This window comes from Corynebacterium sp. CCUG 69979 (genome assembly GCF_024454095.1).
GTDB classification, from domain to species: Bacteria; Actinomycetota; Actinomycetes; order Mycobacteriales; family Mycobacteriaceae; genus Corynebacterium; species Corynebacterium genitalium.
Window position 1 is genome coordinate 1 of the sequence record NZ_JAGPZA010000013.1, and the last position, 56,529, is coordinate 56,529.

Below are 56,529 nucleotides of genomic sequence, written 5' to 3' on the forward strand. Positions count from 1 at the left end.
GCATCATCAGCAGAGGTCGACAGCTCGCTAATCAGGCTGGCCAGCTCAGGATTTTCCATCAGCTTCTCGCTGATCTCATTGACCCTCGCCGGGTCATGGCCTTTCTTCGGTGACACAGTAGTCATTATCGGTGAAACTCCCTCTCAATCAGAGCCTCACACACAAACATCCTGACACTCTCGGGCGTACCGGTCGATCACAGCACCATCTACCGCTGGGTCCAGAAATACGCCCCTGAGCTGGACAAGCACACTCGGTGGTACCGACAAGTCCCGGATTGGCAGGCCCGGTCCTGGCGGGTGGACGAGACCTATATCCGGGTCGGCGGCAGGTGGTGCTACCTCTATCGGGCGATCACCGCCGGTGGCCAGACCCTGGACTTTTACCTGTCCCCAAAGCGTAACGTCGCCGCAGCGAAGCGTTTCCTGGCCAAGGCCCTCAGATCCAATGCGTCAGCCGGGTCCCCGCGGGTCATCAACACCGATAAAGCACCCTCCCTAGCCAGGGCAATCGCCGAGTTGAAGTCAGAGGGAATCTGCCCGCCAACAGTAGAACACCGGCAGGTGAAATACCTCAACAACATCCTGGAAGACGACCATGGGCGGCTGAAACGGATCCTCGGACCGAAGGGGGCGTTCAAAAACCGGACCTCGGCGTACCGGACGTTGAAAGGGATGGAAGCGATGCACTCATTACGGAAAGGGCAAGGCACGATGTTTGCCTACGAGCAACCGAACCCGGACGCGGTGATCGTCAACCGGGTCTTCGAGACGGCCTGAGAACGCCCACACGCAGCGGCCATCAGGGAATGAGAAACTGAGTCTTCGCTGCTCTCCCCCCCAACTTTGCAACAGCACCCGACAATATCCCATGTCGGGAACGCCCACCGGCACGGTCTAACAGGGATCAAGCGCAAGACGAGCTTCGTCGACCGATTGGTTGTTGCCCGAGGCGAAGTCGCCGTCGATAAGCGGGCGGACGTTACCGCCGTACCGTGACTTCGCTGAGCACGCCGCGGACTTGTCTTTCCCGAAATCCAGGTAGACGGGATAAATGTCATGGCCGTCAACCTGCTTGCGCAAGGAATCGCACTGGCCGGGCACGGTGAACTCCTTGCCCTCCTCACCGTCGGGCCCGACGAAAGCGACAGCTTCGGTCAGCCGCTGGCGAGTGTCGCCGAGCGACGGATCGTCGACGATCGAATCCAGGATCAGGATGTAGCGACCATCGCACTTCGGATAGGAGACCGGGAAGATAGCTTCCCCGAGGCCAACCGACGTGATGTACTCGGCATGGTCGGCGGGGACAGCGTCGCTATCGAACGTGGTGCCGGTGGCGCAGTTGTCCATGTGGGACCGAACCTTCGGACCGATGCCCAGCCTGTCCACAGTTGACTGGTCGTAGCAACCCGACAACAACGCATTCTGAAGCTGACCGTCTTCCGGGATCACCTTCCATCCACCGTTCTCCCAGGTGATCGGGATCAGGTAGTCGCTGGACTTGTGGGCAACAAACGCAAAGTCGCCCTCGCACTCGAGGATTGTCCACCCCAGCGCGTTTCCTTCACCGAGATCTCGCTCGAGCGCGGCCTCAGTACACTCCGGTGCAGACTCTTTGGAATTCTCTTGGGTAGCGGAAATGTCTTCCTCTTCCGCGGCTTCCTCAGTGGTGGAGGGTGACACGGTTGAGAATCCCGGCTCTTCCTCCCCCTCTTTGGAGCAGCCGACAACAGTGACGGCGAGCAGAAGGGCACCGCACACGGCGGCCACGGAGCGGGTCAATGAGCGCATGGGCTCAGACTAACCCGGTTCTCCCTGCAAAGAGGTGCTTTTCGGCGCGAGCCGCGAGGTGGTTTAAGCCTCGGGGCGCACCATCGGGAACAGGACGGTCTCACGGATGCCCAAACCGGTCAGGGCCATGAGGAGACGGTCGATACCCATGCCGGTGCCGGCGGTCGGCGGCATGCCCTGCTCCATGGCAGCGAGGAAGTCCTCGTCAAGAACCATGGCCTCGTCGTCGCCGTCGGCGGCCAGGCGGGCCTGGTCCTCGAATCGCTCGCGCTGGATCACCGGGTCGACCAGCTCGGAATAGCCGGTAGCCAGTTCGAAGCCGCGGACGTAGAGGTCCCACTTCTCGGTCACGCGCGGTTTCTCGCGGTGATCACGGGTCAGCGGGGAGGTCTCGACCGGGAAGTTGATCACAAAGGTCGGCTCATACAGCTGGTCGGAGCACAACTCCTCCCAGATCTCCTCGACGAGCTTGCCGTGGCCCCAGCCCGCGTTCTCCGGAACCTTCAGGCCAATCGCGGCGGCGATGCCCTTGAGCTCATCGACGGTGGAGTCGATCGTCACCTCCGGCTGACCCGGGAACTTCCGCGCCAGCGCCTCATTCAGGGACGGGTACATCTCCAGGACTTTCCAGTCGCCGCCGAGGTCGTAGGAGGTGCCGTCGGCAAGCGTCACCGTCGTTGAGCCGAAGATTTCCTGCGCGCAGAACTGCACGGCGCCCTTGATGGTCTCTGCTCCATCTTTGTAGGTGCCCCACGCTTGGTAGGTCTCCATCATGGTGAACTCCGGCGAGTGCGAGCTATCCACGCCCTCGTTGCGGAAGTTGCGATTGATCTCGAAGACGCGATCAATGCCGCCGACCACACAGCGCTTCAGGTACAGCTCCGGCGCGATGCGCAGGTACAGGTCGATGTCCAGGGCGTTGGAGTGCGTCTCGAACGGACGCGCAGCGGCACCACCGTGCAGAGTCTGCAGCATCGGGGTCTCCACCTCGACGAAATCCAGGCCGGTGAGGTACTTGCGCAGCGCAGCGATGACCTTGATGCGGGTCAGCGCGTTCTTGCGCGCATCGTCACGCATGATCAGATCGGTGTAGCGGTAACGCACGCGCTGCTCTTCGTTCATATCGGCGAAAGCGACCGGCAGCGGGCGCAGTGCCTTCGACGCCATGTGCCAGCTGCTCGCCATCACAGACAGCTCACCGCGTTTCGACGCAATGACCCGGCCCCGCACGGAGACAATATCACCCAGGTCGGTATCGGCCTTCCAGTTCGCCAGCGACTCCTCGCCGACCTCCGCCAGAGAGAGCATGACCTGGAGTTGGGTGCCGTCACCTTCCTGCAACGTCGCAAAGCACAGCTTGCCGGTGTTGCGCTGGAACATGATGCGGCCTGCGACCGCAACCTCATCCTGCGTCTCCTCACCCGGCTCCAGCTCGAGCTCCCCCTCAGTGGTGGAGTACTTCGCACGCAGGTCCTTCAGCGACGTCGTGCGGTCGACAACGACCGGGTACGGCTCATGCCCCTCCGCAAGGAGCTTCTCACGCTTCGCGCGGCGGATCTGTTGCTGCTCTGAAAGGTCCTGGGTAGTCACGCTCTCCTACCGTAGTCGGTTCTGCGAATTGAGTAGTAGTCAGGCAACGTCCAGAATCAGCGCTCGGTCACTCGCGGGTCTTATCGCACATATTGAGGTGGAGGCGCTTGTTCTCTGCGTCCTCACCGTTGACCACGAGGAGGAACCGGCCATCCTGCCCCTGCGGAGCAAGGACATAAGCCGGCGGGCTTTGACCCGCGCGTTCGTACGAGTGCACTTCGCACTCACCCTGGGTGAGAACGATCGGATCCACATCCGGAAGCATCCCGTCACGAGCCTCCACCGTGCCGTAGTCCATGACGCTCACGCCGAGCTGCTTGTCGGCGCAGCGGATCCGGGCGTCCTGGCCCTCCTCCGGTTCCTTGGACGTGCACCTCATCCCCAACCAGCCGCGCTGACCGTTCTCCTCCCCGATGATGCGCGGGAACGCATCCGCGATGACATGGTCCTCCGGCTCCCAGGGCTCACTCTGGTTGTTCCAGAACCACCAACCGCCGGCACCCAGCGCGCCGAGCAACAGGAGAACGCCCAGGATCACCGGCACCGTTTTTCCGCGGCGGGGCTTGTCAGCGCCCTGCACCTGCGGCGGGTAATACCCCGGCGGCGGGCCCGGATACTGTGCCGGATATGACTGGACCGGGTACTGCTGCACGGGGCTGACTGCCTCCGCGTTCGGGTCTGTGTCCGGGTAGTACTGCTTCGGCTTGGGCTTGACCTCCGCCTTAGGCTCCTCATCGGCTGAGGCCTGCGGCGCGTCAGGCTCCGCCGCCGGGGCCGGTGCGACGGGGATGCTGGTGGTTGCAGTCTCGTCCGCCGCCTCGCCAGCCTCGGCCGGGCCGAAATCGATATTGGCCAGTTCGCGCAGGGAGGCAACGTCGATGGTCGGCGCGGTCGGGTCGTCCAAACGGGCGTCGTACAGCGCTCGGCGGCGTTCGTCACCCAGGATTTTCTGGGCTACCTGCAGCTCATCACGCTGGGCGGGGCTGATGTTACTGTCCGCGAGCCGCCAGTCGATCGTCGCGGCGAGACTCGCAGCATCGCGGTCGCGGTCCAACCCGAGCGATGAATAGAAATCATGGTGGGGCATGCATTAAACATACCCCGGCGTTTTACGCGTCAAGGTTTCTAAAACCCACTCCGACCGGCACACCGACGTTGTCGATCAAGCGCACTCCGCCCACGGTCGCAGCAACGAGCAGGCGGGCGTCCCCGACACTAGGCGCTGGGCCGAACGCGAGCGACCGCAGCTCCACATATTCCGGGGTCACACCGCCAGCCTCGAGCACTCCCGACACCGTCTGCAGGATCCGCTCCGGCCCGTCTTCGGCGACATGCGCGCCGGCGGTCAACGCAGCGCCAATGGCAAGGGCCGCGTCCTGGGATTCCGGTGCGACATGCTCGTTGCGCAGTGACATGGCGATGCCGCCGCTGGCACGAACCGTCGGCAAGCTATGCAGCTGGACCTCCATGCGCAGCGCGGTGACTGCGTGCTGGAGCGCGACGAGCTCCTCGAAATCCTTCTCCCCGACCACCACATCCGTCGCGTGCGTGGCGTTGATCGCAGCGACGGTGCGCGTGACGGCGTCAGCGATCGCGTCCGGGTCCTCGAGGTGGTCCAGTTGCGGCGTGATGCGCACCGCCGGATCGAAGCTGCCGTGAAAGACCACGTCCACCCCCTCGCGGGCGAAGTCTGCGGGAACCTCCGCGCCGGAGTAGGTGACTATGACCATGCTGCCCAGCAACGACTTCGCGGCGCGAATCAGGGAAATGTGGCCGGCGTGAATGCCCTCCCCTAGCGGGACGAGCGTGACGCGCTTGCCTGTCTTGCGGAACGCGCGGCCGTAGGTGGCCAGCTGCGCTGGATCGGTGACAACAGTGGCTGTGCCCGGCGTGAACGTCATGGGTCCCAAGCGTACGGGCCAGCGAATGCCGGGCCTACATCGGGCGTTTGCCCAGCGCCCACAACTCTTGGTCCGCGAGCTTGTTGCGCGAGGCGTAGCGGCGCTCCAACGCGGCGTACAAGGTCGCAATATCCGTGCTTTCAATCGCGCCGTAAATCGACTCGAGCTCATCGACGTCGATCGTGTCCGCCATGGGCTCATCCTCTGGGCCCCAAAACTCGACCGCGTCCGGCTCGATCGCGCGAATGTTGCGGCGCAGGATGTTGTAAGCGTCCATGTTCACCTCGTAGGACAGCGCTCGCATCCGCTCTGCGGCCTTGATCGCCGGGCGCTGGCGGTCCTCAATCAGCGTCACGTTGCCGCCGATTTCACTGATGAGCAGGTTGACCACGGACTCACCGACGTCATCCGCCGCCGAAGTCACCCAGTAGTTTTTCCACACCCGGTGCGCCGCCATGACAATCGCGCCGTTGACTTCGAACGGATCGAGCGCCTGCACCCCGGTCTCCACCGCGGTGTGCAGCACCATCTGACCTTTGCGGATCCGCTGCGACATCCCCTCCGCAAGCACCGGAATGGCCCACCAGACTTGCTCGATGACGATGAGGTCGAACGGCTCCAGCGACTCCCCACCGGTAATCGGGGTGGTCCGGTGCCCGACACGAGCCAACTCATCGGCCAGGTCAGTCTTGCCCATGTACCCGACGTGCAGGCGTGGTGCTGGCATTACTGGCCCCTACTGCGCGCGAGCAGCTCAGCAACGGTCAGCGATCCATCGCCGCGCTCGTCTGCGCGACGGCGTCCGCGGGGTTCATCCTGTTCTCTGCGGGTCTCTGCGGCGGCACGCTCTTCGGCTTCTCGACGTTCACGAGCCTCCAACTCAGCCCGCTGCGCCTCCTGCGCCCGAGCCGCTTCCTCACGCTGGCGGCGCTCTAGCTCCTCGCGGTGGCGACGCTGCTCTTCTTCCCGCTGGCGGCGCTTGGCCTCCTCGAGCTGGCGGCGCTGCTCCGCCTCGTGCTGGCGTTGTGCTTCTTCGCGCTGACGGCGCTGCTCTTCTTCCCGTTGGCGCTGCTCGCGGGCGGCGCGCTCGCGGCGCTCAGCCTCAGCCTTTTCTTGCGCCTCGCGCGCAGCCTGCTCGCGCTCGATCTCTTCCTGGCGCTCGCGGATCAGGTCGGTCAGCGGGTTGCGGCCCTCCGGAGCGCGGTGCGATCCGACGCGGCCGGCGACAGCATCCGAGGACGGCGCGCCGAACAGAGAGGAGGAGCCGGGGCCAGTCTGGCGCGCGGTCGCGCGCGGCGGTTCAGGCTGCTCCTGGACGCGGACCGGCTCGATGCGGGAGGTGTCATCCTCTGCACCCGGGCCCTGCCAGCGGCGGGACGGCATCTGCTGTGCTGACTGCGGGTGCTGCTGCGTTGGGCGCTGCTGCTGTGCGTGAGCCCGCGGCGGTTGCTGCTGCGCCTCGGAGCGGACAACGTGACTGGTGCGTGACTCGATCTCCCGGACGCGCCGCGCTTCGGCTTGGAGGGCAGCCGGCTCGTAGCCGAATTCCCGGCCGGAGAGGTCCTCAAGCTGTGCCCGCAGGTTCGCCAACTCTTCGCGGATCTCGCGCAAGATCTCCGCATCGGCGGTGGTAGGCGGGAGGCCTTCGGCGGCACGGTCGGCTTCATTGCGGGCGTTGAGGGCGTCGATTTCGGCGGCGTGCTCGCGACGCTCGGCGTCGAGAAGCGCTTGGGCGGCGTCGCGGTCGTGTCGCGTGCGGGTGACCAGCAAGAAACCGAGGATTGCGGCCCATAGGGCGGCGAGCAGGGCGACCTGGAGCCAGACGGAGGAATCGCTGATCAGCATGATCACAGTTGCAATCAATGCCAGAGCGATCAGGAGCATCATCCACAGATTGCCCCCGTCGCGCGATCGGGTCCGTCCTGCCTGTTCAGTCATGCCCTTTACCTTAACCCGCACCTTCACCCTCATTAGGTGGCGACACTTCGCAGGAACGCTCAAGAATAACACCAGCAACGCTTAAGAAAACTGCGCCTGCGAGTCCCGCGAGCACCCCTGGCGCATCTGCCTCTGCCGCAGCAAGCATATTTATCCGCGGCACCACCCATAATGTGATACCCAAAAACCAGCCGCCCAGTACCGCCCCCGCCCAAGCGCCGGACTTCCCAATCACCAGGAAGTTAGCCACCATCATCGGGTTGAGTTGGGAGCGGTCCAAGCCCACGCGGCCCTCGTCACGCCGGCGGCGCACCATCACCGCCAGGAAGACGCAGAGCGCGCCGACCGCCCACAACGGCAACGCCCACACGATGGACACTGTCTGCCATGAGCCGTAGAAGCGACGCACCAGGATCAGCGCGGCCGCGGCGAAGAACCCCGCGGTTCCGATGAGAGCTGCGATGTCGGTGCGTTTCACGGCTCCACCTTCCGCACCTCGGCGACCTCCGCGGGGGCGAGCGCAGCCAGATGCTTATCGACGTCCCCGCCGACCTCCCCCCACGGCACCAGCACAAAGGCTCTTTCGAAAGCGCGGCGATGCGGCACGGTCAGTTTCTCGGTGGCGCGGGTGATCGGGGCGCCGGTGTCGTCGAAAAGCGCGATGATGTCCACGTCGAGCGTGCGCGGGCCCCAGCGGACCTCGCGCACGCGGCCCGCTTTGCGTTCGAGGCGCTGGCAGCGGGCGAGCAGCTCTTCGGGCGACTCCTCGACCTCGACGATAAGCACTTGGTTGAGGAAGTCCTGCTGCTCCACCCCACCCCACGGCGGAGTGCGGTAGAAGCTCGAGGCCTCCACGAGTTCAGCGGCGAAGTCCTCGGCCACCTTGGCCAGGTGCGCGCGCGAATTCCCCATATTGGACCCGGTGGAAATGACAGCGCGCATCACGGTCAGGCCTCCTCGGCGCCTGCGTGTCCAGGCGCGCCGGGGGTGCTGGGGCGCACCATCGTCGGCATGGACGCGGCGGTCTTGCGGGAGCGGCGGGATGTGACGGCGACGTCGTCAAGCGCAACGCCCACGGGCGCATGCGGCTTGTGCACAGTGACCTCGATGGCGTGGAGCTGGGTGAACTCGGCAAGCGCAGCGTCGGCGATCTCGGTGGCGACGGTCTCGATGAGCTGGCGCGCAGTACCACCCGCGATGTCCACAGCCAGTTGCGTCAACGCGGCATAGTTCACGGTCTGCGTCAGATCATCCCCGGCTGCAGCGGCTGCGAAGTCGAGCCAGCAGGTGATGTCGACGGTGAACGGCTGTCCGAACTCCGTCTCATGCGGCAGGACACCGTGGTTCGCGTGGACCTGAATGCCGGTCAGTTGAATGCGGTCAGCCATTGCTACCTCCTGGGGTGTTCTGCGTGCTGGCGTAGTCTGCGCCGAGACGCCATGCGGCGGCGACATCGACCGCGTCACGCGACACATCGACTTCGTGCACCCGGACGCCCCATGCGCCGAGGTGCGCGCTGATCGCCGTCACCGCGCTCGTCGCGGGATCCGCCAGGCCCGGGTTCGCTTCCAAGCCGCGGTTTGCCCGGACCTCCATGAGGAAACGCTTGCGGGAGGCGCCGACGAGGATGGGCAGGTCCCCGTCGATGAGTTCAGACAGCGCCTGGAGCAGCGCCCAGTTGTCGGCGGCGGTTTTCGCGAAACCAAGGCCCGGGTCCAGCACGATCTGCGAGCGGTCCACACCCGCGTCGACCGCGTTGTCAGTCAGGCGCTTCAGGGTATCGCGCACGTCGGCCACCACGTCTCCGCCGTGATCAGCCGCACCGGCCGCGTTGCCGAATTCGCCGCCATTCAGAGTCCGCCAGTGCATGAGGCACACCGGCAAGCCGGTCTCCGCCATGACGCGGTACATATCACGGTCGGCTAGGCCGCCGGAGACATCGTTGATCATGTCTACGCCAGCTTCGGCTGCGGCAAGCGCCGTCGACGCGCGCATCGTGTCCACCGACGTGCGGATTCCCTCCGCGTGCAGCGCCGCGATGACCGGCTTCACGCGCTCAGCTTCGAGGTCAGCCTCCACGCGGGTGGCACCGGGACGGGTCGATTCGGCGCCGACATCGATCATGTCCGCACCCTGTGCCACCAGGTCCTTCGCATGCGCGATGGCGGCGTCGCGGTCGAGCCACTTGCCGCCGTCTGAAAAGCTGTCCTCGGTGACGTTGAGGATTCCCATGACCATCGTGCGGCCCGGGGTGGTCAGCTCCTTCACCGTGGTCATGCTTTTTACCCCCTGATCAGGCTCAACACTTCAGCACGGGATGCGGCATTGCGCTTGAAACCGCCGCGCACAGCCGAGGTCGTCGTCGTTGCGCCCGGCTTGCGGATACCACGCATGGCCATGCACAGGTGCTCGCATTCAATCACGACAATCACGGATTGCGCCTGCAGCTTATCGACGAGTGCATCCGCAATCTGACTAGTCAACCTCTCCTGCACCTGCGGACGCTTCGCGTACATATCCGCCAGCCGCGCTAGCTTGGACAAACCGGTGACATGACCGTCACTGCCGGGGATGTAGCCGATGTGCGCCACGCCGTAGAACGGCACCAGGTGGTGCTCGCAGGTGGAGTAGATCGGCACATCACGCACCAGGACGAGCTCCTCGTGGTTCTCCGCGAACGTCTTGTCCAGGACCTCCGTCGGGTCGACGTGCAGCCCAGCAAAGACCTCTTCGTAGGCGCGGGCGACTCGGGCCGGGGTGTCCACGAGACCTTCCCGGTCCGGGTCCTCCCCCACCGCGAGCAGCAGTTCGCGCACAGCGGCTTCGGCGCGCTCGCGGTCGAACGCGGGGCGCCCGCTGCCATCCCCGGTGCCGGGCTCGACGATCGGTTCCACTTCTGCATCGCCGGCCAACAGACCAGGATTGACGATCTCGTCGACGTTGTCTTCAGGCTTGGTCACTGTCACTCCTCCGGCTTCAGGGGTCGGGAGTTGCCCGGGTCAGCGTCCGGGCGCGGCAACTGCTGGGTCGGATCAGAATCCTCCGACGTCGGCTCAGCCACGCCAGAGGCGTCCTGGCTCGGCACCGATTCTTCACCCGGCGCATCCTTCTTGTCGTCCCACTGGTGGTCCGGCTGCTCATTTTCCGGGAGACGGAAACCGATCAGCTCCTGCTGCGGCGGCTGGCCCTGCGGGTGCGCGGGGTAAGCGTTCGTTCCCGGGTGCTGCGGCTGCGGCTGACCCTGCGGTGCAGGCTGCGCGGCGCCGAACTGTTCAGTCGGCTGGTTCGGCATGGGCTGGGGCTGTGGCTGAGGTGCCGGCTGCACAGGTGGGACCGGCTGGCCGGGCTGACTCTGCCCGCCAGGCTGGCCAGTGCGTCCGTCGCCGGCGTAGGACCAGTCGGCCGGGGGCTGGGGACCGTCGTAACGCGGGCGGGGTCCCTCGCCGCCGGGGTACGGTGCGGAACCGTTCGGGCCTGCACCATTCTGGCCGTCCTGGTTCTGGCCGCGACGCCAGCGGGAGGATCCACCCTGGTTGTAACGCTTGTTGTAGTCCTGGTCCAACTCAGCCTTGCGCTGCGCCTGTCGGCGTTCGCGTGCCTGCTGGGAAGCCTCGAGCAAGGAGAACTTCTTCGGCGGTTCCTCGCCGCGTTCCTTGGCCAGCTCCACCGGGGTCTTCACCGGTTCATAACCGGCCTGGCGGGTAAAGCGCGAGTCCACGATGGGCAGGTCCGCATCCTGCGGATCGATCCCGTCGAAAATGGCTTCCAAGTCGCCGCGGCGCAGAGTTTCCTTCTCCAGCAGCTTCGAGGCCAGCGTATCCAAGTAGTCGCGGTGCTCCGCGAGGATGGAGTAGGCGCGGGCGTGTGCGACGTCGATAAGCTCACGCACCTCGCGGTCAATGGACTCCGCAACCGCCGGCGAATAGTCCAGCGAGCCGCCGCCCATCGCGCGCGCGAACGGATCGCCGTCCTCGTCGCCGTACTTCACGGTGCCGAGAGTGGAGCTCATGCCGTACTCCATGACCATCGCGCGGGCGATCTTCGTGGCCTGCTCAATGTCGGCCGACGCGCCGGTAGTGGGCTCGCCGAAGACGAGCTCCTCGGCGGCACGGCCACCCATGGCGAAGACGAGGCGGGCATAAAGCTCGTCACGGTTGTACATGCCCTTGTCGTCCTCGGCGGCCGTCATGGCGTGGCCGCCGGTGCGGCCGCGGGCCAGGATGGTCACCTTGTAGACGCGCTCGATGTCCTTGAGCGCCCACGCGGCGAGCGTGTGGCCACCCTCGTGGTAGGCAGTGACCTTCTTCTCCTTCTCGGAGATGATCTTCGACGAACGGCGGGGGCCACCGACGACACGGTCGGACGCTTCCTCGAGAGCGTCGGCAGTGATCACGTTGCCGCCGATGCGGGCGGTGAGCAGAGCGGCCTCATTGAGGACGTTGGACAGGTCCGCACCGGACATGCCGGCGGTGCGCTCCGCCAGGGAACCCAAGTCGACATCGGGGCCGAGCGGCTTGTTCTTCGCGTGAACTTCGAGGATTTTCTTGCGGCCGGCTAAGTCCGGGTTGGTCACCGGGATCTGGCGGTCGAAACGGCCCGGGCGCAGCAGCGCCGGGTCGAGAATGTCGGGCCGGTTCGTCGCGGCAATGAGGATGACGCCTTCGCGGTCACCGAAGCCGTCCATCTCCACGAGCAACTGGTTGAGGGTCTGCTCACGCTCGTCGTGACCGCCGCCGGTGCCGGAGCCGCGCTGACGGCCGACTGCATCAATCTCGTCGACGAAGATGATGCACGGCGAGTTCTCGCGAGCTTGCTTGAACAGGTCGCGCACACGGGAAGCACCGACACCGACGAACATTTCCACGAAGTCCGAACCGGAGATGGAGTAGAACGGCACCCCAGCCTCACCTGCGACAGCGCGCGCCAACAGCGTCTTACCGGTGCCGGGCGGGCCGTAGAGCAGCACACCGCGCGGGATCTTCGCGCCCAGCTTCTCGTAGATCTCCGGGTCCTGGAGGAAGTCCTTGATCTCCTGTAGCTCGTCGACAGCCTCGTCCGCGCCGGCGACATCGGCGAACGTGTTCGTCGGCATGTCCTTGGTCAGCTGCTTGGCGCGCGAGCCACCGATGCCGAACATGCCGCCACCCGCCTGCATGCGGTACATGAAGAACATGATCAAGCCGAAGATGAGCAGCATCGGCAACATGAAGCCCAACATCGACAGCAGGAAGGAATCCTGCGTCACGTTGGTGGTGTAGGTCTCCGTCTCCGACTCGCGTACCGCGTTGAAAATGTCCGGAGTCGTGCGCGCCGGGTACTGCGCCTGCACAGACTCAATGCCTTCGCGCTCCTCGACGGTGATGGGTTCACGCAGATCCAGGCGAACACGCTGCTCACGGTCATCGATCTGAGCTTCTTCGACGTTATTGTCCGCCAACTGCTGCAACGCGATAGAGGTATCTACCTCGACGTAGTTGCGAGACTGATCACCGATCAAGGTGGTCAGGTACAGCAGAATCAGCAGGACGGCACCGATGATGCCGTAACGCACGACCAGTTTGTTATTCATCTAGCCCTTTTGCTTGGTGGGGAGGGGGTGAATGGTTTCTAGCTATTACACCCTACTCACGGGCTGGACATTAAATTCCCGGGCGGAACGTTCGCTCACAGCGTCGCCGTGAACGACAGATCAAATCTCGACGGATTCCGGGCCTTCTTCACGCGCAGGAACCGGTTCTTCGCCCACATCCGAATAGACCCGCGGGTGCAACGTGCCGATGTACGGCAAATCGCGGTAGCGCTCCGCATAGTCCAAGCCGTAACCGATGACGAATTCATTGGGGATGTCGAACCCGACGTCGAAAAGCTCCACCTGCGCACTCTGCACCTCAGGCTTGCGCAGCAGCGTGACCACCCTCAAGCTCTTCGGCTGGCGGCCCTTCAAGTTCTTCATCAGCCACGACAGGGTCAGGCCGGAGTCGATGATGTCCTCCACGACCAGCACGTCGCGGCCGGAGATCTCCTTGTCCAGGTCCTTCATAATGCGCACCACGCCCGAGCTGGTGGTCGAGTTGCCATACGAGGACACGGCCATGAACTCCACCTGCGCCGGAATCGACAGCGCGCGGGCGAAGTCAGTGAGGAAGTAGACCGCGCCTTTGAGCACGCACACGAGGATGAGGTCATCGTCGGCGTCCCGGTACAGCTCGGAAACTTTGTCCGCCATTTCCTGGATGCGGTGCTGCAGCTCCTCCTCCGGGATGAGCACTGCCTCCACGTCGTTGCCGTAACGGTGGTCCGAGACGTTGAAGTCCTTCTTGTCGTGCAAGTCAGCCATGTGCGCTATTGTGCCAAAACTCTGGGCGAACGACCCACTATTAGGCGGGAGAAAGTTGGCTAGCTACTCAACGTACAGCCGCCCGTTCGCCCGCCCCACCCGCGCGCCGGCGACATCGACAGGCCCTTGCCCGCGCCACTCAACGCACAGCCTATCGACGCTTCCTACCTGCCCCCCACCCAACTCAACCCCGTAAGTCCGTAGCCACGCCCTGATGCGGCGCTGCCGAATCGGAGCGGGGTCGGCGGCGAGTTCAGCACAGTCGTTCGTCGGGCTGAGGTCGTAAGCCGCGTCAATGAGCGCGTTGTCAGCGGCGATCCGCTCTGCCGTTTTGGCCAGCGGTGCAGCGGCGTCCCCGCCGATGAGGTCACTGAGGGCGGGGATGATGGACTTTCGGACGGCTACTCGCCGATAAGCGGTGTCGTCGTTCATCGGGTCGTGCCACGGTTGCAGCCCCAGTTCGTCGCAGGCACCGGCGGTATCCGCTCGTCTGATTTGAAGGAACGGCCGCACGAGACGGCCTCCGGCTGTTTCTGTCACCGCCGGCATCCCCGCAGGGTTTCCGCGCAGAGCACCGAGGAGCAGGGTTTCGGCCTGGTCGTCGAGAGTGTGGGCAACCCACACGTCGCTGCCGTCCGCTGCTGCCTCAGCAAATAACGCCTGGTAACGAGCCTCACGCGCAGCGGCTTCGACGCTTTCCCCCGGCGCAGTCTCCACCTCGACCCGCGCAATTGTGGCCGGGACACCGAGCTTTTCCGCTTTCGCCCGCGCCTGCTCCGCCACGCTTGCCGTCCCCTCCTGCAACCCGTGATCCACCACCACCGCCCGCACATGGCAGCCTTCCGCCGCCGCAGCAGCCACCAATGCCAGAGAGTCGGGCCCGCCAGAGAGGCCGATGATGGCGGGGTGCGCAGCGTCGGTGTGAGGTCTCGCGGCATCGGTGTGAAGGCGCACAGCACGCCGGCAAGCGAGGAAGTGGGGTGAGACCCGCGGCCAAAACGGTTCAGTCGGTGGCATCAGTCCGCCCCCGAACCCGATTGACTAGAAACAAACGACTGGAATGTTTCATTTGGGCTCATATTTCCGGCATTCTAGTCACCTGTTTCTAGCTAACCGGGATTTTGCGGGGCGCGGAACGGCGCCCGCCCCAGCGCGGCCCGCACCGCTGCCCCCGCGCCCCTGCCCCGCGCCGCCCGGCTAGTATTCCCGCAGCGTAGAGGCGAACTGGTCGAGGGCGGCGCGGGCAGCCAGGACCTCGGAGTCGTTGCTGATCATCGCGAAGGTGTACACGTTGCCCGCTTTGGAGGTGACGGTGCCCACCAGCGCGGACGTGCCTGTCAGCGTTCCGGTTTTGGCGTGGACCCAGCCACGGCCGGAGAGGTCGCCGTACCTGTCGATAAGTGTGCCGTCACCGCCGGCGACAGCCAAAGTGGTTAGCAGGTCGCGCAGTTCGTTGGTGGAGGTGGCGCGCACCATGACGTCGTCAAGCAGGCGCGGAGGGATGAGGTCAAAGCGCGACAGACCCGACGAGTCCGCGAGCGTGACTCCATTGATGTTGAAGCCGTGCTCCGTGAGCGCATCGAGCGTGGCCTGTGGCGATGTACCTCCGCGTGCGCGGGCGATTTCGCGGCCGATCGCTTCCGCCATGACGTTGTCGGAGTCCTTCATCATGTCGCGCAGACGCTCGGTCAGCGGCGGCGACTCGACCGTGGCCACGACTTCGCCGTCCGCTGACGCAGGACCGAAACCGACGGTCTCCGCCCCCACGCGGTCGGCAATGCTTTGCGCGACGTCGAGCGCCGGCGTGTGCGTGCGCGGCACGTCACCAACCGGCTCACCGAGGCGCCCGCCGTGCACCATGATCGGCTCCATCGGCGCGATGTAACCGCCGTCGATGTCCTCCGGGTCCCAGCCCGGCATGAACGTCTCCTCGGGCCAGATGCTCTTGTCCACGTACACGGCGGATGCGGAGCCGACCTTCGCCGCGAGTTCATCTACGTCGCTCGGCGTGAGCCACACGTCGCCGGCTGCCTTGATCGTCACGGCGTCGCCTTGTCGCAGGACCTGCGTCTTCACCGTCGCATCCGGCTCCAGCGTGTACAGCGCAGCGGCCGCGGTGAGCAGCTTCGTCGCGCTTGCGGGCTGCAGCGGCTCACCCGCACGCTGCTCAAAGACGGGCTCCCCTGTCAGACCGTCACTGATGCGCACGTGCAGCGTCCCCAGCGCGGGATTCGCAGCTTGCGCCGCGAGCTTATCGACGAGCTCCGCCCCATCAACCCCCTCCGGCGATGCCTCCTGCACTGCGAGCGGAGCAGGCTGCGCCATGCTGTAGGCCGGCGCGTGGGTGAGATCCCCCAGCTCGTGCTGCACCCACACACCGGTGCCGGCCACTCCGACGACGGCCGCCAGCGCTGCCGCGCCGACGGCCCACGGCCATTTCTTGTGCTTCTTGTCGCTGCCCATCAGAGACTGATGGTATCGCGACAGAGGCTATTTACTACTTAGAGCCCTTGTACAGGACCAGGAGGCTGCTGAGGAAGGCCCACACACGGCCCCAAGCCAGCGCGGCCTCATCCTTCCTCGCGTCGCCGTTGTCCGAGCCCTTGTTCGGCTTTGGCTTCTCCGGTGCCGGGGCAGGCTTCTGCTCAGGTGCAGGCGCTGGTGCCGGCTTTTGCTCCGGAGCCGGTGCAGGCTTGTCTGCCGGAGGAGGCACAGGAGCGCCCGGTGCAGGCGCTTCCGGTACCGGTGCCGGTGCCGGTGCTTCCGGTGCCGGAGCCGGCGGAGCGGGCGGGACAGGCGGTGCCGGCGCTGCGGAGCTCTTCATCTCGCGGACGCTGCTGCCGAGGATCTGCGCGAAGTCGTAGTTGTAGTGATCACCGCCCACCAGCTCCAGCGTGGTGTTGTCGAAGCCGGTCCGCTTGTACTCGGTTTCAGAACGCTCCGCTGCGTGGCGGGCAGAGAAGGTGGGCTGGTCCCGCAGCCAGGTGTCATGGTGCCCGACAACCCAATCCAGTTTCGTGCCTTCCTTGCCCGGCGCCGGCGGATTAACGGAATATCCGCCGATGCTGCCTCCACCGATCATGGTGAAGGAGGTGTTGTTAGGCACCCATGTGGTCTCGTCAAGCATCAGGTGGCGGCCGATGAACTCGGCTCCGCCGGAGTATCCGGCAACCTCGATAGCTGGGGTCTGCAGCGTGTTCAGGTACTCGCGCACGGCGTCGCACCAGGAATCGACATCGCGGGTTCGCCACCAAGAGTCCTGGTTGTTCGGCGGGAGCAGGAACAGACTGTCGACGTTCTCGTTCTTGACTTCGTCAACAATACCCTGAATGAAGTGGCTATCCGGCGTGGTGTAGCGGCGGGTGCCGTCACCATTCAGGAACACGAGCGTTCCCTGATTACCCTCGGATGCTTTGATGACGGGGATGGTCACCCCGTTGGAGGCGGTGAAGTAGTTGACGTCGTTTGCAGAGGCGTTTGGCGTAACCACCAAAGACAGCGCGACGGTGGTTGCAGCGGTGAGAGCAGTCAAACGTTTCATCGGAGCAAGAATCCTTATTCTGGGTTAGGAAGATTCAGTCATAAGATAAATCCGACGTTAAAATTTGGCAACTGACTGATAACGGCTCAATCGCTCGGCCTGCAGGCTTCGCACTCGGACCGGCTGGTCAACCTCCGCCCACCCATGCGAAAGTGCACACTCCCCACTTAGCGAACTGATTTCTCGGTACTCCTAGTGGGGAGTCCTCTTCTCCGTGCTTTTACACTGCGCTACATCGACGCACCGTGACCGCTCCCGCCAGCATGAGCACCAGCCCACACAGCATCTGCGCGTAGACACCGTGACCACCGGTCTTCGGAAGGGTGCCACTCTTCGTGTTGGCGACCTTCATGGTCACCTGGACCTCGTTGCCAACCGTGGTCTGACCGAAGTGGGTCACCGGGAACGTCTCGATCCTGTCCGGGTCAGTCACTTCCCTGCCCGTGCGATCATCCTTACCTGCGAGGAGGTAGAGCTTCGTGAGCTCTCTATTCCCTTCCTTTGCTGTAGCGACGCGAAAGTACACCGGTTCGCCGAGCATGACATAACCGTTGTCGGCTGGTTTCGTTTCCCGTAACTCGTAACGTCCGGTGGCGAGCTTGTCCCAATGGAACTCATCTTTGCCAGCACCTGGAACCGTGATCGGCTTCTTTTCACCTGCGTTGTCCTTGTCCAGCCCAGTAAGCGTGAACTGGGCACCGTCAAGGCTGATGGAGTTGTCCGTGGAATCAACCTTGTTGAGCTTGAACTTGAACGGCTGCCCGGGCGGCTTGGCCTGGTAGTACACGATGCAGTGGGCTCCTGAAACTGGAACATTGGTCAGTGAGAAGTCATTTGTCAGACCACCGTCAATCGTGTTCTTCGGGTACTGGGCGGGGTTTTCCCCAGCGGGGAGATTATTCACCGCCACCGGGTTACCCCTAGGGTCGAAGCACTGTGCGCGCTTGCCGCCCTCAGCATCCATGCGGACCCAGCCTTCTGGAATCTTCGAAGGGTCCTCGCGTATCACGACCTTCGGATAGGTAGCTTGCTCCTCCAGAGAAAACTCCGAAACGTAGTTGTCCCTGCGCTTGTTCCAGGCACTGGGAACCTTGTCTTCGGTTGTTACATCACGGCTTGGGGGTGTCTCCTCTGAGTGGAACGACCATTGGCCAGACACCGTCTCCTCATTCGTCCCTCGAGTGTTTTCCGGCGTGGGACGCACATTCGGATCTTCCCCTTCATAGAAACGGCGCTCGACCGTAATCGCACATGTATTGAGGGAGTTGATGATTGCCTGCTGCATGACTTCACTGTCTTCAAACTGGGCGAAGTCAGCTGCACGGAGATTGCGTTCGCCACCCCGGTATCCACGTCCACCAGAAATTGACTTCAAGTTTTCGTCAGAAACAGCGAGCTGATCGTTTCGGTTGGTGATCACACCCGTCCACCTAGACGGAATGCCAACGGCCACAATGCGCGTGCCTTGAGCTTTCACCATGTTCGCTGCACCAATAGCCCCTTCGATGTCACGAAACTCTGTAGCAGCACCATCAGGCGTCAGAAAACCTCCACCTGCGTTGGTATTGCCAAACGCGTCATCTTTTCGAACAGTTGGATTGCCGTCGGTGATCATGTACACGACGTCGTATTGGTTACTGGGATTCTGCTCGTTATATTGCGCTACTCGATAAAGAGCTTCCTGCCAGTTAGTGGCCTGGAGGGTGTCGGGAAGTTTGTGTGTGAGGCTCTGATTGAGAGGGAGTTTCACCGATAATGACTACTGTGTCACCAAAGAAAGGCCACGACCCGAGCAGGGTCAACGAGATCAGCGAGAAGCTGATGGAAAATCCTGAGCTGGCCAGCCTGATTAGCGAGCTGTCGACCTCTGCTGATGATGCAAGCGAGCTGGTCAAAGGCCTGTTGCAGGCGTCGATCAACGCTGGTCTGCAGGCGGAGATGGATGCCCATTTGGGCTACGGTCACTCCGGTCGGAAGGCTAAAGCCCAGCTGGATGGTACTGGTGGCGGTAACTACCGCAACGGGTCGTACACCAAGACCGTTAATTCTGGCTACGGCGAGGTGGATGTGACCATGCCCAGGGATCGTGCCGGCACGTTTGCTCCAAAGATGGTGCCCAAAGGCTCCCGTCGGCTCACAGAGCTCGACGACATGATTATTTCCCTGTACGCGGGCGGGATGACGGTGCGCGATATCCAGCATCATCTCGCCACCACTCTGGGGGTGGACATGAGCCCCGATACCATCAGCACCGTTACCGACGCGGTGTTGGATGAGGTGCTGATCTGGCAAAACCGCCAGTTGGATGAGTTCTACCCGGTGATCTTCCTCGACGCGCTACGCGTGAAAATCCGCGACGGTCACCGCGTGGTCAACAAGTCCTGCTACATGGCTGTTGGCATCGATATCGACGGCATCAAGCACATCCTGGGGCTATGGATCGCTGATAACGAAGGTGCAAGCTTTTGGGCATCCGTGTGCGCTGATCTGGCCAACCGTGGGGTGCAAGACGTCTTCATCGTCTGCTGCGACGGGCTCAAAGGCCTGCCCGAAGCCGTGGAGGCAACCTGGCCGAATTCTATGGTGCAGACCTGCATCGTGCACCTGATACGGGCAGCGAATAGGTGGGTGTCCTACCAAGACCGCAAAGGTGTCTCCCGTGCGCTACGTGAGGTCTACACCGCACCGAACGAAGACACCGCTCGTGCCGCCCTAGACGCGTTCGAGGCCTGTGAGCTGGGCCGGAAGTACCCGCAGTCGGTGAAAGTGTGGCGTGATGCCTGGGATCGTTTCGTGCCGTTTCTGCAGTTCCCGCCAGCAGCCCGCAGGGTGCTCTACACCACGAACGCGATTGAATCGCTCAATGCTGAACTGCGCAAAGCTACCCGCAACCGCGGCCAGTTCCCCAACGACACCGCGGCGTTGAAGACGCTGTGGCTGATGATCTGCAACATCGAAGACAAACGCGCTGCCCAGCGAGCGAAGAAAGCGAAGCGCGACATCGAATGCAATGGCTATATTGAAGGAGCGAAAGCCACCGGGTGGAAACAAGCCATCAACCAACTAGCCGTGGCACACCCCAACCGATTCGCCGACTACTTGTAAACCAAACCCCCACACACAAACAAACGGACACTCTCGTGGCCTGCCCCTCACGTTCGGTGGGAATAGCAAGCCCATCTACCCATTTCTTAATCGCGGCTTGACCGCTTTGCGTGCTCACACTGACCGGAGAACTGAGGTTGGATCCATTTCGTTTAGCGGGTGAGTTCTCAGCGAAGTTGAACAACCCAAGATTCGTATCAGTGCCCTGCAAACGAGAGGCCACGGAGTTGACTACACCCTTAATCGTTTTAAGACCTTGCGATCCCATACTTCCGGAAAGGTCAACGACTAGCGCTACATTCAACCCGCAGCGTTCGGGCATAGCCGGATTATCGCGCACCTGCTGGATAACGCCGAGGGAGCTTCGGTGGTTTGATCCGTTGCCTTGGACCTCGTACATGAATGCTGCTGAGTTGCCTGTGCCCTGCCAGTCTGCACCGTAGCCAGTGTTGCGCGAGCGGGTGACGTTGACCCCTGAGTAGAACGTGGACCCTGGCGTTAAGTTTGGGGTGGCGTAGATGTAATGCATAGCCTCCCCGGTGCTCGTGAAAGAGTTACCCGAGCCACCGATTCTCACCAGTGGTTGCGCCGTGTAACCCGGCGAAGCTTTAGACATGCCAATCCAGTAGTAGGGTCGAGCATCCCTACCGGTAGCGGGAATATCGAAAACACACTATCCGTTAGCATCAGCGGTGCACGTTGCCCATGGCTCGTTGATCGGAACGAGGGGGTCAGCGCTCGTCATCTCAGAGTGAGCCTCCGAATTGCCGAACCTACCGTCGCGCGGTGCGTAAAGCTGCAACTGCGCCCCCTCGCCGGCAGTGAAGCCGTAGGTACTCGGAAGTCGTCCTGGCACACGCGTGGCACCGTTGCCGTTCTGCTCCCAGTATGCTGCGTTTCGGCCGGAGGGTCCGTAGATCTGATCGCCACCGACCTGGACGACCACTCGCACGTGGCCTTCCGGCACAGTCCCATACTCCGGCGCCAGACGCGCTCCCGAATCAACGGCAAGCGCTGCACTGTTCAGCGTGAAAGCATCAGCAGAACCTGTGTAGAGCTCCCACTTGTACCTTCCGTCTACCGGAGTTTCTTCCGGGAGGTGCACCGTCATGGAGACTGTGAACGATTGGGGCAGGTCAATCCCGTGGGTGTCGACAGTGATCAGGTCACCAGTGACATCACTGGGAATGTCGACCTCGTAGTCGATACCGGCTTCCGCGTAAGAATCTAAGTCCGGATACTCGAAAACCTCAGCCTTGTCGTCAGTGAGAGGCACCCCGTTCACGGTGATGTCCTCAACCCACTGAGTGGGAACATCGTACTGGTTACGGACAAACGAAAGGCTGTCCAGGGAAACAGTCTGGTCGGGGTCCGGAAGGCCGGTGACTTCAATCTCCGAGCGCAACTCGAACTTCCGGGTGCCAGCCTCACTGGCTCCGACGTGTTTGAACGTGGTGTCGGCGCTTAGGGAGGATGCGTCGTTAAGCGTCTGCGCACCTTGAACTTGAGCAATCCTCCCGTCGGCCCGCTCCTGTAACCACGGAGTGTCGAGCGGGCTGGGTGACAGCTCGGCTTCGTCGTCGGGATGTGGTTGAGCATCAGCATTCGTCTCGCCGGAAACTGGGGCGGGCACGGCATCCTGCTCAACCGCCAGGTCCTGGGCTTGTACCGGGGCCAGAGGCATGACAAGGGCAGCAGTAGCGACGAGAGCCGACAGCTTCACCGCCGTCTTTCGGCAAAGGTTCTTCAACTGCGCTTCTTCCTCTTTGACATGAACACTCCGAGACCGAGGAGGATCAGGCCCGCAATGATGCTGAGCACCACATTCGCGCCGGTCGATGCCCCTACGCCTCGCGGTAAGCGCGGTCCGTCTTCAAATGGTTCCTCCGGCGGCTGTCCCGGAACTGGGTTCGATGAAGTTGTGGGGGTCTTGTTCGGCGGCGGTGCACCCGTGGTGGTTGTTGGCGGTGTGGTCGTTGTTGGCGGCACCACTGGTGGAGGAGTCGAGGTGGGCGCCGGCTTCACGACGACAATGTTCTCGTGCTCGAACTCCTCCCCCATAGCGTCGGCCACCGGGAGCACGACCCAGCGCGGCGACGAGGTGAGATAGTTGTGCTCGGTATCCGGCCGGATCTCTTCGAGGAGGTACAGGCCGGGTTTGAGGTCCGTGAACGTTGCGACGCGTCGACCGTCCGTCTTCTCCCTCGCGACCTCGTAACGGTTGATCGCATCCCATTCCTCTTTGGAGCGGGCGCGACTGGCTTCTTTGCGCCCCTCATCCGTGGTCACGTCAAAGTCAGGCGCCAGGTAAAGCACGAAGGTGATGCCGGTGAGATCGCCTGGAGGGAGCGCTCCGGGGACTGGATCATCGAAGGCGTTGAACCCCTTCTTGCGCACTTCAAGCGTCATCCGTTCATCGGCGCTGACCTGCGATCCGTTCAAGGTCTTGTCGTTGCCGGTGACTGGTCGAATCTGCGCCTCTGCGACCCCGCTAGACACCGCGCCCAACGCGATCATCACACACGCACTGAGCGCCAACCCTCTAGATTTCATCGTCCGACTCACTGTCGACGCCGGCTTTAGCCTTTGCAGCCTGCTTCTGCTTGCGCAGCCACCACATGATTCCGATCATTGCTGCGGCCGCAATCGCGAGGATGAGCCACATCCACCACTGCATGAACTTGGTCGATTTGTCGAACACGTCTTCTTCCGACGGATCCATCGGCACTCGGTGCGCATGCACGAGCAGTCGGTGCGTGTTGACGCCGTACGGGGTACAGGTGATCAGTGTCAGCAGGTCCTCCCCGTCGCGGGCCTTCAAACTGTCGGTTTCGTCCGGCAGCACGACCTCGATGTTGTGGACCTCGTACTTCATCGCGCGTCCGAGGGTGTTGATATAGATCGCGTCGCCTTCCTTGACGTCAATCAAGTTGTCCCACAGCGTCGCGTTGGTCAGGCCGGTGTGACCGGTCAGCACGGTGTGGTTGCCTTCCCCGCCAACTGGAAGCGCGGAGCCGAAAAGGTGGCCGATGCCCTTTTGCAGCACCTCTTCAGAACTGCCGTGATACACCGGCAGGTTAGAGTCAATCGCCGGGATAGCGACCTGGGACATGGCCGGGTAACCACTGAGTTCCTTCAGATAGTCCTGGTACTCGACGTTGTCTTTGGAAATGCGCGCGAGCCACGGGTCGAGGATTGGCCCGTCGGTGTGCGTCTCGTTGTAGTAGCGGGCGGATTCGAGGGCGCGCTCCATGGCACCCGGGTCCTCCTGTTCACCGTCCTGAATGTCGCTTTGGTACTCATCGACGGCGCGCTGCTGCAGCCAGTTGTTCCATTGCGTCGCGAAAACTGGGTACAACAGTACCGCGAGTCCGAGCAGCATGATGAGCAGCGGCATGAGTACGCGGCGGCTTGCTGCCGGCGTGGCCGCACCTTCCTGGGGTGCGCCGCTTTCCGGCTGGCCTGAATCGACCGGTGCCAGCGAGGACATTGACTCTCCTTCCAGAAGATGGGTGGGGATACTTTGTTTTCGCTTATCGACGCCTCCCCACGTGGGTGCGCCCGCCTCCCTCCGGAGGCGCAACAGGTTTTCTCAGCGATCCCTGTTGCGGTTGTCCCAGCCAGTCCGGCCCTATTGGGCGGAGCCAGCCACAACCTGCCAGTTTTTACTGGCCCCTACTACCTAGCGCTTAGGCAGTCTTGCGGCGAGCGGCGTAGGCACCGCCACCGAGAAGCGCCAGACCAGCCAGGATCAAGGCGAGAACACCCATGCCGCCGGTGCCCGGAAGTGTGAACTCAGGGAGCTTCTTGTTCTCAATGTCCTTGGTCACATGGAAGACCTGAGCAGCATCACCTGCACCGTCGACCTGCTTGTTGGAAGTCACATCTTCCGTGGTCAGCTTCAGTGCCTGGTGCTCATCGCTGAGCTGGTAGCCCTTAGGTGCAGTGACCTCGACCAGGCAGTAAGTATCATCGATGCTGGACTTGTTATCGACGAAGTCCGTGACGTGGAGACCGTTGATGACAGCCTTTCCGTTAGCAACTGGGAACTTCTCGAGGACCACCTGTGCATCCTTACGCGCCTCTGGGCCGCACGTCTTTCCAGACGGAATCTTGTAGAGGTCAAACTCTGCCCCATCGAGCAGGTTGCCCTCTTCGTCCTTCTTTACCACCTGGATCGCACCGAAGTAGCTGTTGACCGTGCTCTCCGGAGTTTCAAACTCTTCCGTCTGCTCAGAAGGGTCACCAGTTACAAGCGTCTTACCGGTCGTACGCGCCTCGTTAGTGACTTCGCCGTCCTCAAGGCCGTTACCACCATCTGCAACGATCGGGGCCACATTACCTTCCAGAGTCACAGCAACCTTGCCGCTCTTCGAGAGACTGTTGAGTTTGCTGAGACCCGCAGGAAGGAAAGAGACCGTCAGAGTAGCATCTGCAACCTTCGGAGCTGTTGCCTGGCCAGTTGTGCCGGAGACAACCTCGTAGTCGGTGCCTTCTTCAAGTTTTTGGCCATCGAGAGTCACATTGGTGATCGCGGCGTTGAGAAGCTCCTTGCTGTTGTAGGAGTCCACGACGTTGTACTCGGCGTAAGTACGGTTCTCCGGAAGAACACGCGCGTCAGAGTTGATGGTATAAACGAGCTTCTCGTTCTCACCCTTCACCGGTTGCTTGTCCACGTCGACAACCGTCTTCTCAGTCTTCAGCTTGGAGTTCTTCGGGTAGACGTGGACGTCGCGGTTCCAGCCATCTTCGGCTTCGCTGTCAGCCATCGGAAGGAAAACAACGAACGGCGCCGCCGGAACAAGAGTTTCGTTGCTCTCCTTCAGAGCATCCTCCAGTGCCTGTGAGGACTTCTCCGTGACAAGGTAAACACCTGCCGCCAGACCGTCCCTAGTGGCTAGGCCGTTGGCATCAGTGGTCATCTGGAACGAGTTGCCGTCCTTTTCCGCATTCGCGGCTTCCTGCGGCGTTAGCTTCGACGCGGCTTCAAAACCGGCATTCGTGGTCAGGTCCAAGTCCAGCTTCTGAACCTCGAAAACTGCACCCGCCAGAGGATCACCTGCTCCGGCCAGCTGTTGAGCGTTAGCCGGCTTACCGTTGGTGGTCTCGTTGATCTGAGCCGGGTTGACCAGCTTGTGGATGTTCAGGGTCGCGGTGCCGTTGTTGATCGTTTGCAGGGTCTGCGCCTGCGCCACCGGCGCGAAAACGGTGCCGGCTGAGCCGGAGAATGCCAGGCCAGCCGCAAGGGCAATCGCGGCGGTCTTCTTGGTGAAGGTGTTTGCCATGTGTGTGTCTGCCTTTCAGAGACGTTGGTTATATGCCGTCCAGCAGCAGCCTTGCCGACGGCAGGTAGTGCAGGACGTTTATCGAGCTTGAGCAGGAAAAAGCTCCCGCGCATACTCAAATGCGGAATGGTTCCTGTCGCCCTTGCGGGCATGCGCTCCTCCGAAGAATCGTTTTGGGAGCTAACACACAGCTTTCTCCCTGAATACTTCGAGCGAATACACATGCTATACCCGTTAATTAACGTGTCAACTATCAACGGATCAACTAACCCCGTTTGGACGTAGCCGGAACCCTCTTTGGGGTTAGCCGGTGAACGTGGCCATCAGCGACTACACCTAAGAGCCACAAGGAGGGGGCGCGCTACGATGGTGGACGTAAAACCGATCAAGCACCACCAAGGAGCAACAATGGCTATTGAAGTCACAATCGAGATCCCCAAGGGTTCCCGGAACAAGTACGAGGTCGATCACGAGACCGGCCAGGTTTACCTGGACCGCTACCTGTTCACTCCGATGGCTTACCCGCTCGACTACGGCTTCATCGACCACACCCTCGGAGATGACGGCGACCCGTTGGACGCACTGGTGATCACTCCGGAGCCGGTATTTCCGGGCGTCATCGTCAAGGCTCGCCCACTCGGCGTGTTCAAGATGACCGACGAGGCCGGCGGCGACGACAAGTTGCTCTGCGTGCTTGACGACGTCCGCTACGACAACTTCCAAGACATTACCGACGTTTCCGACTTCCTCAAGGACGAGACCGAGCACTTCTTCGTCCACTACAAGGACCTGGAGCCGAATAAGGACGTCACCGGCTCTGGTTGGGGCGACAAGGCGGAGGCGGAGAAGATCCTCGAGGCAGCCATCGCCAACTACAAGGGCTAAACCTAAAGGCCTAAAGCCGAGAAAGGGCTCAGCCACAGTGGCTGAGCCCTTTCCCTTATCAAGCGCTAGGCGCGAGCTCTACGCCCGGAGTAGAACCCGGCAGATCCCATCATCACCGCGACTAGCACAGCGACCATCGCTTGAGCAGCGTCATTGGAACCGGTCTGCGCGTTGACACCGCGGTCGGTGGTGGGCTTGTCATCTTCGCCCACAACGCGAACGCCCGCTGTTTCCGCAGCCAGCGGGTCAGTGGCCTCGCCCGGGTAATTGGGATCTTCCATTTTTTCGAAGTGTTCCTGGGCTCGCTTTGCCTGCTCAAGAACCTCGTCGGCATTAGCGTTGAGCACTCGCTCAGAAGCTTTACGCTCCGCTGATGTCGGCTCTTCATTCACGCGCTTGGCATCCAGAAGGTAAGTGGACCCGTCCTTGTTCAAGTGCCACTCTTCACCGTCGAGCTCGAGTGTCAGGGGCAGAAGGCCAAGAGTATCGGTGACTGAACGGGACTCTTCGGCCACGGCACCCTGGCCGACGGCGAGTGCCAGTGCGCCTGCCACTAGAACAGGAGCGATAGCGGAGCGGATGGTGGTGCGACGCATAGTTCCTCCAGCTTCTAATTAATTTCTCAGCTACCACATTAACCCCTAATGCCCCCGTGCGCACTATGCGCGCACATTTTCTTCGGACACAACCTCTTGAAGTTGCCACCCCACCACCGCATTACGCGTTGATTGCTGGAACGGATTGTTTGGTTGCACACAGGAGATAGTCAACAGTCGTCCCGGCATTGGCGCGTCGCCCCAGATCTCCGCAGCTTGAGACAGCCCTTCTTTCTCCGGGCTGTGCAGGTCGGTCGCCTGGTATTTCAACCATTTGTCACCCGATTCCTCGGTACGTAGATATAGTGCGTCGCCAGGAGCGATGGTATGACGGTCGGCTCGCACGTCATAGAGTGCGTCGAAGACCGCGGGCACACCGGCCGCCGCGTGTCCGGCGATGACCACAATGTCATCGGCGTTCGTGCCCGGCAGCGAGTAGGGTTTGTCCTCCGCAGTGAACGCACAGGCTTCGGTGAGGGATGCAGGATCGATGGCCCCATCCATGAATCGACAATCGGCTTCCTCAAAATTGGCGTTCAAACCGATGGAGGGAATGGTCATCTCAACAGGTCGCGACACCGGTATATCCTCACCCGCGACCTGGTTTTCCTGAACCACGGACGGTATTTGCGACTGCTCTTGCCACGCTTCCATCTCCCGGTCGTGCTCGCTCGGCACGCAAGCGCGGATGAACGCAACGACAAGGAAGAGGGGGATGAGCACGGCCCCCCAGCGCCGCATTTTGTACACCCACATCGGCTTCGGCGGGTACTTGCGCGGGGGTGCAGCGGGCCGCGGCTGCACCGGCTTGCGCCGGCGGTCGTCGTTACGCTGCCCAGTCATACAGGGAACTTTACATCTACACTGGGCGCATGCAGTCAGTTCAGGTCACCGATGTCCCCAACGACGCACAGCTTATCGACGTCCGCGAGCCCGACGAATTCGCCGACACCCACGCCGCTGGCACCGTCAACCTGCCCCTGTCCAACTTCGCCGTGCTTGCGCAGCAGATCGACACGACCGAGCCAGTCTACGTGATCTGCCGGTCCGGCGGCCGTTCCGTCGAGGCGTCCCAGTACCTTGAGGAGATCCTCGGCGCGGATGTCTACAACGTCCTCGGCGGCACCCAGGCATGGGTCAACGCTGGCCTGCCCACCGAGTAACCCCCCCTCCCCCTTTTGGCGGTTAGCTAGTTTCAGACGACTAGAACGGCGATTTCTGTGCCGAAAAACGAACAATCTAGTCACTTGCAACTAGCTAACCGCCGCCCTGACGCGCAGCAGCCCCGTTAGTCCCCCGCTCCAACGATGGGCGTACCCCACGGATGCTAGATTGGGTACATGCCCGAATCGCTCGACCTTCCTGACGCTTTGCTGCAGTCGCCGTCTTTCCAAATCGAACGCATCCGCCGCGCGACTAAAGACACGGTGGAGACCGAGCTGACCAAGCGCGGCACGACCATGCGCGAGTTTTGGGTTCTCACCTGCACGATGGCGCACGCTGCCAGCCAGACGCAGCTGTCGGAACTTCTCGCGATCGACGCCTCCGACATGGTCCGCCTGATCGATTCGTTGGAAACGCACGGTTGGGTCGCCCGCGAGCGCGACGCCAAGGATCGTCGCCGTCAGATCATCATCCCCACGAAGAAGGGCCGCAAGATCCAGACCGATCTCGCATCACTCGTGGCTTCCGCGGAAGAGCGCGCGCTTGACGACGCTTCCAACAAGCAGCTCAAGCACCTCCGCAAACTCACCAAAGCCATTCTCAATGGGCACGATGCACCTGCCCCCGCTGGAGCAGGTGCCACGACTGAATAGGCCGCTACTCAGGAAGCCGCTACTCGCCTCGGAACTCGGGGGTGCGCTTCTCGGCCACAGCCCGGGCGGCTTCCCGGATGTCCGCCGAATCCCAGGGGGCCTGGCGGGCGGACTCCAACTCGCTCTCACTGAACGGCTCGCCCGAGGAATGCGCGAATTCCATCTTCACGTTCCGCACCGTCAGCGGCGCCTTGCCCGCGCATAGCTCTGCAAGAGCGACGGCGAACTCAGCGGAATCATGGGCCTCGCTCCCCACGCCCCCGCCCGGGAGCTCGAGGCGCGGAAACATCGACGGCCGCACGGCGAAACCGGTGGCCTCGGCATCGGACGCTGACATGGTCGCGCCGGCGAGCAGCATCGCCCGCGCCCATGAGCCGCCCATCTGTAGCTCAAAGGACTTCACCAGGACGTCGTTGACGCCGATCGCCATGTCGGCCACCGGGACCATGAACCGCGCGGTCGGAGCCACGACCCGCAGGTCACACACGGCGGCGAGCATCGCTCCCGCCCCGATCGCGGGGCCGTTCACGTAGGCGATGACGGGGACGGGTGCGCGGCGGATCGCCATGAAGAGCGACTCCATTGCCGGGTAGAACTCCCCGACATCCCCGCCGCTCAGGTCTGCGCCGGAGCAGAAGGCGGAGCCGGCGCCGGTGATGAGGATGGCGCGGGCGTCGATAAGCGAATCGCTCAGCGCGCGCTCGAGTAAGGTGCAGACTTCCGTATTGAGCGCGTTGCGTTTTTCGTCGCGGTCAATGGTGAGTTGCGCGACGCGCGGCACCGGGCGGGAGACGCTAATAGTCACACCTTGAGACTAAAGCCCCCGGCCTGTCCGCACAATGGGAAATTAGTCCCCGATCTGGTCGCGGCCGCGCTTGACGATCAGCGGGTCCGGCTCGCCCACAACATCGTGATCCTTGTTCGTGTACTCAAACTTGGACAGGATGTAGCGCATCGCATTAATGCGTGCGCGCTTCTTGTCGTTGGACTTGATGGTGATCCAGGGGGACTCGTCAGTGTCCGTGTAGCGGAACTGCTCTTCCTTGGCTCGGGTGTAATCGTCCCACTTATCCAGGGAGGCGAGGTCCATCGGCGACAGCTTCCACTGGCGCACCGGATCGACCTGGCGGATGGCGAAGCGGGTGCGCTGCTCCTTCTTCGTCACCGAGAACCAGAACTTGGTCAGGGAAATGCCGGAGCCGAGGATCATGTTCTCCAGCATCGGCACCTCGCGCAGGAACTCGGCGTGCTGCGACTCGGTGCAAAAGCCCATGACGCGCTCAACGCCCGAGCGGTTGTACCAGGAGCGGTCGAAGAAGACGATCTCGCCGCCAGCCGGGAAGTGTTCGATGTAGCGCTGGAAGTACCAGGAGGTGGACTCGCGCGGGCTCGGTTTCTCCAGGGCGACAGTGCGCGCACCACGCGGGTTGAGGTGCTCATTGAAGCGCTTGATGGTGCCGCCCTTACCGGCTGCGTCGCGGCCCTCGAAGATGATGATGTGACGCTGGCCGGTATCCTTCGTCCAGTTCTGCCACTTCAGCAACTCAATCTGCAGAGCACGCTTGACCTTCTCGTACTCGTCCCGGCTCATGCGCTCGTCGTACGGGTAGTTCTCGCGCCAGGTCTCAATCGGGGTACCGTCCGCCTTGAGGAGCACTGGGTCATCTTCGTCAGAATCGTCGACGTAGTAACCCTCGGTCTCCGTCAGGTCGATCATGGGCATGTCATCATCGTTTGCCATGCGGTCGAGTGTAGTCGCGCACGGGCAGGAGCGCTCGGCGTGCAATTCGCTTATCGACGCCCCCACCTCAACCCCAGCGAACCGTGCGGAGCTGTGGAACCGAGGCGCGGATTTATTACAGCACGTTAGTTGATACCTCTATCAGTTCTGCTGCCTGGTTTGGGTGATATTGACATATCTATAAATTCGGTCGCATGAATTTGAGTTTGTTGACACATCTATTAGCCGCCATGCATGAATAGCCTGAGGAGCTGGGTGTCAAAATGCAAAAACCCTGTCGCCGAAGCGACAGGGTTAGTGAATCCCGCCCAAGCGGGAAGGAAGCTACTACGGGAGCAGCTTGAGGAGCTTCTCAGCACCCTCAGCAGCCTTGACGAGCGGCTCCATGAACTCGAAGATCGGCTTCCAGATGGCGCCGAGTGCGGAAGCGAAGTCGGAAGAACCCTTGATGAACTCCATGATATTTCTCCTGTGATGTAGTTAGAGCTGGTGAATGGGGTGAGGTGCCGACGGCTTAGTTGCCGAAGACGGAGGACAGCTGCTTGAAGCCCTCGTTCTCAGAGCTGAAGTAGTCCTTGATCTTCTCGGTCGGGGTCTTGCCGAAGAAGTCGGTCAGGCCGCTGATGACCTTGTCCCAGCCCTTCCAGGTGTCCTGGAAGTTGGACAGGTGGGTGATGATTTCCTTCACGTCCATGTGAAAATCTCCTTGAGTTCACCGGCTGACGCCGGATGAGGTTTCTGGTGTTCAGACACCCCGATCGGGCGTCACAAGAGCAATATTGCCATAGATCTCACAGCCGTCAACCGATGCAATTCATTGCCATGACCAGCACATTATTCCTTAAGCTCGTCTTAAAACATTAACGGTTGGTTAAGTGATGGCGGTTATGTCAAACTACCTGCATATTTTGACGGCCAAAAATTTACTTTTAGGCGAACAACCCCTCAGTCTGTAACGCGTTTTACCAGGCGTTCGATATGCCGAATTCAGCAGGAAAATTCTTTTCCTAAAAGTTTGGACACCCCTATTCCGGGGGTATCTCACAGCTTGATTCCAGCCACACAGGCCCTGGGCCCAACGGGAGCTCACAGTGCAGCGTTGCCGAAACGAGACCTAGGAAACCTGCTGGTTGCACGCAGAATCCCCACCGTCCAGGCTTGCGCCTAGGGGCGGGGATTCAAAGGGACGCGGGAGGGGGCGTCGATAAGCGAGCAAGCTCGCTTACATCATGCCGCCCATGGCCTCCGGGTCCATTGCGGGAGCTGCGGGCTCCGGCTTCTGCGCGACGACAGCCTCTGTGGTGAGGAAGAGACCAGCGATGGACGCAGCGTTCTGCAGCGCGGAACGGGTGACCTTAGCGGGGTCGGCAATGCCGTTGGCCAGCATGTTGACGTACTCACCGGTGGCGGCGTTCAGGCCCTCGCCAGCCGGGAGGTTAGCAACCTTGTCGGCGACAACACCCGGCTCGAGGCCAGCGTTGAGCGCGATCTGCTTCAGCGGGGCGGAGAGGGCTTCGCGGACGATCTTGACGCCGGTAGCCTCGTCACCCTCGAGGCCGAGGTCGCCCTCGAGCTCCTTGGATGCCTGCAGCAGGGCCACGCCACCGCCAGCGACGATGCCCTCCTCAACAGCAGCCTTGGCGTTGCGGACAGCGTCCTCGATGCGCAGCTTGCGCTCCTTGAGCTCGACCTCGGTGGCAGCACCCACCTTGATCACAGCGACACCGCCGGCGAGCTTAGCCAGGCGCTCCTGGAGCTTCTCGCGGTCGTAGTCGGAGTCGGAGTTGTCGATCTCAGCGCGGATCTGCTTCACGCGGCCCTCGATCTGAGCCTGGTCGCCAGCGCCCTGGACGATGGTGGTGTCGTCCTTGGTCACAACGACCTTGCGTGCCTGGCCGAGCAGGGAGATGTCAGCGGTGTCGAGGGACAGGCCGACCTCCTCGGAGATGACCTGGCCGCCAGTGAGGATCGCGATGTCCTGCAGCATTGCTTTACGACGATCGCCGAAGCCCGGCGCCTTCACAGCCACCGACTTGAACGTGCCGCGGATCTTGTTGACCACGAGGGTGGACAGAGCCTCGCCCTCTACATCCTCGGCGATGATCAGCAGCGGCTTGCCGGACTGCATGACCTGCTCCAGAACCTGTAGCAGCTCCTTGACGTTGGAGATCTTGCCGGACACCAGGAGGATGTACGGGTCCTCCAGGACGGCCTCGCCACGCTCCATGTCGGTGGCGAAGTATGCGGAGATGTAGCCCTTGTCGAAGCGCATACCTTCGGTGACCTCGAGGTCCACACCGAACGTGTTGGACTCCTCGACGGTGATGACGGACTCCTTGTTCACGGAGCCGTTGCCGACGGCGTACATCGCCTGGGCGATCTTCTTGCCGATCTCCGGGTCAGACGCGGAAATGCCGGCGGTGTTAGCGATCTCCTCCTCGGTCTCGACTTCCTTTGCGGAGTCGAGCAGGACGGTGGAGACCTTCTCGGTCGCAGCCTGGATGCCGCGCTTGATGCCCATCGGGTTGGAGCCGGCAGCGACGTTGCGCAGCCCCTCACGGACCAGCGCCTGAGCCAGCACGGTTGCGGTGGTGGTGCCGTCGCCAGCGACGTCATCAGTCTTCTTGGCGACTTCCTTGACCAACTCAGCACCGATCTTCTCGTACGGATCCTCGAGCTCGATGTCCTTCGCAATGGTCACGCCGTCATTCGTAATCGCCGGCGCGCCCCAGGACTTCTCCAAGACAACGTTGCGGCCCTTTGGGCCCAGCGTCACTTTCACAGCGTCAGCCAGGGTGTTCAGGCCCTGCTCGAGGCTGCGACGTGCTTCCTCATCGAATGCGATCATCTTTGCCATGTGAGTTTGTTGCTCCTCTTTTTAAGGTGGCTGTTTTTTGCTTTACGACGCCACTCTCACGCCTCAAAGTCCCAACCCGGCGCCCGCGACGGCACGGCTGGCGAGTGCTGCTCGGGCGCGTTGTCTTTAGCCCTCGCAGACCAGCCTCATCCCGGTCGGGATTGACGTTCTTAGCACTCACTTGGCGGGAGTGCTAAAGCCATTTTTAGCAGTCAGGGGTAGGGAGTGCAACGTCGGGGGCCGCGCGTGGAGTGCGCTTTGAGCGAACATGGGTGTCTGGCTATTCCGTGCCTGCTGATGAGCTCCGCTTGGATGGTGCTTGGGTTGCGCCCGAGCTCTGGCCGGCTCAGTAAGAATGCGTATGAATATTTTCGAACAGCCTTGCGCTCTTGGTTTAGGGGTGGGTACAATGGTGGCAACGGTTGATACGCTGCACACAGTATCGAGGGGAGGGGACCATGGCGGGGCGCATCGCACAGCTCGTGAACACTATCGGCGATGCTTTAGCGCAGCTTCGCGACGAGTTCGCCGACCCGTCTCTGCTATCGCTGCATGATGTGGCCGCCGAGATGGAAAAGCTCGAGGAGCACCTTAACGCCAAAGCGCTTATCGACGCTTCATTCGCCTACCTGTGCGACCGTGACAACGCCGGACGACTCGTCGGGGCAGTCCACCCCAACGCCTACCTGACCACCCGACTAGGCCTCTCGGCTGGGGAAGCCTACGACCGGCTCGCCCGCGGACGCGACCTCTTCGCCCCACCAGTGACACCTGAACCTGAACCGGCTGACATCAGTGGTGACGACGACGGTTCCGGTGGTTCAGGGTTTGAGCTCGAGTTCGGCACGGATAATCAGGAAACCGAACACGCTCGCCGTGAGGCTGAAGAGCAAGCCCGCCGCAGCCAGGAAGAAGCACGCACCAAAGCAGCTGGCGTGTCCGCGGAGAAGCAGAACATCATCCGCCGCGAACTCGACAAGCTGCTTGCCCCCGCCCGCGGGGAACGCACCCGCCTCCACGCCCAAGCCATGGATGAAGCCGCCACCCGGGACGTACAAGACCTCCGGATGTTCGTGCGCCGCAACGTCGACGCCGCCAACCGTAAGCACGCCCCACGAAACAACCCGAACGCAGGCTTTGCCAACCGCGCGGTCCACATCGGGCACCGCAAAGCTGACGGCACCCACGAGATCACCATCACCGCCACCGCCGGTGATACCGCACTATTCAAAGCGCACCTGGATAAAGGACTCGCCCCGCACACCAACACCGGTGATGCTCAGCGCGGCACCGATGGCGCCGGCGAAACCGGTGGTGTGGCGGATTACCGCACGCCACCCCAACGCCACTACGACCAATTCACCACCATCCTCAAAGCTTTCGAATCAGGCCAGCAAAAGCTCAGCGGTGGTGCGGCATCTGTCGTCATCGCCATGACAATGGACGATCTTGCCGATACTGACGGCTACGCCGCCGGCGGTGGCCTGTTTGCCACCAACACCGGTATCGACATTGATGTCATCGACATGGCCCGCCTCGGCCTGGGCACCCTGGACACCGCTGATTCAGGCCAGGCGAACTTCATCCTCCAGCTCGACTCCGTCACCGCAGTCCCGCTGTCGATGGGTAAAACCCGCACTGCTTCGATCGGGCAGCGCATCGCGATGCTCGCCGTCCAAGGCGTCTGCTCCTGGACCGGATGCACCAAACCACTGACCGAATGCGAAGCCCACCACATCTTCGCCTGGATCCTCGGTGGCCTGACCACGATGGATAACCTCACCGGATTATGCCGGCAGCACCACAGATGCAACAACGACAACCGCGACGGCACCTGGGGCAAAGGCCACATGGACTACGACCCCGACACCGGACAAGCAGGACTGGTCACACCCGGGGCTACACACATGCAGTTCAACACCACAGACCCCGCCCACCACTGCGCAGCCAACCGCATCCGCCGCAGAAACACCACCACCAACACCGGCACCAGCAGTGGCACCAGTGGGCCCACAACACCCACCCCCAAAACCAGACCCGACCCACCCCTATTCCCACCAAACAACACACCAACCCGCACCCGAAAACAGCCCAGACCGCGAGCACATACCCATGCCCGCGAATAGAGAAGCGCTTCTCCCGATGCCACGCCCAAACCCGCATGCTCCAGCGCCGCGGTTCGCGCAGACGCGCACCGTGGACACAGGCATGCCTGCACCTACTTCTCCTTCTCGGCAACCATTGCGGAAGCCGCACACCGTCGGCACCGCGAGTACGGTCGCGAACATGAACACCGACAACACCACAGCACAGCTCGACCCCAACCGCGACAGGATCTTCAAGGACCTGTCCGGCCTCGTGTCGTTCAATTCCCCGCACTCCACACCGGAACTGGCCGACCAGCACTCCGCCGCCGCGGACTGGGTCACCGCCGCTGTGGCCGAGCATGGATTCGAGGTGGAGCGGCACCCCACCGTCGATAATGCGGACGTCATTATCGGCCGCCGCGCCGGCACCGATGGTGCGCCGACCGTGTTGCTATACACCCACTACGACATCGTTCCGGCCGGCGACCCCGCTGCTTGGACCTCCGACCCCTTCACCCTCACCGCGCGCGACGGCCGCTGGTACGGGCGCGGCGCTTCCGACTGCAAAGGCAACATCGCCATGCACCTAGAAACTCTGCGGATGCTCGAGGCCGCCGGCGGCACCGACGCGAACCTGCTTGTCGTGGTCGAAGGCTCGGAAGAACTCGGCGGCGGTGGCCTGGAGAAGCTGATCGATGAGAAGCCGGACCTTTTCCGCGCCGACGTCATTCTCATCGCCGACTCTGGCAACGTCGCGGTCGGCACGCCCACCCTGACAACCGCCCTGCGCGGCGGCGCTCAGGTACGCGTAACCATGAAGACTCTTGAGGGCGCGATCCACTCCGGCACCTTCGGCGGGGCCGCACCCGACCCAGTGGCAGCGCTGATCCGGACGTTGGATTCGCTTCGCGACGAGCACGGCCGGACCGTCATCGACGGCGTCGACTGCACCCAGACATGGGAGGGTGAACCATACACCGCCGAGACCTTCCGCAAAGACGGCGGCGTCCTCGACGGCGTGGACCTGATGGGCGACGCCGAGGCCGGCGAACAGCCTTCCGACCTCGTGTGGGCCCGCCCCGCCGTGAGCGTCACCGGCTTCACCTCCACCCCGGTGGACCAAGCTGTGAATGCGATCGTCCCCCAAGCACAGGCGCAGCTCAACCTGCGCGTGCCCGCGACGATGGATCCGGCGGAAGCCGCCGAGGCCCTGAAACAGCACCTGATCGACCACACTCCGTGGGGCGCGCATGTGGAGGTGGAGATCTTCGACATCAACCACGGCTTCGCCACCGACCCGGACCGCCCGGCCATCGGACTGCTCGGCAAGTGCCTCCGCGAGGCCTACGCCGAGGACGACCCCGCCGTCGAGCTGGCCGTCGTCGCCTCCGGCGGGTCAATCCCACTGACCGCGACGTTGCAGAAGCACTTCCCCGACGCCGCCATCGCCATGTTCGGCGTGGAAGACAACGCAGCCGGCATCCACTCCGTGGACGAATCGGTGCACCCGTACGAAATCGAGCGGGTCGCCGTGGCTGAGGCGCTCTTCCTCCAGCGGGTCTCACAGCTATAACTCGCCCGAAACCACGCCACCCATCCCGCCCCACGGAACATTCTCGGGCCTTTTTTGCGAGAGCTTTACCCGAGAACCGAGACCGCAGAAACAGGGGTTGAGATGGGAGAACGGCAGACGGGGGCGTCGACAAGCGAGTGGCGCGCGGATATGAATCGGCGAAATGTGTTGCGCGTCACGTGAAGCTCGCTTAAAGTGACTGTCATGCACAAGCGCATTCTTCTACTAGCGGTACTACGGGCCACGGACCCCGACGCGGAGTAACCGACTCCACGCGGCACGGGTGAGTGGTCGTTAGCCAACCAGTACAAGCGAGTCGGTACTCCTCCCCCACACAACACCGCGAAATGTAGAAGGACTCGACATGTCGAACACGACCGCCTTTGCCACCCAGACTCAGACCCAGCAGACCCGCACCGAGGAACTCGATCCGTTCCAGCTGCGCTTCGAATCCCCCCGCCGTCTCCCGCGCGAACTGCGTGAGGAAGCCATGGGCATGAGCTGGTCGCTGTTCACCGCCACTTACGCGCCGACCCCGACGCTGCGGATCTCCGACATCCACACGGATAAGGCGAACTGGTGCTACAACAGCTACTCCGCTGACGTCACCAAGACCTCCAAGACGTTCCCGCCGCAGACGACCCACCACGAGGTCACCGCCTCCGGCCCGGCCCACGCGTTCGCTGCGATGCTGGCGACCGAAGGCCGCTACATCGAGATCCTCGAATTCCACCAGATCGAGCTGTACGAGGCAACGTTCACCGCGATCAAGGTCGCCCACCAGATCAACGAGCGCAACACCGCGTGGGCCATCGGCTTCGGCCCCACCTCCGAGGCTTCCATCGCCGCCGCCATGTCCTCTGGCGCCCAGCGCATCTACGGCTAACCCGCGGTTCTGCGGCTAACTCCGAATCTACGGCTAACCCCGATATCCTCGAATCCACGTCGAACCCCCGGATTACGGCCGCGGCAATAAACCGGTAAAGTAAATCCCGTTGGCCGCGCCAGCGATGACGCGCCTTTTTGATTTGGTCTCATTATTTCCCAAGTTGAGCTGGGTGTTTCTGTCCTGTCAGCGCGCCGGAAAAACGTGCGAAAACTAGATTCGAATCTTGGGAGGCCCTGTGATCACGCTGCTCTTCGCCCTCGTCGCAGCCACCGCGGCCGCCCCGTTTTTGCTTCGCGCGTTCGGCCGCCCCGCCTTCGGCATCCTGGCCCTGGTTCCCGGGGCCGGTTTCGCGTGGATGGTGTACCAGTTCGCCGACGGCACCTTCAAAGATGGCGGCGAGATCCTGGCCAGCTACCCGTGGATGCCCGGGCTGTATCTCAACCTGGAGTTCCGGCTCGATGCCCTCGCGGGCCTGTTCTCGCTGATCATCCTCGGCGCGGGTGCCCTTGTGCTGCTGTACTGCTGGGGGTACTTCGACACGAACCCGATCCGCCTGAGCATCTTCGGCTCCCAGCTGACTATGTTCGCCATGGCGATGTACGGCTTGGTCATCTCCGACAACTTCCTGGTCATGTACATCTTCTGGGAGATCACGTCGGTGCTGTCGTTCCTGTTGGTCTCCTACTACGGTGAGCGCGCGTCGTCACGCCGCGCCGCCAACCAGGCGCTACTGGTCACCACCTTCGGCGGCCTGGCCATGCTGCTGGGCATCGTCCTCTTCGGCACCCAGACCGGCATTTGGCGGCTGTCCGAAATCCCCGCCCGCACCGAGCTGGCGGACGTCCCGTGGATTTCCGCCGTCGTGGTGCTGCTGCTCCTTGGCGCCCTGACCAAGTCCGCCCAGGCCCCGTTCCACTTCTGGCTGCCCGGCGCGATGGCCGCCCCGACACCGGTCTCGGCCTACTTGCACTCCGCAGCCATGGTGAAGGCTGGCGTCTACCTCATCGCCCGCCTCGCGCCCGACTTTGCACCCATCCCGGCCTGGCATGTCGTGGTCATCCCGGCCGGCATCTTCACCATGCTCCTCGGCGGCTGGATGGCTCTGAAACAGGTCGACCTGAAACTCATCCTCGCCTACGGCACCGTCTCGCAGCTGGGATTCATGATCGCCGTCATCGGCATCGGCTCCCCCTCCGCCACGATGGCTGGCCTGACCTTGGTGTTCAGCCACTCGCTGTTCAAAGCCGCCCTGTTCATGATCGTCGGCGCCATCGACCACACCACCGGCACCCGCGACATCCGCGAACTGTCCGGCCTGGGCCGCCGCGAACCACTGGTCGCCATCCTGGCCACCATCTCCGCTGCGTCGATGGCGGGCATTCCGCCGCTGTGGGGCTTCGTCGCCAAAGAAGCCGCCCTCGAAGCGACCCTGCACGAGGAACTGCTGGTCGGCATGCCGCGCAACATGATGCTCGTGGCATTCGTGGTCGGCTCCATCCTCACCATGGCGTACTCGCTGTACTTCTTGTGGGGCGCCTTCGCCCGCAAGAAAGAGCACGAGCTCAGCGAGGACACAGAGCTTATCGACGGCTCCACCCCCGCCGTCCGCGACCGCGACCCCATCCAATTCCTCCAGTGGTTGTCTCCTGCGGTCCTGACTGTCCTGACCGTCATCTTCGGACCGTTCCCGGGCCCGCTGTCGGACGCGTTCAACCAGCACCTGGACGTGCGCTTCCCCGGCGACCCCGGTGAAGACCTGAAGTTGTGGCACGGCATCACGGTGCCACTCATGCTCACGATCGTCATTGTGCTGGTGGGCACGATCATGTTCCTGCAGCGTCAGCTGGTCGCCCGCGCCCAGTTCGACCGCCCGGCGCTGGGCGACGCAGATGCTCTCTGGGACAACATGCTCAAGGCGTTGCGCCAGGCGTCGCTACGCTTGACCGCCTCCACGCAGCGCGGATCGTTGACCATCAACCTGGCCACGATCTTCGCTGTGCTCATGGTCGTGCCCATCGGCACGCTGATCATCGGCGGCGCCAACGACATCCGCATGATCCTGTGGGATTCCCCCTGGCAAGGCATGGCCGCGATCATTCTGATGATCTGCGCTGTCGCCGCGACCCGCGCCCGGAACCGTTTGTCCATCGTGATCTTGGTGGGCATGACGGGCTACGCCCTGGCGTTCATGTTCGCTCTGCACGGCGCGCCGGACCTGGCGCTGACGCAGGTGCTTGTGGAGACGATCGTCATGGTCGTGTTCATGCTCGTCCTGCGCAAGCTGCCCACCGACGTCGATGTCCGCAAGGACTTGGACAACCGCCTGCGCGCCTGGCTGTCCGTCGGCACCGGCCTGTCCGTCGTGGTCGTGGCCATGGTGGCCATGTCCGCCCGCACCGCCACGCCGATCTCCGAGTTCATGCCCGACCTCGCCTTTGAGATCGGCCACGGCCGCAACACCGTGAACGTGCTGCTGGTGGACCTGCGCGCCGCCGATACCCTCGGTGAGATCAGCGTCCTGGTCATCGCCGCGACCGGCGTGGCCTCCCTGATCTACCGCACCCAGTCCTTCCAGCGCAGCTCGCGCCGCCCGACGCTGAGTTCCCGGCAACCGCGCTGGCTGGCCTCCGGCGTGGACACGGAGAAGTCGCAGAACCGCTCGATCATGGTGGACGTGGTCACCCGCATCCTCTTCCCGTCGATGATCCTGCTGTCGGCGTACTTCTTCTTCTCCGGCCACAACGCGCCCGGCGGCGGCTTCGCCGGCGGCCTTGTCGCTGGCCTCGCCTTCACGCTGCGCTACCTCGCCGGCGGCCGCGAGGAACTCGAAGAGGCCCTGCCGGTCGACCCGGCAAAGATCCTCGGCACCGGCCTGCTGCTCTCCGGCGCCGCGGCGATCATCCCGATGTTCATGGGCTACCCGCCACTGACCTCCGGCTACATCGAGCCGGAGCTGCCGCTCGTCGGCCCGGTCACCATCCCCAGCGCCCTGCTTTTCGACGCCGGCGTGTACGCCATCGTCATCGGCCTGGCCATGCACATCCTGCATTCCCTGGGCGGCCAGCTCGACCTCGAGGAGGACGAGCGCAAGGAGCGCGCCCGCGACCGTGCCCGCGCCCTGCAGCGCAAGAACGAACGGCGGCGTGCTGCCCGCGAGGAAACCCTCGCCCAGCGCGAACGAGAACGGGAAGCCGAGAAACAAAAGAAGGCCGAGACATCTCGTGGGGGCGGCGCGGAGCGCAGCGAGGGCCGGCCCCACGCGTCGATAAGCGGAAAGGAGCTGTAGGTGGAAGCGAACCTATTTTTGCTCATGGCGTCTGGCGTGATGATCGCGTGCGGCGTGTACCTCATGCTGGACCGCGCGATGACGCGCATGCTGCTCGGCGTGATGCTCATCGGCAACGGCGCGAACCTGCTGCTGCTGCAATCCGGCGGACAGGCGGGGTCGCCGCCGATCAAGGAGCGTGAATCCTTCATTTTCGGCGATGTGATTGCGGATCCGTTGGCGCAGGCGATGATTCTCACCGCGATTGTGATTTCGATGGCGATGACATCCTTCATCCTCGCGCTGCTGTACAGGCAGTACCGCTACCGCACCGACGACGTGATTGAGCACGACGCCGAGGACCAGGCGATTGCCGCGCGCCCCGCGACGCCGTCTGCCGCGCCGGACGCTGACGCTTCCGACGACCCCGAAACCGGCCGCCTGTCCCGCGGCGGCGACGCCTTCGGCCCCCGCTCCTTCGAGGAACCCGTGAAGGAGGCGCAAGATGGGCGCTAACGTCGACCACACGTGGTACACGTCCTATGTGGACTGGCTGATGCCATACATGCCGTACATCATCCCGCTGCCGGTGCTCATCCCGGCGCTGGCCGCGGCGCTGATTCTCTTGGCCGGAAAGCACCGCGTGCTGCAGCGCAACATCGCGTTCTTCACGTTCCTGGTGCTCGCCGTCATCGCGGCGTCGATGATTCTGGTAGCCGACATCGAAGGCATCCAGACCGTGCAGCTAGGCGGCTGGGACGCGCCGATCGGCATCACCTTCGTCGCCGACCGTCTTTCCGGCATCATGCTGTTCGTCTCGGCGATCGTGCTGTTCTGCGTGATGTGGTTCGCCATCTCGCAAGGTATTCGTGACGGCAACGAGAACGACCCCGTGGAAGTCTTCCTGCCCATCTACATGCTGCTGTCCATGGGCGTGAACCTCTCGTTCCTGGCAGGCGACCTGTTCAACCTCTATGTCGGCTTCGAAATCTTCCTCGTCGCGTCCTACGTCCTGCTCACCATGGGCGCGTCCCCGCTGCGTGTCCGCGCCGGCATCGGTTATGTCATGGTGTCCATGGCGTCATCGATGGTCTTCTTGTTCGCGCTCGGCCTGGTCTACGCGTCCGTGGGCACGATCAACATGGCGCAAGCAGGCATCCGCCTCGAGGAGCTTAACGACGGCACCCGCGCCGCCATCTTCGCCACCCTGCTCGTCGCCTTCGGCATCAAGGCCGCGATCTTCCCCCTCGACGCCTGGCTGCCCGACTCCTACCCCACCGCCGCATCCCTGGTTACCGCCGTCTTCGCCGGACTTTTGACCAAGGTGGGCGTGTACTCCATCATCCGCGTGCGCGTGACCATGTTCACCGACGGATCGCTGGACACCCTTCTCATGGTCGTCGCGCTGGCCACGATGATTGTCGGTGTCATGGGTGCCCTGGCCCAGAACGACATCAAACGCCTCTTGTCGTTCACCCTGGTCAGCCACATCGGCTACATGATCTTCGGTGTCGCCCTGGGCTCCCAGCACGGTCTCAACGGCGCGATCTTCTACGCGGTCCACCACATTCTGGTGCAGACCTCGCTGTTCCTCGTGGTCAGCCTGATCGAGCGCCAGGTCGGCTCCTCGCAGCTGCGCCGCCTCGGCTCGCTGCTCTACACCGCACCGTTCATCGCGATTCTGTACTTCATCCCGGCGCTGAACCTGGGTGGCATCCCGCCGTTTTCCGGCTTCCTGGGGAAAGTCATGCTGCTCCAGGCCGGCGCCGAAGACGGCACGTGGCTGTCGTGGGTGCTCATCGTCGGCGCCGTGGTGACATCGCTGCTCACCCTGTACGCCATGATGATCGTCTGGTCGAAGGCGTTCCTGCGCGACCGCTCCGACGCCCCCGAAGGCAACGTGACCAGCGTGCGCGTGAGCCCGCTGGCTGACATTCACGACACCGTCGACGCCTCCGAACGTTCCGACGTCGGCCGCGTCCCGTTTGGCATGATGGCCTCCACCACCACACTCATCGCCGCATCTGTGGGCATCACGGTGCTCGCCGGCCCAATCTCCGCCATCACCGGCCGCGCCGCCGACTCCGCGATGGACCAATCCATCTACCGCACCGCTGTGCTCGGCGACGACTGGTCGAATCCCTCGCGCACCCTTGACCAAGACCGGCTTGACGACGGCTCCGACACCATCGACCAGCGGCGCCACGACATCCGCACCCCCGACGCTGGGGTCTCCACCGAGCCTGTTCCCTCGCCGGCCGACACGGGTGCACGGGCTGATAACGGCGGCACCAACGCCTCGTTTGAACAGGAAAAGGCCACCGGCGGGGTGCGCCCCGAGCGTGAAAAATCTTCCGTCGTCGGGGAGGCAGAGGACTAATGATGCAAAGATTCCGCAGCCGCTTCCGTCCCTGGTTCATCGTCTGGCTGACCCTCACGTGGATCCTGCTCATGGGTGAACTGAGCTGGGGCAACGTCGTCGCCGGCCTCGCTTTAGGCATCCTGATCACCGTGCTGCTGCCCCTGCCGCCGCTGCCCACCGGCGGCATCAGCATCGACTTCTGGGAGCTGAGCAAGTTCGGTATCCGCTGGGTCGGCCAGCTCTTCACCGCCGCCATCCAGGTGTCGTGGCTCGCCATCCGGCCCGCTGACCCGCCGAAGAGCGGCATTTTCAAGGTGCCCATGCGCCTGGGGTCGGAGCTGCAACTCTACTTCGCCACTTGCGCCTACAACCTCCAGCCCGGCGGCTGCGTCACCGATATCGACCTGGCCAACCGCATCTGGACCATCCACGTGCTCAACGCCGGATCCCAGCAAGCAATCGACAAGGCCCTCCATGACGTCAAGGAGCTGGAGGCCTCTATGATCGCCATCTTCGAGAAGAGAAAGGCCCACTGATCCGCCATGGACGACATGATTTACAACTCCGTGCTGGCCGTCGCGGCCGCGTTCCTTGTCGCCGGGTTCTTCATCACCACCTGGCGCCTCGTGGTCGGCCCCAACTCGCTCGACCGGGTCATCGCCATGGACGGCGTTGTCGCCTCACTCCAGTGCGCGGTGGCCACCTACATCTGCTGGACCCTCGATACGACCGTGGTCAATGCGATGTTCGTCGTCGCCCTGTTAGGCTTCATCGGCTCCCTGTCGGTGGCCCGCTTCCGCAAGAGGGACGGTGCGCTCTAATGACCTGGGAATTCATCTCCGACGTCCTGTCGCTCATCTTCATCAGCTTCGGCGCCCTGCAGGTCTTCTTCGCCTCCGTCGGCATCGCCCGCTTCGGCAACACCCTCGCCCGCATTCACGCTGTCACCAAACCCCAGACCGTGGGGCTGGTGCTGGTGATCATCGGCGTCATCTTCCGCCTCACCGGCTCCGACAGCTTCGGGCCCGGCCAGCGCGGCGACATCGGAATGCTCTTCCTCCTGCTTCTCTTCGCCCTCATGACAAACCCGGTCACGGCGCAGCGCCTCGGCCGCGTCTCCCGCCGCGAAGCCCTCTACGGCGGCGACGACCAGATCGCCGTCAACGAGAACCCCGCGAAGTACTAGCCGCGCAGCTCAGCAACCGTGGCGTCGACCACGTCGCGCCAGTCCCCCGTCCGCTCGTAGATCGCGCGCTGACGCTGATACGCCGCGCCCTGCTCGATGATCCCCGGCACCAGATTCAGCTCATCAACGCACCCCAAACGCTGCGCCACCGGCTGGAGCTCCTCGACCATGTCATACAGCTCATCGGTGACGAGGCGCTCATCCGTCGCACGACTCGTGATCACCTCGGCCTCCAGGCCATAACGAGCGCCCCTCCATTTGTTTTCTGCGACGTGCCAGGGTTGGAGGGTGGGCAGGTCGCGGCCGTCGTCAAGCATGGCGTCGTAGTGCATCACCAGACAGTGAGTGAGCGCGACAACCGCTGCGAGCTCGCGGAGGGTTGGCGACGCGTCCGAAATCCGCACCTCGATGGTGCCCCACTTCGCCGCCGGGCGAACGTCGAAATGCATTGAGCCGGTGTGCGACGTGACGCCCGAGGTGGTCTGGTCGCGCATGAACTGCACCCACTCCGACCAATTTTGGAACTGGTACGGCATGCCCGCGGTGGGGAGCTGCTGGTACAGCATCGTGCGGTTCGACGCGTACCCCGTGTCCAGGCCCTCCCACGCCGGGCTCGCCGCGCTAACCGCCAGCAAATGCGGGTACTTCGTCATGATCGCGTTGATGATCGGCCACACCCGCTCCTCATGCCGAATGCCCACGTGAACGTGCGTACCCCACAGCAACATCTGCTGGCCCCAGTACTGCGTGCGGTTAATGATCTCCTGGTACGTCGGCTTATCCCCCACCGCCTGCTCGCGGAAATCCGAGAACGGGTGGCCGCCGCTCGCCCACAACTGCAAGTTCTTCTCGTCCGTGACGGCCTGAATCTTGTCCTTCGTCGCGCGAAGATACTCGATCGCCTCCGCCGTATTGCGGCACACCGGGGTGACCAGCTCGACCGTGTTCTGCAGAAACTCCTTCTCCAGGTGCACATCCGGCCAGCGATCGTCCACCGCCTGGATCACCTCCGGGCCCCGCGCCACCAGGTCGCGGGTGGCCGGATCAATCACACCAATCTCCCACTCCACGCCCAACGACGGGCCCTCCGAGCGGTTGAAATCGCGGAACGGGTCCATAACGGAGTGGGCGGCGGGGTTGTGCGTGGGGTTCGCGTTGCTCGCGGTGTTCGCGTTGGGCTGCATTGTTTCTGAATACGTCATGCGGGGCGGTTTTACAATTTTAATATCGCCTTCTGGCGGATTTCAGCAGCATTTTCCCAGGTCGGATCTTAGCGAACTCAGTAGAAGGCGATACTAAAACGACAAAACCGGCCTTTCGTGCGGTCGGGTGCCGCCACAAGGCCGGTTTTCGTGAACTTTGTCGGCTAGAGGTTCACCGGGCCGGTCAGAACCAGCGTCAGGGAACCAGGGTTGTTCGCTTCGCTCGGCACGGTCGGGTCGTTCGCCTTAGCGACGCCCCCAACCCGGTCCGCCAGCACCCGCGCCCGCTCCTCCGCACCCGGGGTAGCCGGGTCGAAGAAGACGGTGTTCTGCTCGAAGACGGCCTGCTGCTCACCAATGTTGCCGACCTCGCCGACCTGCACACCCTGCCCCTTGAGCTGGTCAGACACCTCGGCCGCGAGGTTCGGGACGGTGGAGTTGTTGTAGACGTTGATCGTCTCGTTCTCAGCCGTCATCGCCTGGCCGCTGGCCGCCGGCGCAGCGCCTTCCGGAGTGCGGTTGTCGGCCTGGTTGGTCTGGGCGCTCTCATTACTCGCGTTCTGCCGGCTGTCGTTCTGCGCAGCTGGATCCAGCTCGTTGCCGTCGTGGCCGCTCTGCACGTTCGAGCTGTTCTGGCCGTTCGCGTTCTGCACCTGCTCCGGGGTCTGCTCCTGCGCGACGTCGCCGGAATTGTCCTTCTGCATCATCGCGTAGAGGCCCCACAGTCCGAGCAGCGCGGCAACGGCAATCAGGATCATCGCGAGGCCACGCTTAGGCACACTACCTGCGGCGACAGCGGAGCTACCTGCCCTTTCGCTTCTCGACGCCCGCACCGCCGGCACCATCACCGTCCGATCGTCATACGCGTCCTCGTACTGGTCGACGTACTCGTCAGCAGCGTAACCGTCTGCGTACTCTGCCTCCGGGTACTCTGCCTCGGCGTACTCGCCGTCGGAGTAATCATCGACGTAATCGCGGCTGCCGTATCCGCGGTCGCTATAAACGGTGTCGCCGTAAGTAGCGTCACGGGTGTGGAGGTCACCGCTGGTGTACGCGCTCGCACCCGCTACACCAACGGTGCCAGCAGCGCCAGCCGCGCTTACTGCTCCAGCCGAGGCGCCGAAGTCATAATCGTCCTCGTCGCGGCGGCGGTGCCTACCGCCCGAAGATGCGCGCTCAGCCGGAGTAGCCGGCGCGTCCGGTTCTAGAGGGGTGTCGTAGTACTCCTCGTAGGCTTCGCCGAAGGAGCCGTCGGAAATTTCGTCGTACCGGTCGGAGTAAAGGTTCGACGAACGATCGAAGGTGCCAGGTTTACCAGAGTTCACATTAGTCACAGCAGTCACCCTAGTTGTCTCTTTTGTCTCGAAAGGTTTGCGACGCGCCGACTCTTTCAATGCGCTTTGCAGAAAAGTTGACAAACCCGATTTTCGCCTAGAACCGAAACAGCTGGTGAGCGAGTTTTGGTGTCATACAGGCACCTCGAGCTCGTCAACTTTTCCGCAACACACTGCCACTGAAACCCCGAACGCAGCTCAGACACAGTGTAGAATGCGTTCCCCGTAGGCGCTTGTGCAAAAGATGACGAACTCGATGTCGCTCTGGAAATATCACTGCAGGTAAGAGCATTTTCAGGCAGCAAACCGAAATCGGGTTTGTAAACTTTTGCAGCGCGAACTGCGAGGGCTGGCCAGGCGAGCTCGCCAGCGCGGGCCAGCCAAGACCACCACACCAGCCCGGCCCACCAGCCAGGCCCGCGAACCCCTACCCTGCGTCGCGGCCGAGGGCGCGGGCGTCGCGCAGCCTCTGGAGTCTGCGGATGAGTTGGGGGTTGTGGGAGAGGGCGGTGGGGTCGTCGATAAGCGTGTTGAGCTTTTGGTAGTACCTGAACGGCGACATGCCCAGCTCAACCCGGATGGCTTCTTCGCGCGCGCCGAGGCTGCGGGGCGCGCGGTCCGCGAAGTCGAGGATGGTCAGGTCGGTGGGGTCCATGCGCGAAACTATACTGGTCGCCATGATCCGACCGATTGTCATACACGGTGACCCCGTCCTGCACGCGCCGACCGAGCCTGTCACTGAGCCGGTCGCGGAGCTCAAAGAGCTCATCGCCGACATGCACGAGACGATGGACGCGGCCAACGGCGTGGGGCTGGCCGCGAATCAGATCGGCGTGAATAAGCGCTTGTTCGTGTACCACTGCCCAGATGGCGATACGATGCGCCGCGGCACGGTGATCAATCCGGTGCTGGAGACCAGCGATATCCCGAAGACGATGCCAAAGGATGACGGCGAAGACGACGAAGGTTGCCTTTCCGTCCCCGGCGAGTCCTTCCCGACGGCGCGCGCCGAGTGGGCGAAGGTCACCGGCCTCGACGAGAACGGCGACCCAGTCGAGGTCGAGGGCACCGGTTTCTTCGCGCGCTGCCTGCAGCATGAGGTCGGCCACCTGGACGGGTACGTGTACCTGGACGTTCTCACCGGCCGGTACAAGCGCGAGGCGAAGCGCGCGGTGAAGGCGAACGGGTGGACTGAGGCCGGCAACACGTGGCTGCCGGGCACCGACGAGGACCCGTTCGGGCACTAGAAGAGCACTAGTGTTCCGCGCTGAACCCCTCTCCCCGGGCGACCGGGTGGTGGTGCGCCGCCGCTTCGGCAACCACGCCACGGACGTCATCGGCCACATCGAGGCGCTCGACCCGCTGGTCATCCGCCCGCAGAAAGTCGGCGGGCTGCCGTCCGAGGCGGAAGCGCTGACCATCCCGGCCGAGGACATCCTGGTCCTCCGCCGCCTCAGCCCGCGCCGCATCCGCAATTCCGACATCCGCGCCGTCGAAACCGCGTACGCCCGCGCGTTCCCCGGCCAAGAGCGCATGCTTATCGACGGCTGGCTCACCCGCTCCGGTTCCTCCATCGCCGAACGCTCCAACTCGGCAACCCCGATCGGGCATTCGGCTGGTTTTCAACCGGTTCCGCTCGCCGAGATCACTGCGTTCTATGCCGAGCGGGGGATGCCGGTGCAGTTGTTGATTCCGGAGCGCATCGGCAAGCCGGCGGCCGACTTGGTCGCACGTGAACAGGGTGCGGGTGGTGCGGGCTGGGAGCTCGGGCCGGAGATCATCACGATGACGCGTGAGCTCGCCGGCGAAGACGGGGAGACCGAGCCCGGCGCGCTCGCCAGCGAGTTCACGTTCCGCATCGACACCCAGCCCTCCGACGACTGGCTGTCGATGTACCACTTCCGCGGCCAGCCGTTGCCGCCGGAAGCCCTGGCAGAGTTGCGTGACGGGATTGAGGGGGAGATGGGGTTCGGCTCCCTCCTCGACACGCAGGCCAACGTCATCGCGGTCACCCGCGGCACGATCACCGAGTCTGATGACGGCTGCGCCTGGCTCGGTTACTCTGCGGTCGAAGTCGCGCCGGAGTACCGCAGGCGCGGGCTGGGCACACTGCTGGGTGGGCGCATGCTCGAGTGGGGTGCGCGGCGCGGGGCCGACGCGGCGTACCTCCAGGTCCTGGCGTCCAACGACGCGGGCATCGGCCTTTACGACAAGCTGGGCTTCACCGAGCACCACCGCCACCGCTACGCCCGGCTAGGGTAGATCGCATGCGAGTAGCTACATGGAACATCAACTCGGTACGTACCCGGGTCGACCGGGCCGTCGCCTTTCTGGAGCGCAACGATGTCGACGTCCTGGCCATGCAGGAAACGAAGTGCTCCGACGACAAGTTCCCCTACTCGGCGTTTGAGGCCGCAGGGTACGAGGTCGCGCACGTCGGCTACCACCAGTGGAACGGTGTGGCGATCATCTCCCGCGTCGGGCTCGAGAACGTGCGCGACGGGTTCGACGGCCAGCCAGGCTTCAACAAGGAACCCGACGCCCCGCAGGACCGCGAGGCCCGCGCCGTCGCCGCGACCTGCGGCGGCGTCGAAGTGTGGAGCCTCTACGTCCCCAACGGCCGCGAGATCGGCGACCGCCACTACGACTACAAACTCGAGTTCCTCTGGCGCCTCGCCGAGCAGATCGACCCCTCCACACCCCAGGTCTTCTGCGGCGACTACAACATCGCCCCGACCGACAAAGACGTCTGGGACCGCGCCTTCTTCGAGGGAAAAACCCACGTCACCGAGCCGGAGCGCGCCGCCTTCGAAGCCCTGCTCGAGGCCGGCCTGAACCAAGCCACCCACCCCGAGCCCTACTCCTACTGGGATTACAAGGGCATGCGCTTCCAAAAAGGCGAGGGGATGCTCATTGATTTCCAGTTGTCGGGGTTGGAGGGGGCTGGATTCGTCGATACGCATGAGCGTGAGGGCAAGGGCGCGAGCGACCACGCACCCGTCGTCGTGGATTACGACCTGACGCGGCTGCAGTTGGATGAGGTCCGATGAGCCTCGCCACGTGGCAACTCATACTGATGGTGATTGACTACACCATTAAATTCGCCGTCATCGGCGTCATCCCGGAAAACCGCAAACCGTCCAGCGCGAACGCGTGGCTGCTGGTCATCCTGCTCATTCCGTTCCTCGGGCTGCCGATTTATTTCTTCCTCGGCTCGACATTTCTGTCGCGGCGGCGTCACCGCATTCAGCGGGAGGCCAACGCGATGCTTAACGACGTCCACACCTCCTTCCCCGACTACCCCTCCGCCGCATCAGTATCCGGCGAGGTGGCGACGATGGCCCACCTCAACCGGACCTTGACGGGCTTCCCAGCGCTGGACGGCCACGTCAAGCACCTCTGGTCCGACTATTCGGCGACAATGCGACGGTTGGCCTCGACGATCGACGGGGCGACCTCGCACGTGCACGTCGAGATTTATGCCATGGCCTGGGACAAGACGACCGGGCAAGTGTGGGAGGCGATGGAGCGGGCAGTCGCGCGCGGCGTGAAAGTCCGGGTTCTGTTCGACCACATCGGCTCCTGGAAGTACCCCGACTTCCGCACATTCAAACGGCGGATGACGGAGGCTGGGATCGAGTGGCACATGATGCTGCCGCTGCAGCCGCTGCGCGGCAAATTCCGCCGGCCGGACCTGCGCAACCACCGCAAACTCATGGTCATTGATGATGAGGTCGCGTTCATGGGGTCGTTCAACCTCATCGACCGGACGTACCTCATGCCCGGCCACGTCAAGCACGGCCGCCAATGGGTCGATGCGTTTGTGGAGCTCACCGGGCCGATCGTCGCCTCGCTCGAGTCCATGTTCGCCGTCGATTGGTACACCGAAGCCGGCGAGATCCTCGAGATCTCCGCCCCGCACGACCCGGACCCCGCCACCCTCGAAGACCAGAACGTCCTCCAGCTCATCCCCTCCGGCCCCGGTTACACCACCGAGCCGAACCTGCGGATGTTCAACACCTTGATCCACCACGCCCGCCACCGGCTCATTCTCTGCTCCCCCTACTTCGTGCCCGACGATTCCATGCTCGAAGCCATCACGACCGCCTGCTACCGCGGCGTGCGCGTCGACCTCCTCGTCGGCGAGAAAGCCGACCAGTTCATGGTCAACCACGCTCAATCCGCCTACTACCAGCAGCTTCTGGAAGCCGGCGTGCACATCTGGCAGTTCCCCGCCCCCTACGTGCTGCACACCAAGTTCGCCATCGCGGACCCCGTCGCGCTGACCTATCCGGACGCAGGCGAGCCAAAGCCAGGCACTGCCCGGGCGGGGGATGTTGCCAAAACCCCTACAGAATCGGCTGACCTGCCGCGCGGCGCATCGGTCGAAGCTCACGCCGCTACGAGTGGGGCCGACCATGCGGGGCATGAGGGGGGTGCTGGGTCGGAGGCGTCGACAAGCGGAAATGCGCAACGGGCGCCCGACGCCGCGCACCTGAACGAGATCGCGATCATGGGCTCGTCCAACATGGACATGCGCTCGTTCTCGCTGAACTACGAAAACAGCCTGTTCATCCTGCAAGGGCCGCTGATCACCGACCTGTGCGACCTCGCGTCGGCGTACCTGTCCGTGTCGCGGCAGCTCACGCTCGACGAGTGGAAGAAGCGGCCCTGGTCGCGCAGGTACATCGACAACGTGATGAAGCTGACGTCCGCGCTGCAATAGACGCCTAAGCAACCTGCGCAAGAGCACGGCGCACCTCCGCGATGAAACCGGCGGGATCCTCCTCAATCTCCGATGGCTTATAGCGCAAGAACCGATAGCCGAGCCGCTCGATCCGCTTCTGGCGAGTGCGTTCACGCTCCGTTGCTGTGACCGGATCGTCTTTGTACTTCACGTCGCCATCCACCTCGACAATGAGCCACTCACCGATGAGTAAATCCACGCTATAGGGGCCGAGGACCTGCGCCTGCGGAGTCAGCGGGCCGATGCCCGCCTGGATGAGAAGGGCGCGGGCGAAACTCTCGCCAGCGGATTGGGAATTGTTGATCGCATGCTCCAGACTGTCCCGAGCGATGCAAATGCCGCGGCAGGGGCTGGCGTCGACAAGCTTGTCCATTAACTCGACGCTCTCGAAACCATTCGCAAGTAGGTAGTCCGCTGCGACCAAGCCGGCCTCAAAACCCTGAGTGCACGCGATATCGAGCCAGGTAGAAACTGGGTCCAGAAGGTCGACGCCCAGAAGCGTGACAATGCCATCCGGGCTGGTCTTGACTTTCCGGAACACACTGCCACGCGGCCACTGCTTTCGGGGAGGGAGTGCCCCACTGCGCGTCGCCAACTCCACCCGCGCTCGGCTGTTCTGCAGCAACCATATGCCGTGGAGGGCGGCAGCGGACTCGCCAATCAAGTACGACGAGCGGGCCGACTGCCCCACAGCCAAAGCGAAAAGAATGCGGCGCTGATGCTCCTTGAGGTTCACCAGTTTCTGGGTTTGAACCGCCCGGCGGCTTGCAAGGCGGTAGAGATCGCCCGAATCGAAACGAGCTTGCAGCGCGGGCGGGGTCTTGTGACCGATGGGTATGAGGAGCTGGTTGAGCATGGGCAAGTCTGCGTGCATACCGCTACGGTGCACCGAATCCAGCCGGCCGTCTATCGCGTGCTCCCCGCTCTGTGGAGAACCACTGTTTGATGACGTGTCACTACTGACCTGTGGATAGATTCGGGGTGGAGTTCCCAGTTGTGCGCACTGCGGTGAGCGAAGGGGTTGACAGTGGCGGGTTCTATTGGGTGCGGGCGACGTGGCGGCGGTGAGATCCCGAGGGTCTCCGACGGAATACATTTTTAGTATCGCCTTCTAGTGAATTTCTACCGCGTTTCCGCAGGTCGGATTTCTTCGAACTTGGTGAAGGGCGATACTAAAAATGTAGAAGCGGGGCTACCGGCCCGATTGAACCGGAAAACAGACGCGAGCCGGGCCCCAGGTACTCAAAGAAGAAAGGCCGGCCCCGTCTGGGACCGGCCTTGCGAGCGCTCAGCGCTTCAGCGAGAGTGCTAAGCGTCGCGCTTCTCCAGCAGGATCAGCCCGATCACGTAGAGGACAACCGCCCATACTGCGAAGAGCACGAACGACTGCCACAACGGAAGGGCACCTGCCGTGTCGAGCGGGTCCGGGCCCGGGTTGTTCATGTTCGCCGTGAAGAACTGCAAGTTCATGAATGGGGCGTAGGTCTGGATGTTGCGGCCGACCCTCGGGATCATGGCCAGCGCCGGCTCCAGCACGAGCTGCCAACCAAGGTAGATGGCCAGCGCGCCGGCGGTGGCGCGGACGATCCAGCCAATGCCCTGGACGAGCATGACCGCCATGAACGTGGTGAGCGGGATGACCCACAGCGACCGGCGGACGAAGGGGTTGTCCCACCACTCGATCGGGTTGGCGGCGATGAGGTCGCCGACAATGAAGCACAGCAAGATCGCCACCACGGAGAAGATCGCTGCGAAAATGCCGTACACGAGCAGCTTCGCCAGGCCGACCTGCCATCGCTGCGGCGTCAGTGTGTAGTTCGTCGAGTTCACCTTGAACCGGTACTCGGTGGTGACCACCATGATGGCCTGGATCAACAGCGTCATCAGGCCGAAGGAATTGAATCCCATGATGGCAGAAGCGCCGCCATATGTCGGGCTGTCGGGGTTGTCCAGGCTGGCCATGAGCACAGCCCAAGCAATCGAGAACAACAGCGCCAAACCAGAGGTCCACCAGAAAGAAGCGGTGGTGCGGAGCTTTGTCCACTCCGAAAGCATGGTCTTAAGCACGGTGGCTACCTCCTCTACGGGTACGGTCCTGCGGCTCACCCGGCGCAGGCTGCGAGGGCCGCGCAGGTGCAGCACCAACACCAGGCGCAGCACCAGCACCAGCACCAGGCACGGCACCACGATCCGGCGCACCAGCGCCAACACTCGGCGAACCAACACCCGGCGCACCAGCGCCAGCACCCTGCGGCACAACCGCCCCCGGCGCCGCCTGGTACTCGACAGAACCTTCAGTGCGGCGGATGTAGGCGTCCTCGAGGGAAGCGCGGCGCTCGGTGAGCTCGGTGACCATCACGCCGACGGAGAAGGCCAGCTGGCCCATCTCCTCCGACGACCGGCCGGGGATCTCCAGCACGGGGCGGCCATCGGGGTCGGCGGCCTGGTGGAACTCGACGCCCTCGCTGCTTAGGGCGGCGGAGAACTCGGCCAGGTGCGGGGAGCGGATGACGGTGGTGACGGCGGAGTTCTCCTTGATGAAGTCGTTCACGGAACCGGAGGCGACCAGCCGCCCCTTACCGATCACCACGAGCCGGTCGGCTGTCTGCGCCATTTCGGCCAGCAGGTGCGAGGACACGAGCACGGTGCGCCCTTCGGCGGCGAAGCGGCGCAGCAGTTCGCGCACCCAGCGGATGCCTTCGGGGTCGAGGCCGTTGACGGGCTCGTCAAGAATGAGGTACTCGGGGTCGCCGAGCATCGCCGCCGCGATGCCGAGGCGCTGCCCCATACCCAGCGAGAACCCGCCGGCTTTCTTCCCGGCGACGCTGGTCAGACCGACAAGATCAAGCACTTCGTCGACACGGGAGGCCGGAATCCCGGACGCCTGCGCCTGCCACAGCAGCGAGTTGCGCGCCGAGCGGTTCGGGTGGATCGCCTTCGCATCCAGCAAGGCGCCGACCTTGCGCAGGGGGTCGCGGAGGGAGCGGTAGGGGGAGCCGTCGATAAGCGCGGTGCCTGACGTCGGCTCATCCAGGCCGAGGATCATCCGCATTGTGGTGGATTTACCTGCGCCGTTCGGCCCGAGGAAGCCGGTGACCACCCCCGGTTCGACTGCGAATGTGAGGTCGTCGACCGCACGGACCTGACCGTACTCTTTAGTCAGGTGAGAGACTTCAATCATGCGCTTTAGCGTGCCATAGAAGCACGCTTAACGACGACTCGAACCCCGCATGAAGCGGAAACTGACGGATTTCATTCAGCGGAACCCAACGCAACTCCATAGATTCCGCGTTGGGCTCGAGGGGAATCGGTCCGCCGGTGGTCGTGTGGGCCAGCACGGTCGTGTAAGTCCAGCCGGGGTCTTCGCCGGCGGTGACGATGGCTTGCTCGACCTCGATGAGCGAGGTGTCCACGCCGCACTCCTCCACCGTTTCGCGCAGCGCTGCCTCTTCGACGGTCTCGTGGGAGTCGCGGGCGCCGCCGGGCAGGGCCCACGTACCGCCGTCGGCAACCCAGTGCGCACGGTGTTGCAGCAGCACCGCGTCCCCGGCGCGGAGGAACAGGCCCGCCGCGCCGTGCTTGCCCCACACCGGCTTACCGCCGGGGCCGTCAACCCATCCGTTTCCGTCGCCTTCCATGTGGGCCAGTGTAACCAGATGCCACCAGTGTGGTTGCCGCCGTGGGGGCGTGCGGGGCGCTATTCTGGGGCAATGGCGGTACGGGAGCGTTCAGAGGAGGCAGCGGAGTTCGCTGCCGACGCTGACGTCGCGCTGCCCGATAACGCCGACAACGGCGAGAAGACCGGGAAACGGAGACTTCCCCGTTTCACTCCCCGCAAGAGCCGCAAAGCCCCGGTACTGCCGGAGCAGAACGAGGACGCCTGGCTGGACTCACTGGAGGAGGCCCCGCAGCGCACCGGGTTCAGCGGCTTCCGGGACAAGATCTACGACTCGTTCGGCGGCACCGGCCGCTGGGTCGTGGAAGCGTGGGGGTTCCTGCTCACCACGCTGGGCCGCCTGATCGCGATGATGGTGGCGCTGACTCTCCTGCTGCTAGGCACCGGTTACCTGATGAGCCAGTCGAGCGCGAACCGCGAATCCGCACTCGACGGGATGCTCACCGCCACGGAGCCGATGAGCAATTCGGCGCACATCCTCTACACCAGCCTGAGCCAGGCGGACACGCTGGCCACCACGTCGTTCGTACAGCCCGGCTTGCAGGACGCGGAATCGCACCGCGAGTACATGGCGGCGATCGATGAGGCAGTCATCGCGGCGGACGATGTGCTGCGCGGCAGCGTGGAAACGCGTGTCGACGACAGCACCGAAGTCCAAAACCACGTCCGCGAAATCCAGCGCCTCCTCCCCCAATACACCGGCCTGATGGAGCGCGCCCAGGCGAACCAGCGCACCGGCAACCCGCTCGGCGTGGCGTACATGACGCAGGCAAGCACGATGATGCGCGAGGAAATGCTGGTCAGCGCCGAGGAAATTCTGCAGCT

At 63.2% G+C, this 56,529-nt stretch carries 54 protein-coding genes and 2 pseudogenes (1 of these 56 only partly in view); 19 read left to right on the forward strand and 37 right to left on the reverse strand.

What is annotated here, in order from left to right; genetic code table 11:
• Positions 1 to 125, reverse strand: a pseudogene (locus tag KBX18_RS08185) (IS256 family transposase); the annotation flags it as partial.
• 42 nt (positions 126 to 167) lie between these two features.
• On the opposite strand from KBX18_RS08185, the pseudogene KBX18_RS08190 reads away from it, so the two are divergent.
• A pseudogene (locus KBX18_RS08190) lies at positions 168 to 779 on the forward strand (IS6 family transposase); the annotation flags it as partial.
• Between the two features lie 117 nt (positions 780 to 896).
• Here KBX18_RS08190 and KBX18_RS08195 read toward each other — a convergent pair.
• The 17 genes from KBX18_RS08195 to KBX18_RS11890 form a co-directional block, all read right to left on the reverse strand.
• Positions 897 to 1,790, reverse strand: a complete 894-nt coding sequence (locus KBX18_RS08195; RefSeq protein ID WP_255995587.1) for a hypothetical protein — start codon at positions 1,788 to 1,790, stop codon at positions 897 to 899.
• A gap of 63 nt (positions 1,791 to 1,853) precedes the next feature.
• Entirely contained in the window at positions 1,854 to 3,380 is a 1,527-nt protein-coding gene (gene lysS / locus KBX18_RS08200; RefSeq protein WP_255995588.1) for a lysine--tRNA ligase, read from the reverse strand.
• Positions 3,381 to 3,447: 67 nt separating this feature from the next.
• Entirely contained in the window at positions 3,448 to 4,467 is a 1,020-nt protein-coding gene (locus tag KBX18_RS08205) for a hypothetical protein (protein WP_255995589.1), read from the reverse strand.
• 22 nt (positions 4,468 to 4,489) lie between these two features.
• Positions 4,490 to 5,281, reverse strand: a complete 792-nt coding sequence (locus KBX18_RS08210; protein WP_255995590.1) for a pantoate--beta-alanine ligase — start codon at positions 5,279 to 5,281, stop codon at positions 4,490 to 4,492.
• A 34-nt stretch (positions 5,282 to 5,315) separates the two neighbouring features.
• A complete protein-coding gene (locus KBX18_RS08215) occupies positions 5,316 to 6,008 on the reverse strand; it encodes a hypothetical protein (protein ID WP_255995591.1) in 693 nt (230 codons plus the stop codon).
• On the reverse strand, positions 6,008 to 7,219 hold the full coding sequence (locus KBX18_RS08220; protein ID WP_255995592.1) for a DUF6779 domain-containing protein: 1,212 nt from the start codon (positions 7,217 to 7,219) through the stop codon (positions 6,008 to 6,010). Before KBX18_RS08220 ends, KBX18_RS08215 begins: the two co-directional genes overlap by 1 nt.
• A gap of 10 nt (positions 7,220 to 7,229) precedes the next feature.
• On the reverse strand, positions 7,230 to 7,697 hold the full coding sequence (locus tag KBX18_RS08225) for a DUF3180 domain-containing protein (protein WP_255995593.1): 468 nt from the start codon (positions 7,695 to 7,697) through the stop codon (positions 7,230 to 7,232).
• Positions 7,694 to 8,161, reverse strand: a complete 468-nt coding sequence (folK, locus tag KBX18_RS08230) for a 2-amino-4-hydroxy-6-hydroxymethyldihydropteridine diphosphokinase (RefSeq protein ID WP_255995646.1) — start codon at positions 8,159 to 8,161, stop codon at positions 7,694 to 7,696. Before folK ends, KBX18_RS08225 begins: the two co-directional genes overlap by 4 nt.
• A gap of 5 nt (positions 8,162 to 8,166) precedes the next feature.
• Complete coding sequence (gene folB / locus KBX18_RS08235) at positions 8,167 to 8,607, reverse strand: dihydroneopterin aldolase (protein ID WP_255995594.1); 441 nt, start codon at positions 8,605 to 8,607, stop codon at positions 8,167 to 8,169.
• The gene (folP, locus tag KBX18_RS08240) at positions 8,600 to 9,496 is read right to left on the reverse strand and encodes a dihydropteroate synthase (RefSeq protein ID WP_255995595.1); all 897 of its coding nucleotides are present in this window, start codon (positions 9,494 to 9,496) and stop codon (positions 8,600 to 8,602) included. The genes folB and folP overlap by 8 nt, the downstream gene beginning before the upstream one ends.
• 5 nt (positions 9,497 to 9,501) lie before the next feature.
• Positions 9,502 to 10,104: a GTP cyclohydrolase I FolE gene (gene folE, locus KBX18_RS08245; RefSeq protein WP_050748861.1), complete on the reverse strand. Its 603-nt coding sequence runs from the start codon at positions 10,102 to 10,104 to the stop codon at positions 9,502 to 9,504.
• Positions 10,105 to 10,181: 77 nt separating this feature from the next.
• A complete protein-coding gene (ftsH, locus tag KBX18_RS08250; protein ID WP_255995597.1) occupies positions 10,182 to 12,788 on the reverse strand; it encodes an ATP-dependent zinc metalloprotease FtsH in 2,607 nt (868 codons plus the stop codon).
• A 120-nt stretch (positions 12,789 to 12,908) separates the two neighbouring features.
• A complete protein-coding gene (gene hpt / locus KBX18_RS08255; RefSeq protein WP_255995598.1) occupies positions 12,909 to 13,556 on the reverse strand; it encodes a hypoxanthine phosphoribosyltransferase in 648 nt (215 codons plus the stop codon).
• A 63-nt stretch (positions 13,557 to 13,619) separates the two neighbouring features.
• Positions 13,620 to 14,573 carry a tRNA lysidine(34) synthetase TilS gene (tilS, locus tag KBX18_RS08260; RefSeq protein ID WP_255995599.1) on the reverse strand — a complete coding sequence of 318 codons (954 nt, stop codon included), beginning with the start codon at positions 14,571 to 14,573 and terminating at the stop codon, positions 13,620 to 13,622.
• A 180-nt stretch (positions 14,574 to 14,753) separates the two neighbouring features.
• The gene (dacB, locus tag KBX18_RS08265) at positions 14,754 to 16,019 is read right to left on the reverse strand and encodes a D-alanyl-D-alanine carboxypeptidase/D-alanyl-D-alanine-endopeptidase (protein WP_255995600.1); all 1,266 of its coding nucleotides are present in this window, start codon (positions 16,017 to 16,019) and stop codon (positions 14,754 to 14,756) included.
• A gap of 34 nt (positions 16,020 to 16,053) precedes the next feature.
• On the reverse strand, positions 16,054 to 17,097 hold the full coding sequence (locus KBX18_RS08270; RefSeq protein ID WP_255995601.1) for a hypothetical protein: 1,044 nt from the start codon (positions 17,095 to 17,097) through the stop codon (positions 16,054 to 16,056).
• Between the two features lie 220 nt (positions 17,098 to 17,317).
• A complete protein-coding gene (locus KBX18_RS11890) occupies positions 17,318 to 18,847 on the reverse strand; it encodes a SpaA isopeptide-forming pilin-related protein (protein ID WP_255995602.1) in 1,530 nt (509 codons plus the stop codon).
• A gap of 5 nt (positions 18,848 to 18,852) precedes the next feature.
• Here KBX18_RS11890 and KBX18_RS08280 point away from each other — a divergent pair, with 5 nt between their 5' ends.
• Positions 18,853 to 20,202, forward strand: coding sequence for an IS256 family transposase (locus KBX18_RS08280; RefSeq protein ID WP_255995603.1), 1,350 nt, complete (start codon positions 18,853 to 18,855; stop codon positions 20,200 to 20,202).
• Here the strand turns inward: KBX18_RS08280 and KBX18_RS11895 are convergent.
• From KBX18_RS11895 to KBX18_RS08300, 5 genes are all read right to left on the reverse strand, one after another.
• On the reverse strand, positions 20,153 to 20,818 hold the full coding sequence (locus KBX18_RS11895) for a vWA domain-containing protein (protein WP_370687238.1): 666 nt from the start codon (positions 20,816 to 20,818) through the stop codon (positions 20,153 to 20,155). The two genes, KBX18_RS08280 and KBX18_RS11895, sit on opposite strands and share 50 nt — an antisense overlap.
• A 57-nt stretch (positions 20,819 to 20,875) precedes the next feature.
• Positions 20,876 to 21,952, reverse strand: a complete 1,077-nt coding sequence (locus KBX18_RS08285) for a hypothetical protein (protein ID WP_255995604.1) — start codon at positions 21,950 to 21,952, stop codon at positions 20,876 to 20,878.
• Positions 21,949 to 22,755, reverse strand: a complete 807-nt coding sequence (locus KBX18_RS08290; RefSeq protein WP_255995605.1) for an LPXTG cell wall anchor domain-containing protein — start codon at positions 22,753 to 22,755, stop codon at positions 21,949 to 21,951. The genes KBX18_RS08285 and KBX18_RS08290 overlap by 4 nt, the downstream gene beginning before the upstream one ends.
• On the reverse strand, positions 22,745 to 23,692 hold the full coding sequence (locus tag KBX18_RS08295) for a class C sortase (RefSeq protein WP_255995606.1): 948 nt from the start codon (positions 23,690 to 23,692) through the stop codon (positions 22,745 to 22,747). Before KBX18_RS08295 ends, KBX18_RS08290 begins: the two co-directional genes overlap by 11 nt.
• A gap of 199 nt (positions 23,693 to 23,891) precedes the next feature.
• Positions 23,892 to 25,487: a SpaH/EbpB family LPXTG-anchored major pilin gene (locus tag KBX18_RS08300; protein ID WP_255995607.1), complete on the reverse strand. Its 1,596-nt coding sequence runs from the start codon at positions 25,485 to 25,487 to the stop codon at positions 23,892 to 23,894.
• A gap of 408 nt (positions 25,488 to 25,895) precedes the next feature.
• Here KBX18_RS08300 and KBX18_RS08305 point away from each other — a divergent pair, with 408 nt between their 5' ends.
• Positions 25,896 to 26,372: an inorganic diphosphatase gene (locus KBX18_RS08305; protein ID WP_255995608.1), complete on the forward strand. Its 477-nt coding sequence runs from the start codon at positions 25,896 to 25,898 to the stop codon at positions 26,370 to 26,372.
• 65 nt (positions 26,373 to 26,437) lie between these two features.
• Here KBX18_RS08305 and KBX18_RS08310 read toward each other — a convergent pair whose 3' ends face one another.
• Together KBX18_RS08310 and KBX18_RS08315 are read right to left on the reverse strand one after the other, a co-directional pair.
• The gene (locus KBX18_RS08310; RefSeq protein WP_255995609.1) at positions 26,438 to 26,968 is read right to left on the reverse strand and encodes a hypothetical protein; all 531 of its coding nucleotides are present in this window, start codon (positions 26,966 to 26,968) and stop codon (positions 26,438 to 26,440) included.
• A gap of 63 nt (positions 26,969 to 27,031) precedes the next feature.
• Complete coding sequence (locus tag KBX18_RS08315) at positions 27,032 to 27,811, reverse strand: hypothetical protein (RefSeq protein ID WP_255995610.1); 780 nt, start codon at positions 27,809 to 27,811, stop codon at positions 27,032 to 27,034.
• A gap of 29 nt (positions 27,812 to 27,840) precedes the next feature.
• On the opposite strand from KBX18_RS08315, the gene KBX18_RS08320 reads away from it, so the two are divergent.
• Together KBX18_RS08320 and KBX18_RS08325 are read left to right on the forward strand one after the other, a co-directional pair.
• Entirely contained in the window at positions 27,841 to 28,131 is a 291-nt protein-coding gene (locus KBX18_RS08320; RefSeq protein ID WP_255995611.1) for a rhodanese-like domain-containing protein, read from the forward strand.
• Between the two features lie 177 nt (positions 28,132 to 28,308).
• Positions 28,309 to 28,785 (forward strand): MarR family winged helix-turn-helix transcriptional regulator, encoded by a 477-nt coding sequence (locus KBX18_RS08325; protein ID WP_255995612.1) that lies wholly within the window; start codon positions 28,309 to 28,311, stop codon positions 28,783 to 28,785.
• A 19-nt stretch (positions 28,786 to 28,804) separates the two neighbouring features.
• Here the strand turns inward: KBX18_RS08325 and KBX18_RS08330 are convergent, their stop codons facing one another.
• The 5 genes from KBX18_RS08330 to groL form a co-directional block, all read right to left on the reverse strand.
• Complete coding sequence (locus KBX18_RS08330; RefSeq protein ID WP_255995613.1) at positions 28,805 to 29,590, reverse strand: enoyl-CoA hydratase-related protein; 786 nt, start codon at positions 29,588 to 29,590, stop codon at positions 28,805 to 28,807.
• A gap of 42 nt (positions 29,591 to 29,632) precedes the next feature.
• Positions 29,633 to 30,526: a polyphosphate kinase 2 gene (gene ppk2, locus KBX18_RS08335; RefSeq protein WP_255995614.1), complete on the reverse strand. Its 894-nt coding sequence runs from the start codon at positions 30,524 to 30,526 to the stop codon at positions 29,633 to 29,635.
• A 327-nt stretch (positions 30,527 to 30,853) separates the two neighbouring features.
• Positions 30,854 to 30,985 (reverse strand): hypothetical protein, encoded by a 132-nt coding sequence (locus tag KBX18_RS08340; protein WP_255995615.1) that lies wholly within the window; start codon positions 30,983 to 30,985, stop codon positions 30,854 to 30,856.
• Between the two features lie 55 nt (positions 30,986 to 31,040).
• On the reverse strand, positions 31,041 to 31,220 hold the full coding sequence (locus KBX18_RS08345) for a hypothetical protein (RefSeq protein ID WP_255995616.1): 180 nt from the start codon (positions 31,218 to 31,220) through the stop codon (positions 31,041 to 31,043).
• A 528-nt stretch (positions 31,221 to 31,748) separates the two neighbouring features.
• Positions 31,749 to 33,383 (reverse strand): chaperonin GroEL, encoded by a 1,635-nt coding sequence (gene groL / locus KBX18_RS08350; RefSeq protein ID WP_255995617.1) that lies wholly within the window; start codon positions 33,381 to 33,383, stop codon positions 31,749 to 31,751.
• Between the two features lie 458 nt (positions 33,384 to 33,841).
• On the opposite strand from groL, the gene KBX18_RS08355 reads away from it, so the two are divergent.
• The 9 genes from KBX18_RS08355 to KBX18_RS08395 all read left to right on the forward strand — a co-directional run bounded on the left by KBX18_RS08355 (position 33,842) and on the right by KBX18_RS08395 (position 44,745).
• Positions 33,842 to 35,509, forward strand: coding sequence for an HNH endonuclease (locus KBX18_RS08355; protein WP_255995618.1), 1,668 nt, complete (start codon positions 33,842 to 33,844; stop codon positions 35,507 to 35,509).
• Positions 35,510 to 35,669: 160 nt separating this feature from the next.
• Entirely contained in the window at positions 35,670 to 37,043 is a 1,374-nt protein-coding gene (locus tag KBX18_RS08360; RefSeq protein ID WP_255995619.1) for a M20/M25/M40 family metallo-hydrolase, read from the forward strand.
• A gap of 364 nt (positions 37,044 to 37,407) precedes the next feature.
• Positions 37,408 to 37,929 carry an acetyl-CoA acetyltransferase gene (locus tag KBX18_RS08365; RefSeq protein WP_255995620.1) on the forward strand — a complete coding sequence of 174 codons (522 nt, stop codon included), beginning with the start codon at positions 37,408 to 37,410 and terminating at the stop codon, positions 37,927 to 37,929.
• A gap of 238 nt (positions 37,930 to 38,167) precedes the next feature.
• Positions 38,168 to 41,218: a Na+/H+ antiporter subunit A gene (locus tag KBX18_RS08370; protein WP_255995621.1), complete on the forward strand. Its 3,051-nt coding sequence runs from the start codon at positions 38,168 to 38,170 to the stop codon at positions 41,216 to 41,218.
• Entirely contained in the window at positions 41,219 to 41,713 is a 495-nt protein-coding gene (locus KBX18_RS08375; protein WP_255995622.1) for a Na(+)/H(+) antiporter subunit C, read from the forward strand.
• Complete coding sequence (locus tag KBX18_RS08380) at positions 41,703 to 43,577, forward strand: Na+/H+ antiporter subunit D (RefSeq protein ID WP_255995623.1); 1,875 nt, start codon at positions 41,703 to 41,705, stop codon at positions 43,575 to 43,577. The genes KBX18_RS08375 and KBX18_RS08380 overlap by 11 nt, the downstream gene beginning before the upstream one ends.
• A complete protein-coding gene (locus tag KBX18_RS08385) occupies positions 43,577 to 44,095 on the forward strand; it encodes a Na+/H+ antiporter subunit E (protein ID WP_255995624.1) in 519 nt (172 codons plus the stop codon). The genes KBX18_RS08380 and KBX18_RS08385 overlap by 1 nt, the downstream gene beginning before the upstream one ends.
• A gap of 6 nt (positions 44,096 to 44,101) precedes the next feature.
• Positions 44,102 to 44,380 carry a monovalent cation/H+ antiporter complex subunit F gene (locus tag KBX18_RS08390; protein ID WP_255995625.1) on the forward strand — a complete coding sequence of 93 codons (279 nt, stop codon included), beginning with the start codon at positions 44,102 to 44,104 and terminating at the stop codon, positions 44,378 to 44,380.
• Positions 44,380 to 44,745 (forward strand): monovalent cation/H(+) antiporter subunit G, encoded by a 366-nt coding sequence (locus tag KBX18_RS08395; protein ID WP_005288420.1) that lies wholly within the window; start codon positions 44,380 to 44,382, stop codon positions 44,743 to 44,745. The genes KBX18_RS08390 and KBX18_RS08395 overlap by 1 nt, the downstream gene beginning before the upstream one ends.
• Here the strand turns inward: KBX18_RS08395 and KBX18_RS08400 are convergent.
• The 3 genes from KBX18_RS08400 to KBX18_RS08410 form a co-directional block, all read right to left on the reverse strand.
• Positions 44,742 to 45,863, reverse strand: coding sequence for a glutamate--cysteine ligase (locus tag KBX18_RS08400; RefSeq protein ID WP_255995647.1), 1,122 nt, complete (start codon positions 45,861 to 45,863; stop codon positions 44,742 to 44,744). The two genes, KBX18_RS08395 and KBX18_RS08400, sit on opposite strands and share 4 nt — an antisense overlap.
• Before the next feature lie 248 nt (positions 45,864 to 46,111).
• Positions 46,112 to 47,281, reverse strand: a complete 1,170-nt coding sequence (locus KBX18_RS11900; protein WP_255995626.1) for a LytR C-terminal domain-containing protein — start codon at positions 47,279 to 47,281, stop codon at positions 46,112 to 46,114.
• A gap of 427 nt (positions 47,282 to 47,708) precedes the next feature.
• Positions 47,709 to 47,936, reverse strand: a complete 228-nt coding sequence (locus tag KBX18_RS08410) for a DUF3263 domain-containing protein (RefSeq protein ID WP_005288412.1) — start codon at positions 47,934 to 47,936, stop codon at positions 47,709 to 47,711.
• Positions 47,937 to 47,958: 22 nt separating this feature from the next.
• On the opposite strand from KBX18_RS08410, the gene KBX18_RS08415 reads away from it, so the two are divergent.
• The 4 genes from KBX18_RS08415 to KBX18_RS08430 are packed head-to-tail and all read left to right on the forward strand — an operon-like array spanning position 47,959 to position 52,007.
• Entirely contained in the window at positions 47,959 to 48,528 is a 570-nt protein-coding gene (locus KBX18_RS08415) for a peptide deformylase (RefSeq protein ID WP_255995627.1), read from the forward strand.
• A gap of 10 nt (positions 48,529 to 48,538) precedes the next feature.
• A complete protein-coding gene (locus KBX18_RS08420; protein WP_255995628.1) occupies positions 48,539 to 49,543 on the forward strand; it encodes a GNAT family N-acetyltransferase in 1,005 nt (334 codons plus the stop codon).
• Between the two features lie 5 nt (positions 49,544 to 49,548).
• Complete coding sequence (locus KBX18_RS08425) at positions 49,549 to 50,331, forward strand: exodeoxyribonuclease III (protein WP_255995629.1); 783 nt, start codon at positions 49,549 to 49,551, stop codon at positions 50,329 to 50,331.
• Entirely contained in the window at positions 50,328 to 52,007 is a 1,680-nt protein-coding gene (locus KBX18_RS08430) for a phospholipase D-like domain-containing protein (protein WP_255995630.1), read from the forward strand. The genes KBX18_RS08425 and KBX18_RS08430 overlap by 4 nt, the downstream gene beginning before the upstream one ends.
• A 4-nt stretch (positions 52,008 to 52,011) precedes the next feature.
• Here KBX18_RS08430 and KBX18_RS08435 read toward each other — a convergent pair whose 3' ends face one another.
• From KBX18_RS08435 to KBX18_RS08450, 4 genes are all read right to left on the reverse strand, one after another.
• Positions 52,012 to 52,902, reverse strand: coding sequence for an endonuclease domain-containing protein (locus KBX18_RS08435; protein ID WP_255995631.1), 891 nt, complete (start codon positions 52,900 to 52,902; stop codon positions 52,012 to 52,014).
• A 434-nt stretch (positions 52,903 to 53,336) separates the two neighbouring features.
• Positions 53,337 to 54,095, reverse strand: coding sequence for an ABC transporter permease (locus tag KBX18_RS08440; RefSeq protein ID WP_255995632.1), 759 nt, complete (start codon positions 54,093 to 54,095; stop codon positions 53,337 to 53,339).
• Positions 54,088 to 55,209 carry an ABC transporter ATP-binding protein gene (locus KBX18_RS08445; RefSeq protein ID WP_255995633.1) on the reverse strand — a complete coding sequence of 374 codons (1,122 nt, stop codon included), beginning with the start codon at positions 55,207 to 55,209 and terminating at the stop codon, positions 54,088 to 54,090. The genes KBX18_RS08440 and KBX18_RS08445 overlap by 8 nt, the downstream gene beginning before the upstream one ends.
• Entirely contained in the window at positions 55,202 to 55,666 is a 465-nt protein-coding gene (locus tag KBX18_RS08450; RefSeq protein ID WP_255995634.1) for an NUDIX domain-containing protein, read from the reverse strand. Before KBX18_RS08450 ends, KBX18_RS08445 begins: the two co-directional genes overlap by 8 nt.
• A 72-nt stretch (positions 55,667 to 55,738) precedes the next feature.
• Here KBX18_RS08450 and KBX18_RS08455 point away from each other — a divergent pair, with 72 nt between their 5' ends.
• Positions 55,739 to 56,529: the 5' portion of a hypothetical protein gene (locus KBX18_RS08455; protein WP_255995635.1), read on the forward strand. 739 nt of this gene lie beyond the right edge of the window; the window shows 791 of its 1,530 coding nt (coding positions 1-791); it begins with the start codon at positions 55,739 to 55,741; its stop codon lies beyond the right edge, outside the window.

What these genes read in the sequence shown, in the direction of transcription:
- KBX18_RS08390 (WP_255995625.1), top strand. Translation starts at nt 44,102, where the DNA reads ATGGACGACATGATTTACAACTCCGTGCTGGCCGTCGCGGCCGCGTTC.
- dacB (WP_255995600.1), bottom strand. Translation starts at nt 16,019, where the DNA reads ATGGGCAGCGACAAGAAGCACAAGAAATGGCCGTGGGCCGTCGGCGCG.
- KBX18_RS08410 (WP_005288412.1), bottom strand. Translation starts at nt 47,936, where the DNA reads ATGGACCCCACCGACCTGACCATCCTCGACTTCGCGGACCGCGCGCCC.
- KBX18_RS11895 (WP_370687238.1), bottom strand. Translation starts at nt 20,818, where the DNA reads ATGTCTAAAGCTTCGCCGGGTTACACGGCGCAACCACTGGTGAGAATC.
- KBX18_RS08320 (WP_255995611.1), top strand. Translation starts at nt 27,841, where the DNA reads ATGCAGTCAGTTCAGGTCACCGATGTCCCCAACGACGCACAGCTTATC.
- KBX18_RS08215 (WP_255995591.1), bottom strand. Translation starts at nt 6,008, where the DNA reads ATGCCAGCACCACGCCTGCACGTCGGGTACATGGGCAAGACTGACCTG.
- KBX18_RS08305 (WP_255995608.1), top strand. Translation starts at nt 25,896, where the DNA reads ATGGCTATTGAAGTCACAATCGAGATCCCCAAGGGTTCCCGGAACAAG.
- ppk2 (WP_255995614.1), bottom strand. Translation starts at nt 30,526, where the DNA reads ATGGCAAACGATGATGACATGCCCATGATCGACCTGACGGAGACCGAG.
- tilS (WP_255995599.1), bottom strand. Translation starts at nt 14,573, where the DNA reads ATGCCACCGACTGAACCGTTTTGGCCGCGGGTCTCACCCCACTTCCTC.
- KBX18_RS08300 (WP_255995607.1), bottom strand. Translation starts at nt 25,487, where the DNA reads ATGGCAAACACCTTCACCAAGAAGACCGCCGCGATTGCCCTTGCGGCT.
- folP (WP_255995595.1), bottom strand. Translation starts at nt 9,496, where the DNA reads ATGACCACGGTGAAGGAGCTGACCACCCCGGGCCGCACGATGGTCATG.
- KBX18_RS08280 (WP_255995603.1), top strand. Translation starts at nt 18,853, where the DNA reads ATGACTACTGTGTCACCAAAGAAAGGCCACGACCCGAGCAGGGTCAAC.
- groL (WP_255995617.1), bottom strand. Translation starts at nt 33,383, where the DNA reads ATGGCAAAGATGATCGCATTCGATGAGGAAGCACGTCGCAGCCTCGAG.
- KBX18_RS08205 (WP_255995589.1), bottom strand. Translation starts at nt 4,467, where the DNA reads ATGCCCCACCATGATTTCTATTCATCGCTCGGGTTGGACCGCGACCGC.
- KBX18_RS08400 (WP_255995647.1), bottom strand. Translation starts at nt 45,863, where the DNA reads ATGGACCCGTTCCGCGATTTCAACCGCTCGGAGGGCCCGTCGTTGGGC.
- KBX18_RS08415 (WP_255995627.1), top strand. Translation starts at nt 47,959, where the DNA reads ATGATCCGACCGATTGTCATACACGGTGACCCCGTCCTGCACGCGCCG.
- KBX18_RS08365 (WP_255995620.1), top strand. Translation starts at nt 37,408, where the DNA reads ATGTCGAACACGACCGCCTTTGCCACCCAGACTCAGACCCAGCAGACC.
- KBX18_RS08435 (WP_255995631.1), bottom strand. Translation starts at nt 52,902, where the DNA reads ATGCACGCAGACTTGCCCATGCTCAACCAGCTCCTCATACCCATCGGT.
- KBX18_RS08295 (WP_255995606.1), bottom strand. Translation starts at nt 23,692, where the DNA reads ATGTCCTCGCTGGCACCGGTCGATTCAGGCCAGCCGGAAAGCGGCGCA.
- KBX18_RS08270 (WP_255995601.1), bottom strand. Translation starts at nt 17,097, where the DNA reads ATGAAACGTTTGACTGCTCTCACCGCTGCAACCACCGTCGCGCTGTCT.
- ftsH (WP_255995597.1), bottom strand. Translation starts at nt 12,788, where the DNA reads ATGAATAACAAACTGGTCGTGCGTTACGGCATCATCGGTGCCGTCCTG.
- KBX18_RS08220 (WP_255995592.1), bottom strand. Translation starts at nt 7,219, where the DNA reads ATGACTGAACAGGCAGGACGGACCCGATCGCGCGACGGGGGCAATCTG.
- KBX18_RS08290 (WP_255995605.1), bottom strand. Translation starts at nt 22,755, where the DNA reads ATGAAATCTAGAGGGTTGGCGCTCAGTGCGTGTGTGATGATCGCGTTG.
- hpt (WP_255995598.1), bottom strand. Translation starts at nt 13,556, where the DNA reads ATGGCTGACTTGCACGACAAGAAGGACTTCAACGTCTCGGACCACCGT.
- KBX18_RS08445 (WP_255995633.1), bottom strand. Translation starts at nt 55,209, where the DNA reads ATGATTGAAGTCTCTCACCTGACTAAAGAGTACGGTCAGGTCCGTGCG.
- KBX18_RS08425 (WP_255995629.1), top strand. Translation starts at nt 49,549, where the DNA reads ATGCGAGTAGCTACATGGAACATCAACTCGGTACGTACCCGGGTCGAC.
- KBX18_RS08355 (WP_255995618.1), top strand. Translation starts at nt 33,842, where the DNA reads ATGGCGGGGCGCATCGCACAGCTCGTGAACACTATCGGCGATGCTTTA.
- folB (WP_255995594.1), bottom strand. Translation starts at nt 8,607, where the DNA reads ATGGCTGACCGCATTCAACTGACCGGCATTCAGGTCCACGCGAACCAC.
- KBX18_RS08385 (WP_255995624.1), top strand. Translation starts at nt 43,577, where the DNA reads ATGATGCAAAGATTCCGCAGCCGCTTCCGTCCCTGGTTCATCGTCTGG.
- KBX18_RS08195 (WP_255995587.1), bottom strand. Translation starts at nt 1,790, where the DNA reads ATGCGCTCATTGACCCGCTCCGTGGCCGCCGTGTGCGGTGCCCTTCTG.
- KBX18_RS08380 (WP_255995623.1), top strand. Translation starts at nt 41,703, where the DNA reads ATGGGCGCTAACGTCGACCACACGTGGTACACGTCCTATGTGGACTGG.
- KBX18_RS08325 (WP_255995612.1), top strand. Translation starts at nt 28,309, where the DNA reads ATGCCCGAATCGCTCGACCTTCCTGACGCTTTGCTGCAGTCGCCGTCT.
- KBX18_RS08310 (WP_255995609.1), bottom strand. Translation starts at nt 26,968, where the DNA reads ATGCGTCGCACCACCATCCGCTCCGCTATCGCTCCTGTTCTAGTGGCA.
- KBX18_RS08360 (WP_255995619.1), top strand. Translation starts at nt 35,670, where the DNA reads ATGAACACCGACAACACCACAGCACAGCTCGACCCCAACCGCGACAGG.
- KBX18_RS08395 (WP_005288420.1), top strand. Translation starts at nt 44,380, where the DNA reads ATGACCTGGGAATTCATCTCCGACGTCCTGTCGCTCATCTTCATCAGC.
- KBX18_RS08450 (WP_255995634.1), bottom strand. Translation starts at nt 55,666, where the DNA reads ATGGAAGGCGACGGAAACGGATGGGTTGACGGCCCCGGCGGTAAGCCG.
- KBX18_RS08210 (WP_255995590.1), bottom strand. Translation starts at nt 5,281, where the DNA reads ATGACGTTCACGCCGGGCACAGCCACTGTTGTCACCGATCCAGCGCAG.
- KBX18_RS08345 (WP_255995616.1), bottom strand. Translation starts at nt 31,220, where the DNA reads ATGGACGTGAAGGAAATCATCACCCACCTGTCCAACTTCCAGGACACC.
- KBX18_RS08315 (WP_255995610.1), bottom strand. Translation starts at nt 27,811, where the DNA reads ATGACTGGGCAGCGTAACGACGACCGCCGGCGCAAGCCGGTGCAGCCG.
- KBX18_RS08430 (WP_255995630.1), top strand. Translation starts at nt 50,328, where the DNA reads ATGAGCCTCGCCACGTGGCAACTCATACTGATGGTGATTGACTACACC.
- KBX18_RS08340 (WP_255995615.1), bottom strand. Translation starts at nt 30,985, where the DNA reads ATGGAGTTCATCAAGGGTTCTTCCGACTTCGCTTCCGCACTCGGCGCC.
- folK (WP_255995646.1), bottom strand. Translation starts at nt 8,161, where the DNA reads ATGCGCGCTGTCATTTCCACCGGGTCCAATATGGGGAATTCGCGCGCG.